Origin of the sequence: Niallia sp. FSL W8-0177 (assembly GCF_038006285.1) — a bacterium.
Classification (GTDB): domain Bacteria; phylum Bacillota; class Bacilli; order Bacillales; family Cytobacillaceae; genus Niallia; species Niallia circulans_A.
Window position 1 is genome coordinate 1,268,771 of sequence record NZ_JBBOUX010000001.1, and the last position, 57,671, is coordinate 1,326,441.

Annotated in this window: 55 protein-coding genes (2 of these 55 running past the window's edge); 45 read left to right on the forward strand and 10 right to left on the reverse strand. The window is 35.4% G+C overall.

Translation table 11 applies throughout. The annotated features are described in order from the left end of the window. The 11 genes from NST77_RS06005 to NST77_RS06055 all read left to right on the forward strand — a co-directional run. Positions 1–112, forward strand: partial view of a ribonuclease J gene (locus NST77_RS06005; protein WP_123259103.1) — the end only. Its footprint begins 1,562 nt before the window's first position; 112 of the gene's 1,674 nt are visible here — the last part of the coding sequence; its start codon lies off the left edge, out of view; its stop codon occupies positions 110–112. A gap of 273 nt (positions 113–385) precedes the next feature. After that, entirely contained in the window at positions 386–1,123 is a 738-nt protein-coding gene (locus NST77_RS06010; RefSeq protein WP_047940052.1) for a ClpP family protease, read from the forward strand. Next, the gene (locus tag NST77_RS06015) at positions 1,120–1,332 is read left to right on the forward strand and encodes a YlzJ-like family protein (RefSeq protein ID WP_095329231.1); all 213 of its coding nucleotides are present in this window, start codon (positions 1,120–1,122) and stop codon (positions 1,330–1,332) included. The genes NST77_RS06010 and NST77_RS06015 overlap by 4 nt, the downstream gene beginning before the upstream one ends. A gap of 225 nt (positions 1,333–1,557) precedes the next feature. Next, the gene (locus tag NST77_RS06020; protein ID WP_341122796.1) at positions 1,558–2,763 is read left to right on the forward strand and encodes an IS256 family transposase; all 1,206 of its coding nucleotides are present in this window, start codon (positions 1,558–1,560) and stop codon (positions 2,761–2,763) included. 99 nt (positions 2,764–2,862) lie between these two features. Next, positions 2,863–3,171, forward strand: a complete 309-nt coding sequence (locus NST77_RS06025; RefSeq protein ID WP_341122797.1) for a hypothetical protein — start codon at positions 2,863–2,865, stop codon at positions 3,169–3,171. 141 nt (positions 3,172–3,312) lie between these two features. Further along, complete coding sequence (locus NST77_RS06030; protein ID WP_123257476.1) at positions 3,313–5,649, forward strand: DNA translocase FtsK; 2,337 nt, start codon at positions 3,313–3,315, stop codon at positions 5,647–5,649. A 374-nt stretch (positions 5,650–6,023) separates the two neighbouring features. Further along, positions 6,024–6,755 (forward strand): GntR family transcriptional regulator, encoded by a 732-nt coding sequence (locus NST77_RS06035; protein ID WP_163186524.1) that lies wholly within the window; start codon positions 6,024–6,026, stop codon positions 6,753–6,755. Positions 6,756–6,819: 64 nt separating this feature from the next. Then, a complete protein-coding gene (locus NST77_RS06040) occupies positions 6,820–7,887 on the forward strand; it encodes a BMP family lipoprotein (protein ID WP_095329234.1) in 1,068 nt (355 codons plus the stop codon). Positions 7,888–8,152: 265 nt separating this feature from the next. After that, a complete protein-coding gene (locus NST77_RS06045) occupies positions 8,153–9,688 on the forward strand; it encodes an ABC transporter ATP-binding protein (protein WP_123257477.1) in 1,536 nt (511 codons plus the stop codon). After that, positions 9,681–10,739 carry an ABC transporter permease gene (locus NST77_RS06050; protein ID WP_095329236.1) on the forward strand — a complete coding sequence of 353 codons (1,059 nt, stop codon included), beginning with the start codon at positions 9,681–9,683 and terminating at the stop codon, positions 10,737–10,739. Before NST77_RS06045 ends, NST77_RS06050 begins: the two co-directional genes overlap by 8 nt. Beyond that, complete coding sequence (locus NST77_RS06055) at positions 10,740–11,702, forward strand: ABC transporter permease (protein WP_095329237.1); 963 nt, start codon at positions 10,740–10,742, stop codon at positions 11,700–11,702. 140 nt (positions 11,703–11,842) lie between these two features. Here NST77_RS06055 and gpmA read toward each other — a convergent pair whose 3' ends face one another. Beyond that, positions 11,843–12,634 carry a 2,3-diphosphoglycerate-dependent phosphoglycerate mutase gene (gene gpmA, locus NST77_RS06060; protein ID WP_095329238.1) on the reverse strand — a complete coding sequence of 264 codons (792 nt, stop codon included), beginning with the start codon at positions 12,632–12,634 and terminating at the stop codon, positions 11,843–11,845. 175 nt (positions 12,635–12,809) lie between these two features. On the opposite strand from gpmA, the gene NST77_RS06065 reads away from it, so the two are divergent. The 17 genes from NST77_RS06065 (at position 12,810) to NST77_RS06145 (ending at position 29,710) form a co-directional block, all read left to right on the forward strand. Continuing rightward, positions 12,810–13,031 (forward strand): hypothetical protein, encoded by a 222-nt coding sequence (locus NST77_RS06065; protein WP_163186526.1) that lies wholly within the window; start codon positions 12,810–12,812, stop codon positions 13,029–13,031. Between the two features lie 202 nt (positions 13,032–13,233). After that, positions 13,234–13,368, forward strand: coding sequence for a hypothetical protein (locus NST77_RS06070; protein ID WP_286167733.1), 135 nt, complete (start codon positions 13,234–13,236; stop codon positions 13,366–13,368). 81 nt (positions 13,369–13,449) lie between these two features. Beyond that, the gene (gene yfmF / locus NST77_RS06075; protein ID WP_123257480.1) at positions 13,450–14,730 is read left to right on the forward strand and encodes an EF-P 5-aminopentanol modification-associated protein YfmF; all 1,281 of its coding nucleotides are present in this window, start codon (positions 13,450–13,452) and stop codon (positions 14,728–14,730) included. Next, complete coding sequence (gene yfmH / locus NST77_RS06080; protein WP_095329241.1) at positions 14,730–16,013, forward strand: EF-P 5-aminopentanol modification-associated protein YfmH; 1,284 nt, start codon at positions 14,730–14,732, stop codon at positions 16,011–16,013. The genes yfmF and yfmH overlap by 1 nt, the downstream gene beginning before the upstream one ends. 85 nt (positions 16,014–16,098) lie before the next feature. Beyond that, the gene (gene ymfI, locus NST77_RS06085; RefSeq protein ID WP_095329242.1) at positions 16,099–16,821 is read left to right on the forward strand and encodes an elongation factor P 5-aminopentanone reductase; all 723 of its coding nucleotides are present in this window, start codon (positions 16,099–16,101) and stop codon (positions 16,819–16,821) included. 94 nt (positions 16,822–16,915) lie between these two features. Beyond that, entirely contained in the window at positions 16,916–17,173 is a 258-nt protein-coding gene (locus tag NST77_RS06090; protein WP_047940065.1) for a DUF3243 domain-containing protein, read from the forward strand. 399 nt (positions 17,174–17,572) lie between these two features. Then, positions 17,573–18,364, forward strand: a complete 792-nt coding sequence (locus NST77_RS06095) for a YmfK family protein (protein ID WP_341122798.1) — start codon at positions 17,573–17,575, stop codon at positions 18,362–18,364. A gap of 21 nt (positions 18,365–18,385) precedes the next feature. Further along, on the forward strand, positions 18,386–19,270 hold the full coding sequence (locus tag NST77_RS06100) for a helix-turn-helix domain-containing protein (protein ID WP_095329244.1): 885 nt from the start codon (positions 18,386–18,388) through the stop codon (positions 19,268–19,270). A 116-nt stretch (positions 19,271–19,386) separates the two neighbouring features. Beyond that, the gene (gene pgsA / locus NST77_RS06105; protein ID WP_095329245.1) at positions 19,387–19,965 is read left to right on the forward strand and encodes a CDP-diacylglycerol--glycerol-3-phosphate 3-phosphatidyltransferase; all 579 of its coding nucleotides are present in this window, start codon (positions 19,387–19,389) and stop codon (positions 19,963–19,965) included. Positions 19,966–20,066: 101 nt separating this feature from the next. Continuing rightward, entirely contained in the window at positions 20,067–21,308 is a 1,242-nt protein-coding gene (locus NST77_RS06110) for a competence/damage-inducible protein A (RefSeq protein WP_095329246.1), read from the forward strand. A 176-nt stretch (positions 21,309–21,484) separates the two neighbouring features. Next, entirely contained in the window at positions 21,485–22,528 is a 1,044-nt protein-coding gene (gene recA, locus NST77_RS06115; protein WP_095329247.1) for a recombinase RecA, read from the forward strand. Between the two features lie 549 nt (positions 22,529–23,077). After that, entirely contained in the window at positions 23,078–24,646 is a 1,569-nt protein-coding gene (gene rny / locus NST77_RS06120; protein ID WP_047940071.1) for a ribonuclease Y, read from the forward strand. Between the two features lie 139 nt (positions 24,647–24,785). Then, positions 24,786–25,583: a TIGR00282 family metallophosphoesterase gene (locus NST77_RS06125; RefSeq protein WP_095329248.1), complete on the forward strand. Its 798-nt coding sequence runs from the start codon at positions 24,786–24,788 to the stop codon at positions 25,581–25,583. A gap of 184 nt (positions 25,584–25,767) precedes the next feature. Further along, on the forward strand, positions 25,768–26,028 hold the full coding sequence (spoVS, locus tag NST77_RS06130; RefSeq protein WP_016201204.1) for a stage V sporulation protein SpoVS: 261 nt from the start codon (positions 25,768–25,770) through the stop codon (positions 26,026–26,028). A gap of 488 nt (positions 26,029–26,516) precedes the next feature. Beyond that, a complete protein-coding gene (locus tag NST77_RS06135) occupies positions 26,517–27,440 on the forward strand; it encodes a dipeptidase (RefSeq protein WP_095329249.1) in 924 nt (307 codons plus the stop codon). 336 nt (positions 27,441–27,776) lie between these two features. After that, complete coding sequence (gene miaB / locus NST77_RS06140) at positions 27,777–29,327, forward strand: tRNA (N6-isopentenyl adenosine(37)-C2)-methylthiotransferase MiaB (protein ID WP_095329319.1); 1,551 nt, start codon at positions 27,777–27,779, stop codon at positions 29,325–29,327. After that, positions 29,327–29,710, forward strand: a complete 384-nt coding sequence (locus NST77_RS06145) for a RicAFT regulatory complex protein RicA family protein (RefSeq protein ID WP_095329250.1) — start codon at positions 29,327–29,329, stop codon at positions 29,708–29,710. The genes miaB and NST77_RS06145 overlap by 1 nt, the downstream gene beginning before the upstream one ends. Before the next feature lie 116 nt (positions 29,711–29,826). Here the strand turns inward: NST77_RS06145 and NST77_RS06150 are convergent, their stop codons facing one another. From NST77_RS06150 to NST77_RS06160, 3 genes are all read right to left on the reverse strand, one after another. Next, positions 29,827–30,180 carry a hypothetical protein gene (locus NST77_RS06150; protein WP_095329251.1) on the reverse strand — a complete coding sequence of 118 codons (354 nt, stop codon included), beginning with the start codon at positions 30,178–30,180 and terminating at the stop codon, positions 29,827–29,829. A 108-nt stretch (positions 30,181–30,288) separates the two neighbouring features. Further along, positions 30,289–30,597 carry a hypothetical protein gene (locus tag NST77_RS06155; protein ID WP_095329252.1) on the reverse strand — a complete coding sequence of 103 codons (309 nt, stop codon included), beginning with the start codon at positions 30,595–30,597 and terminating at the stop codon, positions 30,289–30,291. A gap of 36 nt (positions 30,598–30,633) precedes the next feature. Next, on the reverse strand, positions 30,634–31,053 hold the full coding sequence (locus NST77_RS06160) for a hypothetical protein (protein ID WP_095329253.1): 420 nt from the start codon (positions 31,051–31,053) through the stop codon (positions 30,634–30,636). A 338-nt stretch (positions 31,054–31,391) separates the two neighbouring features. On the opposite strand from NST77_RS06160, the gene NST77_RS06165 reads away from it, so the two are divergent. Next, a complete protein-coding gene (locus NST77_RS06165) occupies positions 31,392–31,943 on the forward strand; it encodes an outer spore coat protein CotE (protein WP_341122799.1) in 552 nt (183 codons plus the stop codon). Positions 31,944–32,044: 101 nt separating this feature from the next. On the opposite strand, the gene NST77_RS06170 is transcribed toward NST77_RS06165, so the two are convergent. Next, a complete protein-coding gene (locus tag NST77_RS06170) occupies positions 32,045–32,269 on the reverse strand; it encodes an excalibur calcium-binding domain-containing protein (RefSeq protein WP_370999621.1) in 225 nt (74 codons plus the stop codon). Positions 32,270–32,575: 306 nt separating this feature from the next. On the opposite strand from NST77_RS06170, the gene mutS reads away from it, so the two are divergent. The 14 genes from mutS to NST77_RS06240 all read left to right on the forward strand — a co-directional run bounded on the left by mutS (position 32,576) and on the right by NST77_RS06240 (position 49,930). After that, positions 32,576–35,194 (forward strand): DNA mismatch repair protein MutS, encoded by a 2,619-nt coding sequence (gene mutS, locus NST77_RS06175; protein ID WP_171509530.1) that lies wholly within the window; start codon positions 32,576–32,578, stop codon positions 35,192–35,194. Between the two features lie 279 nt (positions 35,195–35,473). Then, a complete protein-coding gene (mutL, locus tag NST77_RS06180; RefSeq protein WP_341122800.1) occupies positions 35,474–37,390 on the forward strand; it encodes a DNA mismatch repair endonuclease MutL in 1,917 nt (638 codons plus the stop codon). Between the two features lie 461 nt (positions 37,391–37,851). Next, positions 37,852–38,247 carry a hypothetical protein gene (locus NST77_RS06185; protein ID WP_341122801.1) on the forward strand — a complete coding sequence of 132 codons (396 nt, stop codon included), beginning with the start codon at positions 37,852–37,854 and terminating at the stop codon, positions 38,245–38,247. Between the two features lie 377 nt (positions 38,248–38,624). Beyond that, on the forward strand, positions 38,625–38,957 hold the full coding sequence (locus tag NST77_RS06190; RefSeq protein ID WP_095329259.1) for a hypothetical protein: 333 nt from the start codon (positions 38,625–38,627) through the stop codon (positions 38,955–38,957). A gap of 403 nt (positions 38,958–39,360) precedes the next feature. Beyond that, positions 39,361–41,277, forward strand: coding sequence for a BglG family transcription antiterminator (locus tag NST77_RS06195; protein ID WP_341122802.1), 1,917 nt, complete (start codon positions 39,361–39,363; stop codon positions 41,275–41,277). A 181-nt stretch (positions 41,278–41,458) separates the two neighbouring features. Continuing rightward, positions 41,459–41,749, forward strand: a complete 291-nt coding sequence (locus NST77_RS06200) for a PTS lactose/cellobiose transporter subunit IIA (RefSeq protein WP_123259104.1) — start codon at positions 41,459–41,461, stop codon at positions 41,747–41,749. A 14-nt stretch (positions 41,750–41,763) separates the two neighbouring features. Then, on the forward strand, positions 41,764–42,075 hold the full coding sequence (locus tag NST77_RS06205; RefSeq protein WP_095329262.1) for a PTS sugar transporter subunit IIB: 312 nt from the start codon (positions 41,764–41,766) through the stop codon (positions 42,073–42,075). 73 nt (positions 42,076–42,148) lie between these two features. After that, complete coding sequence (locus NST77_RS06210; RefSeq protein ID WP_095329263.1) at positions 42,149–42,451, forward strand: PTS sugar transporter subunit IIB; 303 nt, start codon at positions 42,149–42,151, stop codon at positions 42,449–42,451. Between the two features lie 78 nt (positions 42,452–42,529). Beyond that, positions 42,530–43,768, forward strand: a complete 1,239-nt coding sequence (locus tag NST77_RS06215) for a PTS sugar transporter subunit IIC (protein WP_341122803.1) — start codon at positions 42,530–42,532, stop codon at positions 43,766–43,768. Between the two features lie 97 nt (positions 43,769–43,865). Beyond that, positions 43,866–44,321 (forward strand): IS200/IS605 family transposase, encoded by a 456-nt coding sequence (gene tnpA / locus NST77_RS06220; RefSeq protein WP_095330205.1) that lies wholly within the window; start codon positions 43,866–43,868, stop codon positions 44,319–44,321. A 389-nt stretch (positions 44,322–44,710) separates the two neighbouring features. After that, complete coding sequence (locus NST77_RS06225) at positions 44,711–47,329, forward strand: glycosylhydrolase-like jelly roll fold domain-containing protein (RefSeq protein WP_341122804.1); 2,619 nt, start codon at positions 44,711–44,713, stop codon at positions 47,327–47,329. Positions 47,330–47,981: 652 nt separating this feature from the next. Continuing rightward, positions 47,982–48,152 (forward strand): sporulation protein Cse60, encoded by a 171-nt coding sequence (locus tag NST77_RS06230; RefSeq protein ID WP_095329266.1) that lies wholly within the window; start codon positions 47,982–47,984, stop codon positions 48,150–48,152. 36 nt (positions 48,153–48,188) lie between these two features. After that, positions 48,189–48,407 (forward strand): hypothetical protein, encoded by a 219-nt coding sequence (locus tag NST77_RS06235; protein ID WP_163186544.1) that lies wholly within the window; start codon positions 48,189–48,191, stop codon positions 48,405–48,407. Between the two features lie 743 nt (positions 48,408–49,150). Next, positions 49,151–49,930: an EcsC family protein gene (locus tag NST77_RS06240; protein WP_123259105.1), complete on the forward strand. Its 780-nt coding sequence runs from the start codon at positions 49,151–49,153 to the stop codon at positions 49,928–49,930. A 91-nt stretch (positions 49,931–50,021) separates the two neighbouring features. On the opposite strand, the gene NST77_RS06245 is transcribed toward NST77_RS06240, so the two are convergent. Then, complete coding sequence (locus NST77_RS06245) at positions 50,022–50,162, reverse strand: hypothetical protein (RefSeq protein WP_164463874.1); 141 nt, start codon at positions 50,160–50,162, stop codon at positions 50,022–50,024. Between the two features lie 200 nt (positions 50,163–50,362). Next, the gene (locus tag NST77_RS06250) at positions 50,363–50,956 is read right to left on the reverse strand and encodes a DedA family protein (RefSeq protein WP_164463791.1); all 594 of its coding nucleotides are present in this window, start codon (positions 50,954–50,956) and stop codon (positions 50,363–50,365) included. Between the two features lie 454 nt (positions 50,957–51,410). On the opposite strand from NST77_RS06250, the gene psiE reads away from it, so the two are divergent. After that, positions 51,411–51,839, forward strand: a complete 429-nt coding sequence (gene psiE, locus NST77_RS06255; RefSeq protein ID WP_123257492.1) for a phosphate-starvation-inducible protein PsiE — start codon at positions 51,411–51,413, stop codon at positions 51,837–51,839. A 239-nt stretch (positions 51,840–52,078) separates the two neighbouring features. Here the strand turns inward: psiE and NST77_RS06260 are convergent, their stop codons facing one another. The 3 genes from NST77_RS06260 to NST77_RS06270 are packed head-to-tail and all read right to left on the reverse strand — an operon-like array spanning position 52,079 to position 56,900. Then, complete coding sequence (locus NST77_RS06260) at positions 52,079–53,881, reverse strand: ABC transporter substrate-binding protein (protein ID WP_341122805.1); 1,803 nt, start codon at positions 53,879–53,881, stop codon at positions 52,079–52,081. 30 nt (positions 53,882–53,911) lie between these two features. Beyond that, complete coding sequence (locus NST77_RS06265) at positions 53,912–55,426, reverse strand: ABC transporter permease (protein WP_095329271.1); 1,515 nt, start codon at positions 55,424–55,426, stop codon at positions 53,912–53,914. A 13-nt stretch (positions 55,427–55,439) separates the two neighbouring features. Further along, positions 55,440–56,900: an ABC transporter permease gene (locus NST77_RS06270; protein ID WP_371471269.1), complete on the reverse strand. Its 1,461-nt coding sequence runs from the start codon at positions 56,898–56,900 to the stop codon at positions 55,440–55,442. A gap of 136 nt (positions 56,901–57,036) precedes the next feature. On the opposite strand from NST77_RS06270, the gene NST77_RS06275 reads away from it, so the two are divergent. Then, a protein-coding gene (locus NST77_RS06275) for a dipeptide ABC transporter ATP-binding protein (protein ID WP_163186555.1) crosses the window boundary here: on the forward strand, positions 57,037–57,671 show its beginning. The gene runs 1,096 nt beyond the window's last position; the window shows 635 of its 1,731 coding nt (coding positions 1–635); the start codon lies at positions 57,037–57,039; the stop codon falls past the right edge of the window.

Consider the following 57,671-nt stretch of genomic DNA (forward strand, 5'->3'; position numbering starts at 1 on the left):
TGGAATTAAGCAAGATATTAGAGATACGCTAAACCAGTTCTTATATGAAAAAACAAGACGTAGACCAATGATCTTGCCAATTATAATGGAAGTTAAGCCAGTTAGAAGATAAAAGTGAGAGCCTCCTTAAGATAAGGGGGCTTTTCGTTTGTTTGGGAAAAACTTCTGGAGCGTTGGAATTGATAAAGGAGAAGATTCCTTGGGATTTAGATGAACCGCAGGCTCTGTGGCTTAGCGTGAAAGCATGATTGGCAAGAAATTTTCCGAAATGTTTTCAATTTATTCTGGATGTAAAAGTGACTTATTGACTTTTCAATTTCGCCGCATGAAATAGTGTATCTCGCTTCATACTAAGATTATTATGGTTTTAGGAAGGGAGAACTATATGGTTTCAGTTAACAATAATAATCAGCCAGATGAAAAGCCGAATGAGGATAAACCATCAAGCTTAATGGAAAAAATTCAACAGCTGGGACAAACTAATGTACCTCAGCTCTCTCAAGATTCAAAAATACATTGTTTAACCATTGTTGGTCAAATCGAAGGCCATTTACAATTACCGCCTCAAAATAAAACAACGAAATATGAGCATCTGATTCCACAAATTGTAGCAATTGAACAAAATCCTAAGATTGAAGGGGTGCTTGTCATTTTGAATACAGTAGGAGGGGATGTAGAAGCAGGATTAGCTATTTCTGAAATGCTTGCTTCTCTGTCTAAACCAACTGTTTCCCTTGTTTTAGGAGGTGGACACTCAATTGGTGTTCCAATTGCTGTTTCCTGTGATTATTCCTATATTGCAGAAACAGCAACAATGACAATCCATCCTATTCGTTTAACAGGTCTGGTTATTGGAGTACCGCAGACCTTTGAATACTTAGATAAAATGCAAGAGCGAGTTGTTAATTTTGTGACCAAGCATTCTAAAATTACAGAAGAAAATTTTAAAGATCTGATGTTTGCAAAAGGAAATTTAACGAGAGATATTGGAACGAATGTAATTGGAAATGATGCCGTTACTTCTGGACTTATTGACTCTGTTGGCGGAGTCGGGGATGCGATGAAAAAGCTCAACGAGTTGATTGATGTCAATAAAGAACAGAATGAAGGGATTATCCAATGATTATGTATACAATGATGCCAGAAGAATTGATTTTTCCAATGAGCCAAGACATCTATGAAAAACACCAAGTTATTCATTATAATGGCATTCCTTTATTAGTTGCGAGAAATGAGTCAAATGAATATGAAGTCATAAGAATACTTAGCACCGATCCCAATCATTTTCTCCAGACAGATATGCAGCCAGGAGCAAAAATTCCAACCCTTTAATTGCTTTTTACTAAAAAAGTTGATAAAAGGGAATGATAAGGGAAAAAACTTGTCTAGTATTATGATTTTTAAGTTAGAGTTGGCGGCAAATCAGCCAAAGTAGGCAGGATATCAGCCAAATTGAGCGGAGAATCAGCCAAAGTAGGCAGGATATCAGCCAAACTGGGAGAGCGTCTATAATTTTGTGTAAATGGTTATACTTACCAATTAAGGAGATGATCATTTATGCAAGATCTACGGAATATGACAATTAGAGAGTTGGCCAGTCAATGTGAAACAGTGGATGATATCCACATGATGTTAAAAGAACTTTTTAAGGAAACTCTTCAACAAGTATTTGAAGCTGAAATCGAGGAACACTTAGGTTACTCTAAACACAATGTTAGTGGTATTAACTCGGGAAATAGTCGAAACGGATATAGTAAAAAAACCATTAAATCTAAGTTGGGTGAAACTAAATTAAATATCCCTAGAGATCGTAAAGGAGAATATGAGCCTCAGATTATTAAAAAGTATGAGACCTCCATCAATGGCTTAGAGGATCAAATTATCGCCCTTTATTCCAAGGGAATGTCTACTAGAGACATAGAAAGTCATATGAGAGACATATATGGAATTAGCGTTTCTCCGACTTTAGTTAGTAAGGTAACGGATAAGGTTTTGCCGCTTGTTTATGAATGGCAATCCCGTCTACTAGAACCTGTTTATCCCATTGTATTTTTAGACGCTATTCATTTTAAGGTAAAGCATGAAAATAGGATTGTGAGTAAAGCTGCTTATACCGTTCTTGGTATTAATACTGATGGGATAAAAGATATTTTAGGTATTTGGATTGGCGAAGAAGAAAGTGCTAGTTTTTGGTTAAATGTATGTCAAGATTTAAAAAGTCGCGGGGTCGAAGACATCCTAATAGCCTGTAAAGATGGGCTTTCTGGTTTTACTGAAGCCATTAACGCTACTTTTCCTAAGACTGATGTTCAATCTTGTATTATTCATCAACTACGGAATAATTCCAAGACTGTTCCCAATAAAAATCGTAAAGAATTTATGAACGATTTAAAGAATGTCTATAAGGCTTTTACCATTGAACAGGCGGAAATGGCCTTTGAAGAATTTAAAGTAAAATGGGAAAAGAAGCATCCATCTGTTATTAAGTCATGGGAAAATAATTGGTTAGAACTTACCACTTATTTCTCTTATCCAGTGGAAATTAGAAAATTAATTTATACAACAAATACTATTGAAGCCTTTCACCGACAACTAAGAAAAGTCACCAAAACGAAAACGGCTTATCCTACGGATAATGCTTTAAGAAAAATTGTTTATCTAGCGACTATCGGTGTAACGGATAAATGGACTATTCCTGTGCCTGGATGGTTAGAATGTAGACAACAGTTTGAAATAATGTTTGAGGGACGATTTGGGAAATAATCATTTCTTATCATTTTCTTACGCTTTAGGGCTATGCCCTAAGGGTTTATCGCTTTGGTTCTCCCAAAAGAAAAAGAGAGGATAAACTCCTCTCCACTTTTGTACAGAACCCTACTAGGTGCTCGGGGTGCTCCCCAGCATTGCCCTATCCCCCTAGTAGGTAAGAATCTTATAGTTATAGTATTAACCATTTATTGTAATTCAATCATTTACACAAAATATTTTACATTCCCCAAACTGAGCGGAGAATCAGCCAAAGTAGGCAGGATATCAGCCAAATTGAGTGGAGAATCAGCCAAAGTAGGCAGGATATCAGCCAAACTGAGCGGAGAATCAGCCAAAGTAGACAGCAAATCAGCCAAACGAGCGAAATATCAGCCAAACCAAAAAGCATACCTTTTTCTATAAAAACAGCAAAGGATAAAAAAACCTTCGGATAGAAGTTTCCCTTTATAAACTATGTTATAATATAGGAACAATAAAGAAGCAGCCTAAGGCTGCTTCTTTACTACAAAAGAGAAAGATAATTTTTAAATATTAGGTGATCAAATGGCAAAAAGGAAAAAAAGAAAAACAAGAAAAAAACAACATCTTAAATTAACGATACAATATGAACTTGTAGCTTTGCTCCTTATGGCATTGAGTTTTATCTCTATTTTACAACTCGGTGCGGTTGGGAAAACAATGGTTTCTTTTTTCCGGTTCTTTTTCGGAGAGTGGTATATGCTTTGCCTAATAGGCCTTATCGTATACAGTGGTTATTTAATGTGGAAAAGAGAAAAGCCTTATATGTTTCATACGAAATTGAATGGAATTTATTTAATTGTTAGTGCTATTTTATTACTTAGCCATGTAACACTATTTAAGTTGCTAGCAAGTCAAGGTGCTTTTCAAAACCCTAGTGTTATATTAAATACATGGGAATTATTTTGGATGGAAGTCAAGAAAGAGGCTACTAATGTTGATTTAGGCGGTGGCATGATTGGTGCCGTTTTATTTGCATTATTCCATTATTTATTCGATACGGTAGGTACACAGATTATCAGCTTTATCGTGATTATAATAGGCTTTATCTTGCTTACTGGTAAAACGTTAAGTGGTGCTTTTAAAAAAGTTATATCAAGTATCTGGAGTTTTTTCCAAGATCAATGGGAAGCGTTTAAGCAAGATATGAAAGATTGGAAAGAATCGATCCAAAAAAATAAAGAAAAGCGGAAGGCCGAAAAACAAGCAAGACGCGAAAATCAGCAGTCTGAGGAAAATACGAATGCTTCTATTATTGTGAACACTCCGCCTCAAGAGGACGAGCCATACATACAAGAGCCAATTATCAACACCTTTGCCGAAAGAGCCTATCAGGAGGAAGCCATTCAGGAAGACTTGATGGCAGATTCGCCAGAGGAACAAACCGATTTAGGTGATGTCGTGCCAATAACTTTTACAGAAGTAGAAAATAAGGATTATGAACTCCCACCTTTAAAGCTATTAAAGTTACCGAGAAAGGCAGATCAGAGTGGGGAATATGAGCAAATTCACGCAAACGCTGCTAAACTAGAACGAACTTTTCATAGCTTTGGCGTAAAAGCTAGAGTAACAGAGGTTCATTTAGGACCTGCGGTAACGAAGTATGAAGTTCATCCAAGTGAAGGAGTCAAAGTAAGTAAAATTGTTAATTTAAGCGACGATTTAGCTTTAGCTCTTGCAGCAAAGGATATTCGCATTGAAGCTCCTATTCCTGGGAAATCAGCAATCGGGATTGAAGTTCCAAACTCAGAAGTCGCTGTTGTGTCACTTAGAGAAGTATTGGAATCAAGTAAAAATGATAAGCCAGATTCGAAGCTGATGATTGCGTTTGGACGAGATATTACAGGGGAAGCAGTGTGCGCAGAATTAAATAAAATGCCCCATTTACTTGTTGCCGGAGCAACAGGTAGCGGAAAATCTGTCTGTATTAACGGGATTATTACAAGTATATTAATGAGAGCTAAGCCTCATGAAGTAAAGCTAATGATGATTGATCCAAAAATGGTTGAATTAAATGTATATAATGGTGTTCCTCATCTGCTTGCTCCAGTTGTCACAAATCCGAAAAAAGCATCACAGGCATTAATGAAGGTTGTTAGTGAAATGGAGAGAAGATACGATTTATTCTCCCATACAGGGACAAGAAATATAGAAGGGTATAATGAGTATATTAAACGAATAAATGCAGAGGAACAAGAGAAGCAGCCATTACTGCCATTTATCGTGGTGATTGTAGACGAGCTTGCTGACTTAATGATGGTGGCATCATCTGATGTAGAGGATGCCATTACACGCCTTGCACAAATGGCCCGTGCAGCCGGAATTCATCTAATTATTGCCACTCAGCGACCTTCTGTTGATGTTATTACGGGAGTCATTAAAGCAAATATTCCATCGCGAATTGCGTTCGCAGTTTCCTCTCAGACTGATTCTCGTACCATATTAGATATGGGAGGAGCAGAAAAGCTATTAGGAAGAGGAGATATGCTATTCTTCCCTTATGGGGCAAGCAAACCTGTGCGAGTACAAGGGGCGTTCTTGTCCGATGAAGAGGTAGAGGAAGTGGTTGATTTTGTTATTGGCCAGCAAAAAGCACAATACCAAGAGGAAATGATTCCAGATGAAATTGTGGAAGTTACTGGAGCTGTAGAAGACGAACTGTATCATGAAGCAGTTGAATTAATTGTCGAAATGCAAACAGCTTCCGTTAGTATGTTACAAAGAAGGTTCCGCATCGGTTATACGAGAGCAGCAAGATTAATCGATGAAATGGAAGCCCGCGGTGTGGTTGGACCATATGAGGGCAGCAAACCAAGAACAGTTCTTGTGCCAAAAGGTTCCGAAGAAATAAATATGCAGTAGTATGGTCAATAGTATGGATGAATCGATATCATCCGCCATAAAGGACACAAAACGATTCAGTTATGCGGAAAAATAATCAATTTTTTAAAAGAGGACTTGAAATAGTATAACCTATTTTAAGTCCTTTTTTAGCGTATATTCAAAACATTCATTCAGGGTGTATAAGAAAAATAGCAAAATTAAGTATTATTTTTACAATAATATACAAAAGAAAACGGTTGATTTCCGAACAATTACTCATTTCTGTATTTTTTCGACGAAATTCTTAAAAGTCTATTTATTTCTTAGGAAAAAAGTGTTATAGTATTTTCGATTAGTAGGAATGATTGAACATCAGAGGTCTGATGTCTTAGAAATGTTTGGAGGAACATCATATGCTAATTAAATCGGATACGAGACATTTATATTTGCAAGTAGTAGATCGTCTAAAAAAAGATATTGAGTTAGGAATTTATAAAGAAAAAGAAAAATTCCCCTCAGAATTCGAACTTGCAAAAACTTTAGGTGTGAGTCGGGCCACTTTAAGAGAGGCACTACGCACATTGGAAGAAGAAAATGTCATTGTCAGAAGACACGGTGTTGGCACTTTTGTTAACTGTAAACCATTGTTTAATTCTGGCATAGAACAATTGAATAGTGTCACGAATATGATTAAGCAGGCAGGTATGAATCCAGGCACCATATTTCTAAGCTCAAATACGATGTTCGCTACTGAAGAAGACTCGACACGCTTCTCTGCATCACAAGGGGAGGAAATGCTTGTTATCGAAAGAGTTCGAACAGCTAATGGCGAACCGGTTGTATATTGTATGGATAAATTGCCACAGAAAATTTTGCCTGAACGATTTTCATACGATCAAGAATCAATTTTTCAATTCTTGGAATCGGATAGCCAAAGACATATTACATACGCTGTTGCACAAATCGAGCCGATAGGATATCACGATAAAGTATCTCCCATTCTGCAATGTGAACCAGAAACTGCACTGCTTGTTTTAAAACAGACGCATTATGATGAGAAGGATGAACCGATTCTTTATTCAGTAAATTATTTTCGATCCGATAAGTTTAGCTTTCAAGTTTTAAGAAAACGAATTTACTCGTAGAAGCTGAACAAACTAATCGTAAAAAGTTTAACTAAATAACAAAAAAGTCTAGGGGGTACAAGCTTTGAAGAAGCGTAAATTTGGCTTAGCACTATCTTTAGTACTAGCTGCTGGAACTGTATTAAGTGCTTGTGGAAGTAATGACAAGGATAACGATAAAGCAGCAGATGGAAATAAAGAGAAAGACTCATTTAAAGTTGCAATGGTAACAGATGTCGGTGGTGTTGATGATAAATCATTTAACCAATCAGCTTGGGAAGGTTTACAAGCATTTGGTAAAGAGAATGGCTTATCAAAAGGTAATGGTATTGATTACCAACAATCACAGTCAGATTCAGATTATGCTACTAATTTAAATAACTTATCTCGTCAAGGCTATAATTTGGTATTTGGAATCGGATTTTTAATGGAAGGTGCAATTTCAGAAATTTCTCAACAACAAAAAGATGCACATTTTGCAATTGTTGATGCTGTAGTTGACCAACCTAATGTAGCAAGCATTACTTTTAAAGAACAAGAAGCTTCTTTCTTAGCTGGTGTTGCAGCGGCTCATGCAACGGAATCTAAAAAAATTGGATTTATTGGCGGGGTTGAAGGAGATGTAATTGGACGCTTCGAAGCTGGATTTGTTGATGGTGTTAAAGCGGTAGACCCTAATATTAAGGTAGACGTACAATATGCTGGTGCATTTGATAAACCTGAACTTGGTAAAACAATTGCAAGCAAAATGTATTCTTCAGGTGCGGATGTAGTATTCCATGCTTCTGGTGGTACTGGTGCTGGATTATTCTCTGAAGCTCGTGATTTAAAAGAAAAAGACCCTTCAAAATATATTTGGGCAATCGGTGTTGACTCTGATCAGGTAGCAGAAGGTGTTGTAGGAGATCATAACATTGTGTTAACTTCTGCATTAAAAGGTGTTTCCACAGCGGTACAAGATATTTCTACTAAAGCAAAAGACGGTAAATTCCCAGGTGGAGAAACTACTGTTTATGGTTTAAAAGAAGATGGTGTAGGTCTTGCACCAATTAATGAAGAAGTTAAAAAGAAAGCAGAAATTGATGCAGCTGTTAAAGAATGGACTGCTAAAATTAAAAACGGTGAGTACACTGTTCCTGATACTGTTAAGTAAATAGCAATTGCTAATTTTCCAGGAATAAGTGGTTTGCATGGCAAACACTTATTCCTTTTTTACGACAAAAAATAGAATTTTAACTAAAGAGTAGAAGTTTATTCTAGTCTTTATTAAAAATTTTATATGTCGAAATTATCGTAATATAAAAATTACATAATTTCCTTTGTGGATTGTTTTAGAAAATAAATTTCTTTGACATCATACGTGTATTTTAAGCTTTAAAACATTTATCTTGTAAGGTAAGTAAGAAGGAGTGGATTAGATGGAATATGTAATCGAGATGTTAAATATTCGTAAAGAATTCCCTGGTATTGTTGCCAACAACAATATTACCCTTCAAGTAAAAAAAGGTGAGATTCACGCACTTTTAGGGGAAAATGGTGCAGGAAAATCTACGCTAATGAACGTTCTTTTTGGCTTATATCAGCCAGAAAAAGGGGAAATTCGTGCGCGTGGGAAGGTCGTAAATATTTCTAATCCAAATATTGCGAATGATTTAGGAATCGGAATGGTTCATCAGCATTTTATGTTAATTGATACCTTTACCGTGACAGAAAATATTATTTTGGGAAAAGAAACAGTCAGCAAAGGAAAAATTGATTTAAAAAAAGCAGAAAGAGAAGTACAGGAAATTTCAGAGCGTTATGGATTGGCAGTTGATCCGAAGGCGAAGATTGCAAATATTTCTGTTGGAATGCAACAGAGAGTAGAGATCTTAAAAACGTTATATCGCGGAGCGGAAATTTTGATTTTTGATGAGCCAACAGCTGTTTTAACTCCACAGGAAATTGCCGAATTAATTGGTATCTTCCGTAAGTTAATTCAAGAGGGCAAGTCCATTATCCTTATTACCCATAAATTAAAAGAAATTATGGAAGTATGTGATCGTGTTACGGTTATCAGAAAAGGGGAAGGTATTGGCACTTATAATGTAAAAGATACAAACCCAAATGAACTTGCGAACTTAATGGTTGGTCGTGAAGTTTCCTTTAAAACAGAAAAGAAAGCACCAAATCCGAAAGAAACAGTATTAAAAATTTCTGATTTAACTGTAAAAGATAGTCGTGGTGTCCATGTAGTCAACTCTCTTAACCTAGATGTTAAAGCAGGTGAAATTGTCGGGATTGCTGGGGTAGATGGCAATGGTCAATCAGAGCTGATTGAGGCGATTACTGGTTTAATGAAGAAAAACAGTGGAAGCATTACACTTAACGGCAAAGAAATCAGTGTTCTTTCTCCAAGAAAAATTACGGAAAGTGGGATTGGTCATATTCCGCAGGATCGCCATAAACACGGTTTAGTTCTTGACTTTTCGATTGGACAAAATATGGCTTTACAGACCTATTACAAAACCCCATTTTCTAAATATGGCTTTTTGAACCAAGGCGAAATTGAGAAAAAAGCGAGTAAATTAATCGAAGAATTTGATGTTCGAACACCAAGTATTCACACACCAGCGAGAGCTCTATCTGGGGGGAACCAGCAGAAGGCAATCATTGGTAGAGAAGTAGATCGTGACCCTGATTTGCTTATCGCAGCCCAGCCTACTAGGGGACTGGATGTAGGGGCGATTGAATTTATTCATCGACGATTAATCGAACAAAGAGATAAAGGAAAAGCGGTATTGTTGATTTCCTTTGAATTAGATGAAATTTTAAATGTTAGTGACCGCATTGCTGTTATTTTTGATGGAGAAATTATTGCAACAGTGGATCCAAAAACAACAACAGAACAAGAGCTAGGTTTATTAATGGCAGGATCGAAAGCTAAAAAAGTGGGTGTGGAGAATAATGTCTAATACAATAAAGAAAATTAGTATTCCAATTATTGCCGTATTATTAGGGGTTATTGTTGGGACGATTATCATGTTTGCAACAGGTTATAATCCTGCGGATGCATATACAGCCCTTTGGAATGGAGCATTTGGTGATATTTATTTTACTGGAGAAGTAGTACGCCAAATTACTCCGTTAATTCTTGCAGGTCTTGCAGTTGCCTTCGCTTTTCGTACTGGATTATTCAATATAGGGGTTGAAGGGCAATTAATTGTTGGCTGGCTTGCTGCGGTTTGGGTAGGGATTTCCTTTGATTTACCCAAAATTATTCATTTACCACTTGCTGTATTAGCTGCTGCTGCGGCTGGTGCGCTGTGGGCATTTGTACCAGGCTTTTTAAAGGCACGATTTAGAGTACATGAAGTTATCGTAAGTATTATGATGAACTATGTCGCATTACATGTATCCAACTATTTAATCCGAAATGTGCTTACAGATAAAGCAGACCGTACAGAAAATATTGCGCCCACTGCTAGTCTGCGTTCTGGGTTCTTAGAAAGCTTAACAGACTATTCCCGGATGCACTGGGGAATCTTAATCGCAATTGGATGCGCTATTCTTATGTGGATTATTTTAGAAAAAACAGTAAAAGGATATGAATTAAAGGCTGTTGGATTTAATCAGAATGCCTCCCAATATGCTGGTATGAATGTTAACCGTAATATTATTCTTTCCATGGTCATTTCTGGTGCTTTTGCGGGTCTTGCAGGAGCGATGGAAGGTTTAGGAACATTTGAATATGTGAGTAATAAAGGTGGATTTACAGGGGTTGGATTTGATGGGATTGCCGTTGCTTTACTTGGAGCAAATGGCCCAGTCGGAATCTTGCTTGCTGCATGCTTGTTCGGTTTCTTAAAAGTAGGGGCATTAAATATGCCGCTTGAAGCTGGAGTACCGAATGAGATGGTTGATATCATTATTGCTTTAATCGTATTCTTTGTTGCTTCAAGCTATATGATTCGCTTATTTTTAGAACGATTAAGTAAAAATAAAAGTAAAAAGGGGGAGAAGTAAATGGGATTAATGGACGTATTATTAATTGTCATACCTTCTTCGCTATTGTTTGCTGCTCCACTAATTTTTACTGCACTTGGCGGGAACTTTTCTGAAAGAGCAGGGGTAGTTAATATTGGATTAGAAGGTTTAATGGTAATGGGAGCTTTCTCCTCCATTGTTTTTAATTTAACATTTGCTGATAGTCTGGGCGCTTGGACACCTTGGGTTTCTTTACTTGTCGCAATGGTTGTGGGAGCTTTATTTTCCATCCTTCATGCGGTGGCAAGTATTACATTCCGTGCCGACCAAACGGTTTCTGGTGTAGCGATTAACCTACTAGCAGCTGGTCTTGCTATGTTCTTAGTGAAATTAATCTATGATGGAAAGGGACAAACAGGTACCATTCGTTATAGCTTTAAGAAAATTGATATTCCGCTATTAAAGGACATCCCTGTGATTGGAGACTTATTTTTCTCTAATACTTATTGGACTTCTTACTTAGCTATTGTTGTTGCTATTATTGTTTGGTTTGTTATGTATAAAACGCCATTCGGGTTACGCCTTCGTTCTGTTGGAGAACACCCGATGGCTGCAGATACAATGGGTATTAACGTAACTAAAATGCGGTATGTTGCAGTTATTCTCTCTGGTGCATTTGGTGGAATAGGCGGCGGTGTTTTTGCCCAGTCGATTACAAATGATTTTACCCATGCGACCATTAGCGGACAAGGGTTCATGGCACTTGCCGCCCTGATCTTCGGAAAATGGAATCCGCTTGGAGCAATGGGAGCTGCGATTTTCTTCGGTTTTGCTCAAAGCTTAAGTATTGTTGGAAGCAGCCTACCGTTCTTAGAAAACATTCCGAGCGTTTACTTGTTAATTGCCCCATATGTATTAACTATTGTTGCATTAACAGGCTTTATCGGTCGTGCAGATGCACCAAAAGCTTCTGGTGTTCCTTATATTAAAGGTAGCAGATAATCCTTTAGGAAATGAAAAAGAGACTTCAAGCTGATGTGCACCCCAAAAGTTAGACGAACCAATTCTGACTTTTTAGGGTGCAGCACAAGTGGAGTCTCTTTTTATTTATTCATTTCACTTAGTAATTTACCTGATGCTTCTTATTCTTCATGTGTATTAATTGCCTTGGTTTTAAATTCTTTATCTAATAATTCAATTGGAATATGTTTAGGAATCACATCTGCAGGAACTTCGCCATTCATATCTAAATAATAATGGCGCATAGGATTTAAAGAGTTATCATCTAATTCATATACTAATGGAATGCTTGTTGGAATGTTTAAAGACGCAATCCCATCTGGTGAAACGTTATCTAAATAATGAATAATAGCGCGAATTGTATTACCATGCGCTGCAATTATTATTTTTTTATTGTTGCGTAACATAGGTGCAATTTCTTGATCCCAGAAAGTTAAGACTCTTTTCTCCGTATCGGCAAGACTTTCCGTTAAAGGAAAGTCGCCTTCTTCGAGCTGTTGATACCTTGGATCGTCGATATTGTAACGGGGATCATCTTTATTTAAAGCTGGCGGTCTGATATCCATGGATCTTCTCCATTTTTGAACTTGGTCAAGCCCATATTGATCAGCTGTTTCTTTTTTATTGAGTCCTTGCAAAGCACCATAATGACGTTCATTTAATTTCCACGTTTTATGTATAGGAATCCACATACTGTCCATTTCATCGAGAATAATCCATAATGTCCGAATTGCTCTTTTTAAATAGGATGTATATGCAATATCAAATGTGTAGCCGTTATGATGGAGAATAATTCCAGCTTCCCTTGCTTCTGTTAACCCTTTTTCTGACAGTTCAATATCTGTCCAACCAGTAAAACGATTTTCCACATTCCAAAGACTTTCTCCATGGCGAATCAAAACAAGTTTTGGCATTGTGCACCTCTCCCTTTCTTCTTTTCTTTATTTTTTTCCTGTTTTCATGAGAAATAATCGTCTCTTTAAAGGAAAAAGTATAATCTGGAATTATTTTCTTGTTTTTTATTGAATAAGCTTCTTTTGAATGATATTTTGATAATAATGAGAATTTTTTATAAAGCCAGGAAAATAAATGAGCATAAAGAATCTATTAATTTTATTTAGTAGTGTATTGCTTATGCTTGTAATCGGACTATTATGGAATAATCGTCCTGTTTATGGCAATGATGAAGCTTCTATTACAAAGTTGATTATGAAAAGTGACTTATTGCAAGAGAAAACTAATATTAAAATTATTGATATTTTTGATATAGAAAAGACTAGAATCGCTGCTTTTACAAATGGGGAGGGATAGGGAATTATTAAGTTTGAAAAAGATTCCAAAGGGAACTATACCTATCTTATGGAGTTACTACCTACACTGTTCCGATAGAGGATGAGCGCACACCACTTTTTCTTTTCCTATCAGATGGGACAAGTGAAGTGTATGTTCGATTGACTTAATCATAAATAATGACTGGAAGGAGAGAAAAAAGGTATCTTTAAACAAATTTTCAATGGAAACGTTTGATGAAAGACTTTCAGAAATAGAGGCGAAATCCTATCAGTATGAGTTTAGGTTATACAATAAAGAAGGAATAGAAATAAGCAAAGGAGATGATGTAAGTTTAAAGGAAAATCACCTAATCTAGACTTTATGAGAATAACCTTATAAATAGAGTAAATACTAGTAAGTAGTGTATGATGAGTGTAAGTATATGAGGAGGTATGTTATGAGTGTAGCAACGGAAAAAATTACAAAATATAGCGGCTTTCAATTACATACAGTAAAGACAGAAAAATTTAAAACGAATACGATTGTGATGAAATGGCGAACCCCTATTACAAAAGAAAATTCAACACACAGGGCTCTTCTTCCTTATGTGATGCAAAATAGTACGAAGAAATTTCCGACAACGGCAAAGCTTCGTTCCTTTATAGAAGAATTGTATGGAGCTACTTTTTTTATCGATCTTGCTAAAAAAGGGGAATACCACATTGTTTCTTTCTCTTTAGAAATTGCAAACGAAAAGTTTCTCTCAGACCCAGCTCCTTTATTAAAAAAAGGGTTGGAATTTTTATCGGAGGTTATCTTTCAGCCAAATGTATCAGAAAGTGGTTTTGACCAGAATGTCATAGATAATGAAAAACGTGCATTAAAGCAAAGAATTCAATCCATCTATGATGATAAAATGCGATATTCGAATCAACGAGTAATTGATGTTATGTGTGAAAACGAGCCTTATGCACTAAGTGTTTACGGTGAAAAAGACGAGGTTGATAGCATTACCCCACAATCCCTTTACGACTATTATACAAAAGCGTTAGCAGAAGATCAGATTGATTTGTATATGGTCGGCGATATTAAAGAAGAAGAGGTAGGAGCCTATATTGAGGAATTATTTCCATTTAAAGAAAGAACGGCACAATCAATTGATCGTAGAAAATCATATGAAACTAAGAAAGTAAAAGAAGTTCGTGAAGTACAAGATATTAAACAGGGAAAACTAAATATGGGATTTCGCACAAATATTGTTTATGGAGATCCAGAATATTTTGCCCTTCAAGTACTCAATGGCATTTATGGCGGGTTCTCGCATTCCAAGCTATTTATTAATGTCAGGGAAAAAGAAAGCCTTGCCTATTATGCAGCAAGTCGTTTAGAAAGTCATAAAGGGTTGCTTTTAGTAATGTCAGGAATAGATAATAACAATTACGATAAGGCAGTTAAGATTATTAAGGAACAAATGGAGTTAATGAAAAAAGGCGAATTTTCCGATCAAGAAATAATGCAGACAAAAGCGGTGATTCATAATCAAATGCTGGAAACATTAGATACTTCCCGTGGAATGATTGAACTGTTCTACCATAATAGCGTAAGTGATAATTATGTAGAGATGGGCGATTGGCTTCAATATATGAGTAAAGTTTCCCGAGAGGAAATCATTGCTGCCGCTAAGAAGATCGAACTAGACACCATTTATTTCTTAACGGGATCGGAGGGGAATGCATAATGGAAAAAATAGAATTTGCTCAATTGCAAGAAGAACTATATTATGAAAAATTAGCAAATGGCTTAAAGGTATATATTTTGCCGAAAAAAGGGTTTAATAAGACGTTTTGTACATTCACAACAAATTATGGTTCTGTAGATAACACCTTTATTCCTCTTGAGGGATCTGAATTCACTCAAGTTCCTGATGGAATTGCTCATTTCTTAGAGCATAAGCTTTTTGAAAAAGAAGACGGTGATGTTTTTCAAGATTTTAGTAAACAGGGGGCAAGCGCTAACGCTTTTACGTCTTTTACAAGAACAGCCTATTTGTTCTCTAGTACCTCTAATGTAGCTAATAATCTGGAAACACTTATTAATTTTGTACAGGAACCATACTTTACGGAAAAAACGGTAGAAAAAGAAAAAGGAATTATCGGGCAAGAAATTACGATGTATGATGATAATCCAGATTGGCGTCTATATTTTGGACTAATTGAAAATATGTATGTCCATCATCCTGTGAAAATTGATATTGCTGGAACGATTGAATCCATCTCACATATCACAAAAGATATGTTATATGAGTGCTATAATACTTTCTACCACCCAAGCAATATGCTTCTTTTCATTGTGGGACCAGTTGATCCAGAAGAGTATATGGCTCAGATAAGAGAAAATCAAAGCAAAAAAGATTATACAAATCACAGTGAAATTCAACGCAAATTTAAAGAAGAACCTGCACATGTTAATAAGGACAAGCAAGTACTAAAAATGAATGTCCACACTTCTAAATGTCTTGTTGGAATAAAAGGAATCGATGTAGAGCAGTCCGGAAAGGAAATGATGAAACAAGAGTGGAGCATCAATTTATTATTAGATTTCCTATTTAGTGAAAGCTCTGAAAACTACCAAAATCTTTTCCAAGAAGGCTTAATTGATGATACTTTTTCTTATGATTACACACAGGAACACGGCTTTGGATTTGCGATGATTGGTGGAGATACGAGTGATCCTGATCGGTTAGAAACGGCAATTAAAGAAATTTTAATGAAAGCTAAAACAACCGATTTCGCCAGCGAGACGTTAGAAAGAACGAAGAAAAAGAAAATTGGCGCTTTCTTACGTGCGATTAATTCACCAGAATATATCGCTAACCAATTTACACGCTATGCTTTCAATGAAATGAATTTATTTGATGTGGTACCTGCTGTTGAAGAAATTACAGTTGAGGATATAAAAAATGCGGCTAATAAATTATTAGCAGAAGAAAGAATAACATCTTGCCAAGTAGTGCCGAAATAATGATAAGTAGACACAAAGAAATCTATTTCTTTGTGTCTGTTGCTGTTTAGGTTTATAGGTAAAAGTAAATGGAGTGAAAAAGACAATGGGGAAATGGATTTTAATTACCGGTGCATCTGGTGGAATTGGACAAGCGATTGCAAAACAATTAGCAAAAGAAGGCTATTCGCTTTACTTACACTATCATCAAAATGAAAAAGCAATAAAGGAACTGTTAGAAGTGCTAGCAGTGAATGGGGGAGAATACTTACCCATACAAGCAGATTTACAACAAGAAAATGACTACCAAAAAATTCTCGAAAGTATTTTCACAATAGATGGAATTGTTCACGCAAGTGGCATAAGTACATATGGTTTATTTACAGATATGGAAGAGGGAGAAATGAAAGCCCTATGGAATGTCCATATACATTCATTAATGTGTATAACAAAAGCTTTATTACCAAAAATGCTTTCGAGACAATATGGTAATATTATTGTGATCACAAGTATATGGGGTCAAGTAGGAGCAGCAATGGAAGTTGCCTATTCTACTGTAAAGGGTGCCCAAATTAGCTTTGTGAAGGCATTAAGTAAAGAGGTAGCCTTTAATGGTATTCGGGTGAATGCAGTAGCTCCTGGCGCTATTGAAACGAACATGCTTCAATCTTTTTCGCCTGAAGAAATGCAGCTGATGGCAGAGGAAATCCCAATGGGGAGATTGGGAAGTCCCCAAGAAGTAGCAGAAAGTGTAGCCTTTCTATTATCGGAAAAATCTTCTTATATGACAGGACAAGTCCTTTCTCTTAATGGGGGATGGTTTGTATAGATAGCTTTTCCAAAAGATTTTCATGCATATTATTACATCGAACGAACCAAAATAATGATGTAATTCACTTAAGCAATGGAAGGAGTAATTCATGATGTCTATTTTGGAAAATTGGGATCAATGGAAAGACTTTTTAGCAGATCGTCTTCATCATGCCGAAAATGAGGGAATGAATCAGGAAGCAATAGGAGATCTTGCTTTTCAAATTGGAGATTATCTGTCTAATCAAGTTCAGCCTAAAAATGAACAAGAAAAGATTTTATCCGATTTATGGTCAGTTGCAGATGAAAAAGAACAACATGCGATTGCAAATATGATGGTAAAATTAGTGCATAATAACGGAACAAAATAATTATTAGTGGCAATCAAAGAAGCTCGATAAATAGAAAAGCTATTTATTGAGCTTCTTTCCTTTCGGAACAGAAAAATATTCCAAAATGTGATGACGTGCTTCGAAAAAGAGCATCTAGATAATAGAAGGGAAGCCTGTCTGTGACCAAAAGCAAGAAAGTGTAGAAGAAAAGAGGCGGATCAAACATGAGCAGCATGCAAATAAATCAAGTAAAAATAGCTTTGAAACAATGATTTTAGATTAAAATGAATGCTTTATTTTCCTAGAATGCACCCTTCTTATAAAAAGTCCATCTTTTTTTCTATTTTGACCCCTTTTTTCTTGATTATTTATACTATTCCTATATGATAGAAGTTAAAAGACTAGAAAATTTCACTTGCTAGTTGTAGGAGGATTTTTTTGGAACAGAAGGAATGGTATTTAGAATACGAAATTCAAAAAAACCGACCTGGCCTACTAGGGGAGATTTCCTCATTACTAGGAATGCTTTCAATTAATATTATCACCATTAATGGGGTAGACGATGGACGGCGCGGCTTATTAATGTTAGCGAAAAATAAGGAACAAATAAAAAGGTTAGAATCTATTCTCTATACAATGGACACAATAAAAGTAATCAAGCTTAGAGAACCTTCTTTAAGAGATAAACTTGCAGTAAGACATGGTCGTTATATTCAAAGAGATGCAGATGACAAAAAAACATTTCGCTTTGTTCGTTATGAGTTTGGATTGCTAGTAGATTTTATGGCGGAATTATTTAAGACAGAAGGCCATAAATTAATAGGTATTAGAGGGATGCCGCGGGTAGGCAAAACGGAGTCCATAGTGGCTGCAAGCGTTTGTGCAAATAAGAGATGGCTTTTAGTGAGTTCTACTTTGCTAAAGCAGACTATCCGCCATTCTTTAATGCAGGGAGAATATAATGAAAATAATTTATTTATCATTGATGGTATTGTTTCTTCCAAACAGATTAATGAGCGACATTGGGCGGTTGTTCGAGAAGTGATGCGCCTGCCATGTATAAAAGTAGTAGAACATCCCGATGCCTTTGTACATAATACAGAATACACTTTAGATGATTTTGATTATATTATTGAGCTAAGACATGAGCCAGACGAGGAGATTCTTTATGATGTTCATAAAAAGAATACTCTTGCCTTAGAAAGTGAATTCGAGGGTTTTGATTTTTAGTAAGTTGGAAGGTGTTATCTTGTGAGTGAATTAGGAAATCGATTAAAAGAAGCTAGAGAAGCTAAAGGACTAACGTTAGAAGAATTACAAGAGATTACCAAAATTCAAGTCCGTTATTTAGTTGGCATTGAAGAAGGTAATTATAGTATGATGCCAGGTAAATTTTATACACGGGCATTTATCAAACAATACGCAGAAGCGGTAGATTTGGTTCCAGAAGAAATATTTGAAGAGTATAAAGCTGAGGTACCAACAACGGTAAATGATGAGTTGCCGCAAAATTTATCGAGAGTGAATTCAAGAAGCGCAATAGACGGAGCCACTTCAAAGGTATTCGATATCTTGCCAACTATTCTTATTGCTATTCTTGTATTGGCTGTTGCTTTTCTGGTTTGGTATTTTGTGTATGCGAAAGATTCAAATCCAGAAAAACAGTCTAATAGCGGTGCGGAACAGAATTCTGTTTATATGAAATCAGATGCATTAAATAAAAAGGAAAAAGAAAAGGTAACTGATAAGGATGCTAATAAAGAGAAAGAACAAGTAGTAGAAGAAGAAGAGAAGAAAGTAGAAGAAGAGGCACCAAAACAAGAGATTACCAAAAAAGAAACAGTTGGAAAAAAGACAACATATGAAGTGAAAAATGCAGAGAAGTTTGTTGTTAAGCTTGTAGCAACAGGAAAAGTTTGGGTTGATATCCAAAATGGCAAAAACTATTCCTTTTTCCAAGGTATCCTTGAAAAAGATGGAACTGAATCACACGTAGAAGATTTATCAAAAGAGACAGAAGCACGTATTGTAATTGGAAACAGCCAAGTAGATGTTTTTGTCAACGATGAAAAAATAGACCTTGGTGATTCATCTTCTAGACAAGATCTTGTTATTAAAAATATAAAAGAAGAATAGTCATCGATTCGATGACTATTTTTCGCTATTATATCGTATTTAGGTTATAATACTAATGTTTTTAATTTATTTTTAATGAAAGTGGCGATTAACGTCATGGTAATGGAGGATGTAAGATGAATTTGCCAAATAAGATTACCGTAGCAAGAATTTTATTAATCCCCGTCTTTCTAGTCATCATGCTAGTGGACTTTCAATGGGGAGAACTAACATTTTTAGGTGTTACCTTACCGATGACACATTTTATCGGTGCCTTGATTTTTATCCTAGCATCGACAACGGATTGGATTGATGGACACTTTGCGAGAAAGTATAATCTAGTAACCGATTTAGGGAAGTTTTTAGATCCTTTAGCAGATAAATTATTAGTTTCATCTGCATTAATTGTTTTAGTAGGATTGCAGATGGCACCTGCGTGGATTACGATTGTTATTATTAGCAGAGAATTCGCAGTAACCGGTTTACGTTTAATATTAGCTGGCGGCGGAGAGGTAGTTGCAGCAAATATGCTTGGGAAAATTAAAACGTGGGCCCAAATAGTTGCGATTTCTGCGCTTTTATTACATAATATGATTTTTGAACTTATTTCACTGCCTTTTGATATCCTTGCCCTATGGGTTGCCTTGATCTTTACGATTTGGTCTGGCTGGGATTATTTTGCAAAAAATAAACAGGCTTTTGTTTCATCCAAATAAAATAGAGGAATAAAAATAAGGACATCTATTTATGACAAGCGTATATTGCTTTATAAAGAGACGTCCTTTCTTTATGAACAGACAAAAAGGGGGAGCATTATATGAATGCAGAGATTATTGCTGTTGGCTCAGAATTATTACTTGGACAAATTGCTAATACAAATGCTCAATTTATATCCAAGCATTTAGCCGACTTAGGAGTAAATGTTTATTATCATACAGTTGTTGGAGATAATGCAGCTCGCTTAGAGGAAGCAATAAAAGTCGCTGAAAGCCGAGCACAATTGCTTATTTTCTCCGGTGGATTAGGTCCAACAAAGGACGATTTAACGAAAGAAACGATTGCCAAGCATATAGGGAAAGAGTTGGTTTTTGATAAAACAGCTTTAGATTCCATTGAAGACTATTTTGTCAAAACGAAACGCACGATGACGGAAAATAATAAAAAGCAAGCATTAGTATTAGAAGGAAGCGACGTTCTTCCAAATGACCATGGTATGGCACCGGGGATGTTTTTAAAAAAAGACAGTCGCTTTTACATGCTTTTACCAGGACCACCGAAAGAAATTCAGCCAATGTTTGTTAAATATGGATTTCCTGCAATACAAAAGCAAATGACAAGCAAAGATGTCATTGTTTCACGCGTGCTTCGCTTCTTTGGCATTGGGGAGTCCCTGCTAGAAACAAAAATAGAAGATTTAATTGATGCCCAGACCAATCCGACTATTGCCCCGCTCGCAGGAGATGGAGAGGTAACATTACGTATCACATGTAAGCATGATTCTATAGAAGAAGCAGATAAATTGATTGTAAAAACAGAAGAAGAAATATTCGCACGTGTAGGAGAATTTTTCTATGGGTATGAGGACACTACTTTAATGAATGAGCTTTCTCATATTTTATTAAAGAAAAATTTAACAGTAGCAGCCGCAGAGAGTCTGACAGGAGGACTGTTTCAGCAAGAGATAACAGGAATTCCAGGCGCTGGGAATATTTTTAAAGGCGGAATTGTTTGCTATACAAATGAAGTAAAGCATCAAATCTTGCAAGTAAAAGAGTCGACGATCAAAGAACATGGTGTCGTAAGCGAGCAATGTGCGAAAGAACTTGCGGAGAATGTTGCACGTCTATTAAAAGCTGACATTGGGATAAGCTTCACAGGAGTTGCAGGTCCAAATGAATTAGAAGGAAACCCAGTAGGTACCGTTTATATTGGGATTGCTAAAAGCGGTGAACCGACAAAAGTAGAGAAGTTAGCATTAAGTGGAACAAGAGCTGGTAATCGAGTTAGAAGTGTGAGATACGGTCAATATTTCTTATTGAAAATGTTAGAAGATAAATAATAGGATATCTTTTACTTAAAAGGTTTCTTTCAGCTGGAAAATAAAAAAACGAATGAATGTTCGATTTTTTACTGTACAAATGAAAGGAAAAAAGGTATATTAAGTATATAATCTTTTAAACAACGAATGAATCATGATTGGTGAGATTCATTTTTTATATAAGGAGGAGAACGTATTTGAGTGATCGTCAAGCTGCATTAGAAATGGCGTTAAAACAAATAGAAAAGCAATTCGGTAAAGGTAGTATCATGAAGCTGGGAGAGCAAGCAGATAGAGTCATTTCTACTAGTCCAAGTGGATCTTTAGCTTTAGATGCAGCCCTAGGTGTTGGTGGATATCCAAGAGGTCGTATTGTAGAAATTTATGGTCCTGAAAGTTCAGGGAAAACAACAGTAGCGCTTCATGCTATTGCTGAGGTTCAGGCAAATGGCGGACAAGCAGCATTTATTGATGCAGAGCATGCATTGGATCCGGTTTATGCCCAAAAGCTTGGCGTTAATATTGATGAATTATTACTTTCTCAACCAGATACCGGAGAACAAGCGTTAGAAATCGCGGAAGCATTAGTACGAAGTGGTGCAGTTGATATTTTAGTTATTGACTCTGTAGCAGCACTTGTACCAAAAGCAGAAATTGAAGGCGAAATGGGAGATTCTCACGTTGGACTTCAAGCGCGTTTAATGTCACAGGCACTTCGCAAGTTATCTGGTGCTATTAATAAATCAAAAACGATTGCTATTTTCATTAACCAAATTCGTGAAAAAGTTGGAGTAATGTTCGGAAATCCTGAGACAACTCCTGGTGGACGTGCGCTAAAATTCTATTCATCTGTCCGACTAGAAGTTCGTCGTGCTGAAACGTTAAAACAAGGAACAGATATGGTAGGAAACAAAACAAAAATCAAAGTGGTAAAAAATAAAGTAGCACCACCTTTCAAAGTAGCAGAAGTCGATATCATGTATGGTGAAGGTATCTCAAAAGAAGGAGAGATCATTGACCTTGGTTCTGAACTTGATATTGTTCAAAAAAGTGGTGCTTGGTATTCTTACAATGACGAAAGATTAGGGCAAGGCCGTGAAAATGCGAAGCAATTCTTGAAAGAAAATCCAGAAATGCGCCTAGAAATTCAAAAGAAAATTCGCGATCATTACGGGCTGGATAAAGAAGTTACATTAAAGCCTGAAAATGATGAGAATGAACAATTTGAATTAATCGATTAATCGTTAAGAAAGATGGGAGACGGGTTTTTCCGTTTGCCATCTTTTTTGTTGCTATTCTATAAAAGTATTCGATAGCGTTCTTTGGGTGCTCCAAGCTGACTGATCCCAAAAAACGCAATTATTGTCCATCGTAATCTGGAAAGTAAAAAAATCTTCTCAATCCACTTAAGTATTTAAAAGAGGCTGTGGGATAAAGGACTTCCTAGGTTTAATAAGCTTAGTTTCTGACTATAATACGGATGATAGGTTAGGTTTAGCTTTAAATAAGGTGATATTTCATACATATATAGGAAGTAAAGAGCAATTGTTAGAGGAAGATGATAACGGAGATAGCCAATGAGAATTAGGTTAATCCTACTAGTTCAAAGCCTTGACAATAAATTGGTACAACTATACAATTAAATTGTATATTTTACATTTTTATAAGTATGAAAACCTAGAAAACATTTTATAAGACTAGGGAAATTTCGATTGAAAAAAGGAACATTTTAAGCCAATACTTTTAAAATCGTAACAAACACAATTTGATAGCAAGAGGAGGTGAAAATGATGGATTTAATAAAAATCATCTCCATTTTGCTTATTCTAATCGTTATTGCCGTTGTTGGCTTTGTTGTATATTTTATTCGAAAGTCCAATGCTAATGCAAAAATTAGCAATGCAACGTTGACTGCTGAACAAATTATGGAGAATGCAAAGCGTGAAGCAGACGCATTGAAAAAAGAAGCTTTGTTAGAAGCAAAGGATGAGATTCACAAGCTTCGTAGTGAAGCAGAACTAGAAGTTCGTGATCGAAGAAATGAACTACAAAAACAAGAAAATCGTTTATTGCAAAAAGAGGAAAATCTTGATCGCAAGGGAGAAGCGTTAGATAAACGTGAATCAGTGTTAGAAAAGAGGGACGATTCTCTTAATAAAAGACAACAGCATATGGAAGAGATGGAAAGCAAAGTGGACGAGATGGTTCGCAAGCAGCAAACAGAACTAGAGCGCATTTCTGGATTAACTCGAGAAGAGGCGAAATCCATCATTTTAGAGCGTACAGAGCAAGAAGTTGCTCATGATATTGCGATAATGATTAAAGAAAGTGACACTAGAGCGAAAGAAGAAGCAGATAAAAAGGCTAAAGAAATTTTGTCACTTGCAATCCAACGTTGTGCAGCTGATCATGTTGCAGAAACTACAGTTTCCGTTGTTAACCTTCCAAATGATGAAATGAAAGGGCGAATTATCGGCCGTGAGGGGCGAAATATTCGAACGCTTGAAACATTAACAGGAATTGACTTAATTATTGATGATACACCAGAAGCAGTAATTTTATCTGGTTTTGATCCAATAAGACGTGAAACTGCTAGACTTGCGTTAGATAAGCTCGTCCAGGATGGACGTATTCATCCAGCTCGTATTGAAGAAATGGTTGATAAAGCTCGTCGAGAAGTGGATGAACATATTCGTGAGATCGGAGAACAAACTACGTTTGAGGTCGGAGTTCATGGATTACATCCAGATTTAATTAAAATTCTCGGCCGTCTAAAATTCCGTACAAGCTATGGACAAAATGTATTAAAGCACAGTATGGAAGTGGCACAATTATCAGGAATTTTAGCTGCTGAACTTGGTGAGGATCAAACTCTTGCCCGCAGAGCTGGCTTACTTCATGATATAGGGAAAGCAATTGACCATGAAGTCGAAGGAAGCCATGTGGAAATTGGTGTCGAACTTGCTACCAAGTATAAAGAACATCCAGTTGTGATCAATAGTATCGCATCCCATCATGGTGATACAGAACCAACTTCAATTATCGCTGTACTAGTAGCCGCTGCTGACGCACTTTCAGCTGCAAGACCAGGAGCGCGAAGAGAAACATTAGAAAACTATATTCGCCGACTTGAGAAATTAGAAGAAATTTCAGAGTCTTATGATGGAGTAGAGAAATCATTCGCTATTCAAGCAGGTCGTGAGATTCGAATCATGGTGAAACCTGATCTTGTGGATGATTTAGAATCTCATCGATTAGCTCGTGATATTCGTAAGAAAATCGAAGAGGAATTAGATTATCCAGGTCATATCAAAGTAACCGTCATTCGTGAAACAAGAGCGGTTGAATATGCAAAATAAAAACGGTGCGTTTGCACCGTTTTTTTATGTTTGGCAACATTATCTTCCAAAAGTTTTTAGAAGGAAAATCTAGTTAGGAACGCAGGCAATTATATGTTACACTGTTACATAGTGAAGATTAGAAAGTAGGAAAAAAGACATGCATATTTTATTTGTTGGAGATGTCGTAGGCTCTATGGGTCGAGATATGATTAAAGAGTACGTACCAAAGCTAAAGGAGAAATACCGTCCGCAGATGACGATAATAAATGGCGAAAATGCTGCTGGCGGAAAAGGTATCACCGAAAAAATCTATCGAAGCTTTTTAGAAATTGGTGCTCAAGCAATAACAATGGGAAACCATACATGGGATAATCGCGAAATATTTGAATTCATCGATCAGGCAAAATACTTAGTACGACCTGCAAATTTTCCCGAAAATAATCCAGGAAAAGGCATGGTGTTTGTTAAAATTAATGATATAGAAGTAGCTGTCATCAATTTACAAGGGCGAACATTTATGAATCCGAGTGATGATCCATTTATTGTGATTGATGGCTTAGTGGAGGAAGCAAAAAAACGTACTGATATTATTTTTGTTGATTTCCACGGAGAGGCGACAAGTGAAAAGCAAGCAATGGGATGGTATTTAGATGGAAAAGTAACAGCTGTTGTGGGAACACATACGCATGTGCAAACAGCTGATAACCGTATCCTTCCAAATGGAACTGCCTTTATGGCCGATGTTGGGATGACAGGGCCATATGATGCGATTCTTGGAATGCAAAAGGAATTAGTATTGAATCGTTTCTTAACCAATTTGCCAACACGTTTCGAGCCGCCAAAAAGTGGGAGAGCACAATTAAGCGGCTGTTTAATTGAAGTAGATAAAAAGACTGGGAAAGCAAAGAAAATAGAACGTATATTAATCAATGATGATCATCCATTTTTCTCGTAATAAAAGGATAATTATTTGAGGATATAGCTATCTTGTATAAACAAATATTTTCTAATTTTTTATGTCCAAGCTGGAATATGTGTATGAAACTTGGAATATAGTAACATTGGAATGATATATATCCTGATATGTTCATTATTATTTAATGTAACATGCGGGGGGGTTAAACAAGGAGGAGCTAGAAATGGAGATATTAAAGGTTTCAGCAAAGTCTAGTCCCAATTCTGTAGCTGGTGCGCTTGCAGGTGTTCTACGTGAAAGAGGTGGAGCAGAAATCCAGGCTATTGGTGCAGGTGCATTAAATCAAGCGGTTAAAGCAGTTGCTATCGCAAGAGGGTTTGTAGCACCTAGCGGAGTGGATTTAATTTGTATTCCTGCCTTCACTGATATCGTCATTGACGGTGAGGAACGAACGGCCATCAAGCTCATTGTGGAGCCTAGATAAAGAGAAAACAAGATTTGATAAAAAGTAGAAAAGCATGTAATTACATGCTTTTCCATTTATTTTGATCTTAATTGGACAGTATGGCGGTAGAACTTTTGGATATTTGTAGAAGCAGATGTGAAGTCAGCTGTCTGTATAGGACTGAATGATTAACTAAGATAAATGGAGAAGAAAAAAATCTTCTCTGACTTAGTTTCACTGTATCCCTTCTGAGATTGGTATGCTTGTTTGTGTTCCTTTGATCTTTTGGAAACTGAATAGAGCAAACCTTAAAAAAAGAAGGAGGATGTCTCCTCAATAGGTTTAGGTCCCACAGAAAAAATTAAGTTGGAGAATGAACTTTTCTCCCGCTATTAACTTGAAACTGTGGAGAATAAACCAAATGAGTGAGGCATCCTTTTTTTATAACTATAGTCAATTGATATCTTGAGGGAGAGAAATAGCCACAAGATTTACATAAAAAACATATTTGTAGGGGAGTGAATGGTTTGAATTACTTCGATGGTCATTGTGATGTATTATATAAAATGTTTATAGATAAAACGATAAATTTTCAGAATAGTGATAAACTTCATGTCACTAAGAGTAATTTACAAAAAGGGGGGGCAAAGATTCAATGTTTTGCTATTTATGTTCCAGAATCTGTCCATCCTGATATGCGGTTTGAAGCAGCTTTATCCATGGCAACTATCTTTTATGATAAAATCTTAAAGCCGAATGCAGATTTAAAATTTATACGCTCACAAAAAGATATAAAGGAATTAAAAAATGGTGAAATTGGTGCACTCCTAACATTAGAAGGCTGTGATGCGATTGGAGGAGATTTGCTAAAATTAAAAACATTGCTTCGATTAGGTGTTTCAGCAGTAGGACTTACTTGGAACTATGCGAATGCTGTTGCGGATGGAGCACTAGAACCTAGAGGTGCTGGTTTATCTTTATTCGGAAGAGAAACAGTGAAGCTTTTGAATAAGCAAGCAATTTGGGTAGATGTTTCCCACTTATCGGAAAATGCCTTCTGGGATGTTATGGAGCATGCAGAGTATCCATATGCATCACACTCGAATACATATAATCTTTGTCCAAATCCTCGTAATTTACGCGACGACCAAATTAAAGCAATGATAGAAGCAGACAGTGTAATCGGCATTACTTTTGTGCCACAGTTTTTAAGTGGAACCAACACAGCAACTATTACAGATATTCTACGCCATCTTGATTATATATGTTCGCTTGGAGGTGAAGATCATGTCGGCTTTGGTTCTGATTTTGATGGAATCGACCAAACGGTAAAAGGTCTAGCTTCCGCTGTCGATTATCCTAATCTAATAAATGAGCTAACAAGATATTATACAAGTACGCAAGTAGAGAAATTCTTATATACGAATATGACAAAAAGGTTTCCGAAATAAAGAAAATCATCTATCTTCTTTCCTTTGCGGAAGAGGGAGAAAGTATCTTTTTAGTTAAACAACAAGAAAATAGTAGAATGATATCTTTAAGACGTTGCTATTGTTTTCAAAAGATGAAAGGCTTATACTAGAATAATGAAAATATGTCTATAAAGAATAGTACATATGAAAAAGCAGCTATTATATGGATGGATGTTTTTCTTGTCAAAGTAGTTTTTATCGGTTCAATTTGAATCGATGGTGGGGAGAAAACACCAATCTATAAGAAGCCTAAACATGTATATTAACAAACTTATGGATGAAACCAAAATCATCGATAAGAGAGGAGTAGTTGAAATGAACGAAAACCAACGTTTAGAAGGACAGCAAATCGGAAGCAATAATTCTTCGGACAAAAAATCCGAAAAGGATTATAGCAAATATTTCGAAACAGTATACAAAGCCCCTTCTTTAAAAGATGCCAAAAGACGAGGAAAAGAGGAAGTCCGCTATGAGAAGGATTTCTCCATTTCCGAGCAGTTCCGCGGAATGGGTGAAGGGCGTAAATTCTACATTCGTACATATGGCTGTCAAATGAATGAACATGACACAGAAGTAATGGCAGGGATTTTCTTAGCTTTAGGCTATGAGGCAACAGATTCAGTCGATGACGCCAATGTTATTCTTCTTAATACTTGTGCGATTCGTGAAAATGCAGAAAATAAAGTATTTGGTGAATTAGGACATTTAAAGCATTTAAAAACGGAAAAGCCAGACCTTTTAATAGGTGTTTGTGGATGTATGTCACAAGAAGAATCTGTCGTAAACAAAATCTTAAAAACATACACACAAGTAGATATGATTTTCGGTACACATAATATTCACCGTTTACCAAATATTCTTCACGAAGCATATATGTCAAAAGAAATGGTCGTAGAAGTTTGGTCTAAAGAAGGGGATGTGATCGAGAACCTTCCTAAAGTACGTAATGGAAAAATTAAAGCATGGGTAAACATTATGTATGGCTGTGATAAGTTTTGTACCTATTGTATTGTTCCATATACTCGCGGAAAAGAGCGAAGCCGCCGTCCAGAAGATATTATCCAAGAAGTGCGTCATTTAGCAGCACAAGGGTATAAAGAAATTACATTGCTTGGTCAAAACGTAAACGCCTATGGAAAAGACTTTACAGATATTGATTTCCGTTTCGGAGATTTAATGGAAGAAATGCGCAAAATTGATATTCCGCGTGTTCGTTTCACAACAAGTCACCCACGTGATTTCGATGATCATTTAATTGAGGTGCTTGCTAAAGGCGGTAACTTAGTGGAACATATCCATTTACCAGTTCAGTCGGGTTCATCTGATGTGTTGAAAATTATGGCACGTAAATATACAAGAGAGCAGTATTTAGAATTAGTTCGCAAAATGAAAGCGGCTATTCCTAATTTAACTCTTACAACAGATATTATTGTTGGTTATCCAAATGAAACAGATGAGCAATTTGAAGAAACATTATCTCTTTATAAAGAGGTTGGTTTTGAAGCTGCTTATACATTCATCTATTCTCCACGTGAAGGAACACCTGCAGCACGAATGAAAGATAATGTTCCGATGGAAGTCAAAAAGGAACGCTTACAGCGCCTAAATGCTTTAGTTAATGAGTATTCTGCTAATTCCATGAAGAATTATCAAGGCCAAACGGTAGAGGTTCTTGTAGAAGGAGAAAGCAAGAATAACCCAGATGTGCTTGCTGGTTATACACGTAAAAACAAGCTAGTAAACTTTGTCGGACCAAAATCGGCTATTGGCAAACTTGTTTCTGTGAAAATTACCGATGCAAAAACATGGTCATTAAACGGAGAAATGATTGAGGTATTAGAAGCAGAAGCTGTTGAGGCAAACTAATGGCGAAATTCACACGAGAAGAAATTATCGAACGAACAGAGCAGCTTGCCAAAATGATTCGTGAGACAGAAGAAGTGGAATTTTACCAACGAGCAGAAAAACAAATCAATCAAAACCAAAAAGTAAATGATCGAATTGCCCAGATTAAAAAGCTTCAAAAACAAGCAGTTAATCTTCAGCACTATGGAAAAATTGCTGCTTTAAAAGATACTGAAGCAAAAATTGATGTCTTACAAAAAGAAATCGATGAACTGCCAATTGTCAGTGAATTTAAAGAATCACAAGAAATTGTTAACGATATGCTGCAAATGGTAACAAAAACGATCGCAGACACAGTAGAAACAGAAATCCTTTCTTCCGTTGAGAAGAAGAAAGAACAATAAGAGGCTGAGATCCAAGAACGAGCGATCGTAAAGATTCCTTGTGGTGTAATGCAATGGGTAGCATATTTTTTAAATAGAATGTTAACAAGTAAAACCAAGCATATCTTTGCTTGGTTTTACTTGTTTTGATTATTTAAAATATTGATCGCTCGTAAGAATGCTTTCCGATATTCTTGCTGTTCCTTCATAGCTGTTTGCAAGGTTGAAAGCAATGCTTTATTAAGCTGCTTTGTTTCTTTATCTTTGGCATTTCCGTTATTAACTGTTTGCAATAGAAATGTATAAACAAGAAATAAGACAGAGTAATTGTCTACATAAGTTAAGCTGACGGCACTTCCACCATTTCCTCCTTCTGCATGGGTGTTAACAGAAGGACCTCCTGTTTCTAGAATTTTATCAATAAGCTCCTCTGGTACCCCAAGCTCTTTTAGTTTCTCAGCAGTTAACCCAATATTTTTATCTTTAGCCATTCTTTAGCCTCCTTCTATTAGGTATGTAAAAGAAAAGGGCAATCATCAAGAAGATGTTGCCCTTTATTATATGCTTATCACTTATAGGAGTGCTTATTTTAAAGGTGATTAACCTTCGTTCACCATTTCAGGGCTATTTTGGTTGAAAGATACAGCAGTAGCAGCACCAGCAACGTTAGCATTAACTAAAATACCACCAACAAAGAAGTTTAATAAGTTAACACCTACAGCAGCACCACCAGCAGCACCAGAAGCAGAAAATTGGTTAGCTAGGTTACCGTTACCTTGAGTAGCATTAGTAAATCCGCGAAGTTCTGCTCCTTTGTTTCCAATGCCTTTACCTTTAGCAGTAACATCAGTACCAGCAACGCCAGAACCGTTACCTTTGTGACAATCAGATGTGCATTTAGACAACATTTGACTTCACCTCCTTTCAAAGAAAAGATTGATTACTTATTTTTTGATAAAATCTGAAAGATCTAGTGAAAAAATAGGCTTGCCGTTAACATTTAATTTAAGGTTCCCATCATCATTTGAAGCATCAATGACAGGTAATTTCTCTTGTAGCTTGCTTAGGGTGTCTTCACTTACAATGCTTTTTAGCGTTTCAGGATTAAGATGTGGTTTTACTTTTTCTTTAATTGAATCTAAATCAACCGTACTTGCAACTTTCTCCTTCATTGCATCCATTGTAGTTCCAGCTACATTCTCAGAAACACCTTTGGTTAACTTTTGGACTAATCCACCCATCTCTGAAGATAATTTAGTAATTAATTCTTGTGCGTATTTAGCTCTGTCCTCGCCAGTAACCTCTTTACCATTAACATTGAATTTAAAATCAAACTGATCGTTTTTATTAAATAACCCTGCCAACTTCCTCACCCCCTTACCGTATACTACAGTATATAGAGATTAGAACAAGCTGTATCCGCGAATGTATTAATACAAACGCATATTTTTTTAAAAGCAAAAAAAAGAGCTGAATAGATAAGGTTTTTTTCATTAATAAAGAAATAAGGAAAGTGCTTTTTAGAATTGATAAAAAGAAGGATAGATGTCTAGAAAAATGGCTAATATCGGCACACTTACCCAAGTTTTACATACAATGAAGTAGATTTAAGCATTACTTATCGTCTTTAAAAATTGTCGCACACTAGACTCCTATCCCGCATAGGATGAAATGAAAATGAATGAGGAGGTTTCGCTCGAACATGGGAGAATATAGAGAGATTATTACAAAGGCAGTCGTAGCGAAAGGACGTAAATTTACAAAATCCAATCATACTATCTGCCCAGACAACAGCCCATCAAGTATCTTGGGCTGCTGGATTATCAACCATACGTATGAAGCAGAAAAGGTTGGTAAAACAGTAGAAATTTGTGGATACTTTGATATTAACGTTTGGTATTCTTATAATGATAATACACAAACGGAAGTAGTAACAGAGCGTGTGAAATATACAGATGTCATTAAATTAAAATATCGTGATCCTGACTGCTTAGAAGACCATGATGTTATTGCACGCGTTTTGCAACAACCAAACTGCATTGAAGCAGTGATTTCGCCAAATGGCAATAAAATCATTGTCCATGTAGAAAAAGAATTTATCGTGGAAGTTATCGGAGAAACAAAAATCTGTGTGAAGGTTTGCACAGACGAATGTGGCAAGGAAGATGACGATGCCTGGTTTAAAGATGAAGTAGAAGATGAAGAATTTGAGGAATTAAATCCAGACTTCCTTGTAGGCGGGGAAGAAGAGTAAAGGCTAGGAGCTTTTCCTAGTCTTTTTTTCTATTAATGATTCATTAATAATCAATAATAGAAAAGCCTTTTTCCAATTCGCATAAGAAAAAGGCAGGAAGATTATCTTTCACAAGCAATTCCGTCTTTATCACGGTCCATTTTTTTGTTTGCGTTATATAAGGCTTTAGATACATACGGTTTGTACTTTGTTTTTCCACCCTTATTTTTGGTGCTTTTGGATTTAGCAACGCCACCCTTATAATCTTTGTTTAGGGCTGTACAATTTTTATACGTTTTAACCTTCGTTTTTGCTTCAGCACTTGAATGTGGCATAAAACTGACCATAAGAACAATTGTTAAAAGAATAGATAGAATACGTTTCAAGATAATTGCTCCTTTTCCTAAAATTAACTTTTATTGCAAGCTAAATTATAAAAGATTTGCTCGCGAATTACTAGTATTATTTTTAAAAATAATACTGGAATGGAGCACAATGGAATGAACTAGTTATCACATCTAACTTCATACAAAAAAGCAAGTGTTTTTTCAGAGATATTCATAGTCTTTTCCCAATACCACCCACTGAAATATTCTATTTCTTTATGTTATAATGGGAGAATAATAGATTTGGACAGGATTTTGGAGGAAGTTATGACAACATATACGCCCATGATACAACAATACTTACAAGTGAAGGCAGATTATCAGGATGCCTTTTTATTTTTTCGTTTAGGAGACTTTTATGAAATGTTCTTTGATGACGCCATCAAAGCATCACAGGAGCTTGAAATCACTTTAACAAGCAGAGAAGGCGGAGGAGCAGAGCGAATTCCCATGTGCGGTGTTCCGCATCATTCTGCTGCCAACTATATTGAACAGCTAGTCGAACGCGGCTATAAAGTGGCTATTTGTGAACAAACAGAAGACCCGAAACAAGCAAAGGGAGTTGTGAAAAGAGAGGTCGTTCAGCTGATTACCCCTGGAACGATGATGGAAGGAAAGAACCTTTCCGATAAAGAAAATAACTATATTGCCACTATCTCTTTATTTGCAGAAGAGCAATTTGGCTTTGCTTATAGCGATTTATCGACAGGGGAAAGCAAAGCAACTCTTCTTAAGGGAATAGACTCTTTATTAAATGAACTATCCTTATCGGGAGCAAAAGAAGTAGTAATTTCTGACGATTTCTCGAAAGAGTATCAGAAACGGTTACAGGAAAGAGGTACATTAACCCTTTCGATTGAAAATGAGCTGGATGAAAAAGATGTGCATCTGCCATTATTGCAAGGTATTCAAGAACAGCAGTTAAGAAATACGGTTGTCCGCTTGTTTAATTATCTATATCGTACACAAAAGAGAAGCTTGGATCACTTACAACCGGTTTCGACCTATGTGATTGATCAATTTATGAAGATTGATTATTTTTCTAAGCGGAACTTAGAATTAACGGAAACGATTCGCTCAAAAGGAAAAAAAGGATCACTTCTTTGGTTATTGGATGAAACGAAAACCGCGATGGGCGGACGACTTTTAAAACAGTGGATTGATCGTCCACTCTTAAATAAGGAAGAGATTGAATATCGTCAAAATCTCGTCGAGACGATGATCGGACATTACTTTGAACGCCAAGATTTGCGGGAAAAATTAAAAGAAGTATATGATTTAGAACGTTTAGCAGGACGAGTTGCTTTTGGAAATGTTAATGCGAGAGATCTTGTCCAGCTAAAAAAATCGTTACAACAAGTACCGATTATTCAGCAAATTGTTGCATCGTTTGGTTCAAAGGAAGCTATAAAATTGGCTGAAGACCTAGATCCTTGTGAAGATATCACTGATTTACTGGAGCGAGCTATTGTTGAAAATCCACCGTTGTCTATTAAAGAAGGAAATATTATTTTAGACGGCTACCATCCTGAATTAGACAGTTACCGCGATGCAAGTCGAAACGGCAAAACATGGATTGCTCAGCTAGAAAGAGAAGAACGGGAAAAAACAGGCATTAAATCGCTGAAAATCGGCTATAATCGTGTATTCGGCTACTATATAGAAGTAACAAGAGCAAACGTCCATCTTTTACAAGAAGGACAGTATGAGCGTAAACAAACCCTTGCTAATGCGGAGCGTTATATCACGCCAGAATTAAAAGAAAAAGAAAGTCTAATTCTGCAAGCTGAAGAAAAAATGGTTGAATTAGAATACGAGATTTTTACAACCATCCGGGAGACCATTAAAGAGTATATTCCACGCTTACAAAACCTTGCAAAAACTGTAAGCACACTAGATGTGCTCCAATGTTTCGCAACAGTAAGTGAGGACCGCCGCTATGTGAAGCCTGTCTTTTCAAATGATCGTACGCTCTCTGTCAAAAATGGCCGACACCCTGTAGTAGAAAAGGTAATGAACGCGCAAAGCTATGTAGCAAATGACTGCACCATGCATAAAGATAGAGAATTGCTGTTAATTACTGGACCAAATATGTCTGGTAAAAGTACGTATATGCGCCAAATTGCCTTAACAAGCATTTTAGCGCAAATCGGCTGCTTTGTACCAGCAGATGATGCAGTGCTGCCGTTATTTGACCAAGTATTTACGAGAATAGGAGCGGCAGATGATCTTATTTCTGGCCAAAGTACGTTTATGGTGGAGATGCTGGAAGCAAGAAACGCACTCCTGCATGCTACTAATAATAGTTTAATTTTATTCGATGAAATTGGTCGGGGCACAAGCACATATGATGGAATGGCACTGGCCCAAGCGATTATCGAGTACATTCATCATGAAGTTGGCGCAAAGACTTTATTCTCTACTCACTATCATGAGCTGACTGTGCTTGCAGACGAACTTCCATCATTAAGCAATGTTCACGTCAGTGCAATGGAGCAAAACGGAAAAGTTGTTTTCCTGCATAAAATAAAAGAGGGCGCAGCAGACAAGAGTTACGGGATTCACGTTGCACAGCTTGCTGAATTGCCAGAAGCATTGATTGAACGAGCACAAGAGCTATTAACAAGCCTTGAGCAAAAGGATCAATTTGCTGGAGAAACAGCAGTGGCAGTAATCGAAAAATCGGTTGTGAAAGCTGAAATAGCCGAAGAAGAGGCACAATTATCCTTCTTTGAAACAGAAGAGAAAAAACCGCAAAAGGCGATTTCTACGAAAGAAAAGCAAATCGTCAATAAACTAAAAGACTTAGATATATTAGAAATGACGCCAATGCAGGCATTAAATACATTATATGAACTTCATAAAAAAGTCCGAAATGATCGATAAAGTGGGTTAGGGTGATAGAGTGTACAGTCAGTGGTATGAACGCATAGAAATGGAAATACGTTGGGGGAAAATGGTGTTCATAAGGAGAATGAAAGTCGAAAAATCTAGGAACATTGGAAAAAGTGGTGTTCATAAAGAGAGTGAAAGCCATGAAACCAAGGAACGTTGGAAAAAACGGTGTTCATAGGCAAGAAGATAGCTACAAATTCGACCATTTCAGCTGATACACTGCCCAACACATGAAAACAGAAAAAAGTAAGAAAGAAAAGAGGAGAAAAAATGGCAAAGATTATTCAACTGGATGATGCACTTTCGAATAAAATTGCTGCAGGTGAAGTTGTTGAGCGGCCAGCCTCTGTTGTAAAAGAATTAGTAGAAAATAGTATCGATGCAAAAAGTACTTCAATTGAAATTTTTATCGAAGAAGCTGGTTTACAAAGCATTCGTATTCTTGATAATGGACAAGGAATTGACGAAGAGGATGTTTTAACTGCTTTTTCCAGACATGCAACAAGTAAAATAAAAGACGAAAATGACTTATTTCGAATCCGTACCCTTGGATTTAGAGGCGAGGCACTACCGAGTATTGCCTCTGTCTCTCAAGTCACCTTGACCACTTCTACCGGAGAAAAAGGGACAACAGTAGAGCTTAAAGGCGGACATTTAGTGAAACAGGAAGGAGCGCCGGGAAGAAGGGGAACAGAGATCATTGTCAGCGATTTGTTCTTCAATACGCCAGCAAGATTGAAATATATGAAATCGATTCATACAGAGCTAGGTAATATTACCGATATCGTCAACCGCCTTGCCCTTGCGCATCCTGATATTAGTTTTCGCTTAGTGCATAACGACCGCAAGCTCCTTCATACAAATGGTAATGGGGATGTAAGACAAGTACTTGCGGGTATTTATGGCTTAAATATAGCCAAAAAAATGACACCAATTTCAGCAAGTACTCTTGATTTTAAACTAAGCGGCTATATGGTGCTGCCAGAAATTACGCGGGCATCACGGAACTATATTTCCACAATGATTAATGGTCGCTTTATTAAGAACTATTCTCTTGTCCGCAGTATTCAGGAAGGCTATCATACGTTATTGCCTATTGGCAGATATCCGATTGTTCTTTTAAATGTTGAAATGGATCCAATCCTTGTTGATGTTAACGTTCATCCATCGAAAATGGAAGTGCGCTTTAGCAAAGAACAAGAATTATACGAACTTGTCAGTAATACGATTAAATCGGCATTTAAGAAAAAGGAGCTTATTCCAGCAGGACTTATCCGCGAGAAAAAGCCAGCTCCGAAAGAAGAGCAAGCGGCCTTTAGCTTTGATACGATTCGCGAATCGGCAATGCCAGTATCTGTTCCCAAAATGGAGCCTACTTTTTCCAATCCAACAACAGAACAGGGAGAAAAGCCGAGTTGGAGCGAACCTCTTGAAGACACACCAAGCAGTTGGCCATCTGGAGAAAGTGAAGAAGAATCAACCATAACAGATGGCACAGCCTTTTTCTTTGGACAGGAAGGGAATAGTAGTATCCCTCCTGCAACAGAAGAAGAGATAGAGGAAACATGGGAAGAGGAAGAAATAGCTGACGTGGCAGAGGGTCCGAGAGTTCCGCCCCTTTATCCAATTGGGCAAATGCATGGAACTTATATTTTTGCACAAAACGAAAGAGGCCTATATATTATCGACCAGCATGCAGCTCAAGAACGAATCAAATACGAATTTTTCCGGGAAAAGGTTGGCGAAGTCCATAAGGAATTACAAGAAATGCTTATCCCATTAACATTAGATTATTCCTTAGATGAATGGATGAAAATAGAAGAAAATAAAGCTGAGCTCGAAAAAGTCGGCGTATTTCTCGAACCATTTGGCCAGCAAAGCTACTTAGTACGCTCCCATCCACAATGGTTCCCTAAAGGAGAAGAAAAAGAAACAATCGAAGAAATGATTGAACAAGTACTCTCGATGCGAAAAGTAGATATCAAGCTTTTACGAGAAGAAGCTGCCATCATGATGAGCTGCAAGGGATCCATTAAAGCAAATCGCCATTTGCGAAATGATGAGATTCAAAGTTTATTGGACGAACTTCGAACAACATCCGATCCATTTACCTGTCCGCATGGTAGACCGATTATTGTGCATTATTCTACTTATGAAATGGAGAAAATGTTTAAGCGTGTGATGTAATTTATTTAGTAGAAAAACCCTTTGTTTATAAGGGTTTATAGTTTGGCTAAGTTGAATTTGACCACATTTTGACCACTTTTACTTGTCAGAACTAGATTTAAGGAATGCTTTCGTGAAATTTTCCACTGATGAGTCTTGCATATTAGGTGACAGAGATTTGTTATCATAATTAGTCTAACAAAATGTTTACCTCCAAATCTTATCTTTCAGAATAAGCTATACCAAAATCATTATCAGAAATTATAAAGCGAGAACAAATTAATAATACTATTACTGTCCCCCGCTCATTTAAGTGGGGGTTTTTTAATTTCTATGTGTATAAAATGAATAATTGTAAGTTAAACTATTCAAAAAAAGTGGTGATTGTTTTGAACAAAATTATTGAAAATCTTGACATTCATGCTAAAGGGATTTGGGTTCCTATTGTTTGAGCAGTATTATTATTAATTATGGTATTATTTATGCCAAAGGAAAAAATGAATGGGCTGCAAATTTATTGTACTTATGGCGTAATTAGTGCTATTACCTGGATTGCCAATAGTGTATTTGCAATATATTTAGATTGGGTAAATTTTGGGAGAGGGGAATCTACTGGAATTGGGGAGCTGCTAACATACGCACTTATTCCATCATCATTAGCAATATGGTTTCTAAATAAATTGCACAGAGATAAACGTATGAAACGAACACTATTATTTGCATTATTGTCTTTGTTCATTGAGTGGACATGCCATATATCAGGATTCATGGAATATAAAGGATGGAATTTGCTTTATAGCATACCTGTATATATAATCATTTATTACTTTTTCTTACCTTTCCACTATAGGTTAATAAAAGATATAAAAGTCAGCTGAATCTAGTATTGTGATGATAAGCCCTATTCTTTGGAGTAGGGTATTATTATTTGTGGGTTCTTTAGTGGTTTCCGATGTTATTAAGGATTCCCAAACTATAAGGGGACCTTTAGTTGAGAAAAAAAGGTGTTTAAGGCTAGGAAATATCTAAAGAATTTAATGTGATTGTTGCGGAATAATTATGAGAAATAGTTTTAACAGATTGCTTCATTGACAATAAGTATTTAATGGCACTACTCGTATTCTTCTTACAAAAGAGAAAAAACAGATGATATGCAATATGGTTCAAAATTCCTATAAAATGGTCAAACTTAAAGTCGAACCTTATTTTCACTTGTGCATAAACTACAGTGAATTTAAATGGGGAGGCTAATGCCGTGGAAAATAATAGAGATATAATGGAATCATCTTCAAGTCATCATGAACATCACCATCATCATCATAAAAAGGATCATGATCATTATAAACACAAATTTCATCCGAAATGTCACAAGCACTTATTTGAATTTATTCAAATAGAAACAAGAGATGGTGAAGTTCACCAAGGGATTCTCCATAGTTATGATGATGAAAACGTATACTTATTGGTAACGGGTCATAATCAAAGCGAAGATAGTCGATTAATATTTCCGTTCAGAAGATTTGGACTTTTTGCATTCCCATTCTTTGGAATAAGAAGATTCGGTCCATTTTTCCCTCTTTGGTGGTAAAATTGAGTTTATAACAAATAATTATGAATATGGAGATACAATAATTGCTCGTTATAAAGAGGGGAAGGAATGATCAGTTTCTTCCCTCACTTTCTCCCTGCTTATTGAGCAGGGCATTTTTATGCCAAATATTTCAGCTTTTCTAAATTATTTTAGGGTTTTATGTAAATATGAATCTTAAATTCTATTATGGTTAGCACTTCTTATTAAATGGTTAAACTAGAGTTGGAGTTTAGAAGGTTCAAAATAAGCCCAAAATATATCATCTTGGATTATTAGCTAAAAAACTACTTTTTCATCCTTAACAAAAATTTTCCTAACATAATGGAAAATCTTTGTACCCCAGCATTTGTGAAAACGCTTTATAATTAAATGAAGAATACTTATGAGGGGAGGAGAATCTATGAATGCGAGGCAACAACAGATTTTAAAAGCGCTGATTTCAGAAAAGAAGCCAATTAGTGGTGAACAAATAGCCTCTATAATTCAAGTTAGCTCTCGAACAATTCGTAATGACTTAAGAGAAATTGACAATCAGTTAATGAATGCAGGAGCGAATATCGTTTCTGTTAGAAGCCGTGGTTATCAACTTGAGGTTTGTGATGAATGCAAATTCAAACAATTTATTTCTCAATTTATTGAGTTTGAAAAAAATGTCCCAGTTGAACCAGAAGATAGGGTTCACTATTTATTGAAAAAGTTTCTATTAAGACAAAATTATTTTAAAGTAGAGGATTTGGCAGATGAATTATTTGTTAGTAAATCAACATTAAAAAATGATTTAAAGGATGTAAAAGTTATTTTACAGCAATTCAATTTGAAGCTTGCTCAAAAAGCAAAGTATGGATTGAGACTTGCAGGTTCAGAAAGAAATATTAGATTTGCAATTTCAGAGCTATTATTCCGCAGACCTTCTATTATAGAAGAAAAGTTAAAAAGACAGTCATGGCTATTGCCAGAAGATAGTATGGAATTAATTCGAGAGACAGCGCTAAGAGAACTAAAAGCATTTGATCTTAACTTATCTGATATAGCCTTACATAATTTAGTAGTACATATTGCTATTGCCTGCCAAAGAATAAAAAGTAAGCAGTACGTGGACAGTTTAAATGAAGTTGAAGAGAATATCCAAAATAAAAAGGAATATATCGTGTCAAAAAGAATTATCAAAAGCATGGAGAAAATGCTGAATCTGGAGTTTCCAAGAGGAGAAATAGTGTATGTAACTATGCACTTATTAGGAAACAGATTGTTATTAAATAAAAACCAGCCAGAACTATTAAATAGTTTTAATTACAATATCATAGAAACTGTTAAACGTATGATGAGCAATGTTGAGGAACAAATGAGTCTCAACATTGGCAATGATAAGGAGCTACTAGTTGCTATTAGCCTACATCTTAAGCCTGCACTTCATCGGGTTAAATATCAGATGAATATATATAATCCAATGTTAGAGGCAATAAAAGTTAACTATCCAATCGCATTTGAGGCTGCTATTATAGCAGGAAAGGTAATTGAGGAGGACTTCGATATTGTCATTAATGAAAATGAGATTGGTTACATTGCACTTCATTTTGGTGCAGCAATTGAAAGATCTAAATTAAAAATAAAACCAAAAAGATGTCTAATTGTTTGTACCACTGGACATGGTAGTTCGCAATTATTACTTTATAAGATGCGTGCAAAGTTTGGTAATAAAATATCAATAATTGGTACAACCGAATTATATAACCTTTCTATGTACGAAGAAGATGATATTGATTTTATAGTCAGTACTGTTCAATTGCCAAGCACCATCAAGATTCCTCACGTAGTAGTAAGTACACTCCTAGGGACTAGTGAACTAACAGAGGTTGAACAAATGATTGGGGATACTCAAGAATCAATTATAAATAAGTATTTAGTTGAAGAATTAATATACGCACATCTATCATGCAAAACACCTGAAGAAATAATAACCTATCTTGGAGAGGAACTTATTAAAAAAAAGATGACTGAGGAAGGGATTGTTGAAACGATAATGGACAGAGAACAGGTAGCTTCAACAAGCTATGGTAATCTGGTTGCAATTCCTCATCCATTAGAGGCAAAGTCCCCGCATACATTTTGGACAATCGCGACATTAGAAAAGCCAATTGATTGGGGAAAACATAAGGTGCAGTTGGTCTGTCTTCTTCATGTAGCGGATGATAACAAAGAAGAGTTGAAACCGATGTATGATACACTATTTCGATTTATTGACGATCGTGATATTGTTCAAAAAATTATCAATGCTCTAGATTCCTGCACCATAATGAAATTAATAAAAGAGATGTAACCAATTTAACTTGGTAGGATGATTTTTAGTTTTGATTAATTATATATGATTAAAAGGCCAATTTCTTTCCACTAGTAATGGAAAAACATAAACTTTAATTGGAAGCGTTTTAAAATTATAGTTTAGTTAAGGAATTAAATATGAAAAAGAAGGTGACAACTTGGAAAATCAAGAGATTATTATGGGAATTATCATTTACGGAGGAAATGCTAGAAGTTGTGCCATGAGGGCAATAGTAGAAGCTAAAAATGCCCATTTTGAAGAAGCAGAAAAATTAATGGAAGAAGCAAGGGAAGAGTTAAATAAAGCCCATAGAATCCAAACAGATTTAATTCAAGCAGAGGCAAGAGGAGAAAGCTCAGAGGTATCTTTGTTAATGGTTCATGCACAGGATCACTTAATGAATGCCATGACAGTTAGAGACTTATCAATTGAAATTATTGAACTAACTAAGAAAACGATAAACTTATAGAAAGGGGAGAAATTATGAAAAAAATCTTACTCGTCTGCGCAGCAGGAATGTCAACAAGCTTGCTTGTTAGAAAAATGGAACAAGCAGCTAAAGAAAAAAACGAAGAAATAATAATTTGTGCAACGGGACAAGGGGAGGTGAAAAAAAATATTAGAGATACTGATATTTTACTTTTAGGCCCCCAAGTCTCCTATAAAGAAGATAGTTTTATAAAAGAATATGGTGGTGTGAAAGGAATTCCTGTAAAAGTAATTAATACAGTAGACTATGGAATGATGGATGGAAAAAAAGTTTTAGAGTGGGCTTTAAGTCTGATTAATAAATAGTTATCTAAAGTTACGTTTGCTTAGATACTTTATGAGTTAAGTATATTTATTAAAAATATTTGGGGGATTATATATGAGAAAAATAATTTTACTATGTTCTGCAGGTATGTCAACAAGCATTTTAACTAGAAATATGCGACAAGAAGCAGAAAAAATGAATTATAAATGTACGATTGATGCATATGCATTGTCAGAAGCGGTTAATGTTGCAAACGATGCAGATTTTATCTTACTTGGTCCTCAAGTTCGTTATCAGCTTAATACTATCGTTCAAAAGTTTCAACACTGTCCAGTTGAAGCTATTAATGCGACTGATTATGGAATGGTTAATGGAAAGAAAATCATGGAATATGTCAAAAATGTGTTAGGAGATTAGGATTTTGATAAGTAAATAATATTAATTCGTTAATCTCTTCATTGAAAAGAAGAATGATCTATTAGGGGGAGTAGTAGAATGAATAATTTAGAAAAAATACTTGGTCCTGCTTCTAACTGGATAAATAATAATAGAATTATCCAATCCATTTCTAAAGGCTTAATGAGCTTAATGAGTGTTTTGATATTAGGATCATTTGCAACTATATTTCAAAATTTACCTATTGAAGCATATCAATCATTTTTAACTACGAGTGGTTTAGGAGGAATTTTCACGACCTTATCAAATATTACTATTAATCTTCTTGCATTGTATGCTGCATTTAGTATCGCATATACTTATGTAGGTAATTTTTCGGATTATGACTCATTTACAGGAGGATTACTGGGATTATTAGCTTTTTTATTAGTAACACCATTAACCACGACTGGTGAAGGATTTATGGCTATAACAAATTTACCTTTAGAATGGTTGGGAGCAAAGGGAATTTTTGTAGCTATGTTTTGTGCAATAGTATCCGCCATTATTTATATAAAATTATCAGATAAAGGCTTAATCGTAAAATTACCAGACAGTGTTCCAGAATTTGTTGCAAAGTCGTTTAATGGCATTATACCTTCTGTTCTCATTGGTATCCTTTTTGGGGCGATAACACTAGGACTTTCACATACTGAGTTTGAGAACTTTCATAATGCAGTTTATACTTTAATCGGTTCACCATTAAGTGTAATCGGTACAAGTATATGGGCTGGTATTATTATTTATGTGTTGACTGGGTTATGCTGGTTCTTAGGAATTCATGGCATTGCTGTTGTATCTGTCATAATGCCAGTTTGGATAGCAGCAGATGCCGAGAATATGGCAGCGGTTGCAGCAGGGCAGGTAGGACCTAATATTATCACATACAATTGGATTAATGCAGTTTCCTCCCCTGGTGGTGCAGGAGCCACAATCGGCTTAGTAATTTGTGTATTATTGTTTGCAAAATCGTCTCGTTATAAAATATTTGGTAAGGTTGCAACTATACCATCTCTTTTCAATATTAATGAACCTGTTGTTTTTGGATTTCCGATGATGTTAAACCCAATTTTATTCATACCGTTTGTATTTACCCCTGTTTTATACATTATAATTGGGTATATACTTACCTCCATGGGAATTTTACCAATGCCTACCGGTGCAGGCGGTCCTGGAGGAACTCCGCTTATTATTCAAGGATTAATGATGGGTGGATGGAAATATGCAGTTTTTCAGTTGATTGCTACAATCGTGTCTACTTTAATTACTCTTTTTAAACCACAGGCTCTGCCTGTGTGAAAATAAAACTTGTAGAGTCGTATTAGAAAAAAACTCCAATCGTTATAATAGAAGATGGCCGTCAAACCAACTTCAAATAACGAGAGGAGTTCTGCTCATGTCGAGCGACAATAGTTTATCACATACAAGATGGAATTGTAAGTATCATATCGTATTTATTCCCAAATACAGAAGGAAAGTAGTATATGGGAAATTAAGAAAAGATATAGGTGCTATATTGAGAAAACTATGTGAAATGAAAGATGTAGAAATAATGGAAGCACATGCCATGCCAGATCATATACACATGCTGGTAAAAATACCACCGAAAATGTCTGTTTCGTATTTCATGGGATATTTAAAAGGTAAAAGTTCATTGATGATCCATGATAGACATGCAAATTTAAAATATAATCATGGAAATCGAACGTTTTGGGCGAAAGGATATTACGTAAGTACGGTTGGATTAAACGAAAAAACAATTGCAAAGTATATACGAGAGCAAGAAGCAGAGGACCGTTTGCGAGATAATATGAGCAAACGAGAATACGTCGATCCATTTAAAGATAAGTAGGGAGAGTAAACGGTTGGCGGTCAATTTAGAGGTCCCTTTAGGGGCTTCGTTGGTAAAGTGCCCTTATAGGGCGAAATTAAAACCGCCGGTTCTACCGGCGGATACTTACTTACTTTCCATTCTTTAAGGTATTGGATAAAAAGGCGGTAGAGGAAGAAATGAAAAGTAATGATGTAAGTATTTCTGTTTGATAATAAGACTGAACATTATGAATATTAACATTTTTCAGTGGGATACTAGGTAAATTACAATCAAATAAGAATAAGTAAGAGGAAGATGAGTAATCAAGTAGCTTGTGAGAAGAAGGGATACTTGGTTGCTCCTCCCTAATTAAAGTGGATATCACAGCTAAGTTGTATATTAGAAAGAAATGGTAGGGAGAGATAGTGATGAAGAGAGTGAAAGAGGTATTAGATAATAAAAATGATAATTACATATTACCTTTTTTTTGGCTTCACGGAGAAGATAATGACATTTTAAGAGATTATGTAAAAAAAATATATGAATCAGGGATTAAAGCATTCATTGTTGAATCTAGGCCACATCCTGATTTTCTTGGTGAGAGTTGGTGGGAAAACATGGATACACTGATGGAAGAAGCGAAAAAGCTGGGAATGAAGGTTTGGTTATTAGATGATTCTCATTTTCCTACAGGATATGCGAATGGAAGAGTGAAAAATGATTATCCTCAATATATAAAAAAATATTTAAAAATCCATCAGTTAGACTTTGTAGGACCATTAGAGGATGCCACTATATTAGTTAATCGTGGCAATACAAAACAGTTATTTTCAAAAGAGAAAGAATATATACCTGATAAGCTACTAAAAATAATAGCTGCAAAGAGAACAGGTAATAGTAGTTTTGATTCCACCAGTTTTATTGATATCACGAACTTTGAAATTAATGGAATTTTAAATTGGAGTATACCTGAGGGTCAATGGCGCATTTTTGTGTTGATGGAAACAATAGATGGGGGAGAGCCGCAAACAGAAGGGTATTTAAACCCATTGGAATCACAAGCTACTCGAATATTAATTGATGAGGTTTATCAACCTCATTACAAACGCTATCAATCAGAATTTGGCAAAACGTTTGCAGGTTTTTTTTCGGATGAACCGAGATTTGGTAACATGCATGGAGCGGAAGGATCTATTGGAAGAAAGGAGATGGTCTATCCTTGGAGAGAAGGTATGTTAGAAGAATTTTTCTTAGATGATTATGTATTTCTACCTTTACTGGAACCAATTGAGTCTGATGGTAAAGAAAAAGAAGTTCGGTTGAAGTATATGGATATTGTTTCTAAAGAATATAGTAATAATTTTACAGGAGTATTAGCGGAATGGTGTCAGAAAAGAAATGTGGAATATATTGGTCATTTAATAGAAGATAATAATTCACATGCACGACTAGGATATGGAGCTGGACACTTTTTTCGTGCGATTAAACCACAAGATATGTCTGGAATTGATGTTGTTCTTAATCAAATAATGCCAGGAATGGATAAAAATATTAATAAGTCCATAACAAAAATGGGGTGGGATGGTGAATTCTTTCATTATGGTCTAGCTAAAATGGGAGCCTCACTTGGTCAGCTTGATAGAAAAAAAGGGGGCAGAACGATATGTGAAGTGTTTGGAGCATATGGCTGGGCGGAAGGACTTTCATTAATGAAGTATATTGTCGATCACATGCTAGTTAGAGGAGTTAATCACTTTATACCTCATGCATTTAGTCCTAAAACATTTCCTGATCCCGATTGTCCACCACATTTTTATGCTAATGGACATGATCCAGAATTTAGATATATGTATATTTTAAATAATTATATAAATAGGATAAGTCATTTGTTTAATGGTGGGAAACATATTGCGAAAGTAGGTATTCTTTATCATGCGGAAGCTGAGTGGCTTGGTAACTATATGCTGTTTCAAGAACCTGCTCGTGTATTGATGCAACATCAAATAGATTTTGACATTATTCCAATTGATTATGTTATGGAGAGTAAAATTACGAATAACGAATTCCTTATTAACAATAACGAATTTCATACATTGATTATTCCCTATGCAGAATCGTTACCTTTATCATTTATGGAGAAAGTAGAAGCGATGTCTAAGAATGGAATAAGTATATATTTTGTAAATAATTATCCATTATATAGCGAAAAAAACAAAAGGTTGGATGAAAGCTTTTTTAGTGGAACCAATAAGGTTAATTTAGAATCATTAGGAGAGGAATTGAAAATAAAAGGAACGGAACTGATAGTTAGTGAATACCAACCGTACTTAAGATATTACCATTATGAGCATATAGATGGGAACCTTTATATGTTTTTTAATGAAGATCCTTATCAAGAAATCAATACAGTAGCTGAACTTAATTCTGAGAAAGTACTCTTAAAATATGATGGATTTAATAACGAGTTATTGTCATATGATCAATTTAATAAAGAAGGAAAAAAACAAATACCGATACAGTTACAACCTAATGAATCATTGATACTTGTAGATAATAATAAGTTTGAGGGGATGATAACTAAAAATGTAAATCAATTGGAGGGAAAAGAGACTATCCTCCAATTAAAGTGGAAAGTTGAATTTTGTACCGCATTAGAATACCCCACATTTGGTAATTTGCAGGAATTAAATAATTTGATTAATATAAATAAACTTCCTGGTTTGGAATGTTTTTCAGGTAATTTTAAGTATACTTCTACATTTAATAGTATCGATCTAACAGGTGATAGATTTATATTAGATTTAGGAATAGTAAATGAAATTGCTGAGGTAAAACTGAATGGAGAATTGGTTGGAATAAAAATATGTACTCCATATAGTTTTGAAATAACGGATTATCTACAGAAAGGAATAAATCATTTAGAAATCGTAGTGGTGGATAATTTAGGGAAGCAAGAACAGGACTTTTTTTCTCAATTTATACCTATGAAGCCATCAGGTTTATTAGGGCCTGTAAAAGTGATTGAGTATAAAGGTAATTATAGTTAGTAGAAAAGAAATTTAATAGCCTAATACAGGTATTATTTAGTTTGTTAGGCTGATTTAAAGATGATGATGCTTCTTTAAAGAAATGTCTGCTAACCCGCGGCCGCGGGATGGTACTCTTTCTGTTACCGAAGGGCTACTAAGCAGTGGAAAAGGTGAAATGATCGATAGGCGAGGACAAAAAAATCTTCTATGGTAATTAATTAATGGCTATTTCAGTTTTTCTATATCTGAGGTAGCCATTTTATTTTGTTTTTAAAATTATTGGATTACAATTTTAAAACACAAAATCATAAATCTTTTAAAAGGTGATTAATGATGTTTATGTTTGTATAGATAATTGAGAAAACTTTTCTTTATTATCTTTAATGAATAGTTCTATACCAAATCCAGCAAAATCTATTTTTAGTAAAGTCCTTTTCTTTTAATTGAAACTTTTTAATTATTCAAAACGTATTTCTCTAGAAAGGAGGGAGTTAATTCACTATATTTTTTCCGTAAATGCCTTTCTATTTTGTTAATTGCCATGGTGGCAATAATAGTTGGATGTTCGGCTGAAAGGGAACAAAATATAAAACATCTATGGATATAAAAATTACTTAAAGAGATTGTTCAATTAATAATACAATAATTAGGAAAAGGCAGGTACAACCTTATGATTCAAACAAAAGTTATTTCGGAGAAAAATAAAAAATTCGAGAAACATTTAAATAAAGCGTTAAAGGAATTGGAAAATCATGAAGTAATGGATATTAAGTTCGCTGTGAACAATGACCCTATAACAGAAGAGGGAATTTATACAGCCGTTATATTATATAAAGCATAAGTTTACGAAGAATGCATCCTGTCTGGGATGCTTTTCTTGTCGGAGAAAAGTTGGGAAGTGTTATTCTGCCTTTTTAGCGTCAATAATAATACCTATATTTTATTTAATTTTCTTGTAAAAATAACCAAATTTAAAAGAGGAGTTAAGAGGAATGTTTGGAGTGAAGAAGAGAGCAGCTATACGTTAAGTAATTTAACTAATAGAGATATAGAAGTGGCAGAAAACCACTTCCAAGTGAAATTACCGAAAGCATAAATTATAATTCGAAAGAAGAACGGAGGAGAGTTACAATACAATGCATTACCGATATCCCTAAATCAAATGGAAAGGTGATGATAATATTTTAATAGAGCATCTATTAGGGATAATCTGTTACGCTTACGATGCCAACAGGAAATACAACTGTCAAAGAGGTAAAAGTGCTGGGTGAATCTTCCAAAGCAGTAACCTATTTAGAGCATTTTACTGATGATTTTTCAAGAGAATATAGATAGTGAAGTGATTACGGAATAGAGAATACCTTAAGAAGAGGAAAAGGAAGTTAATTAGAATTGGATGATCGCCTTGCACAAAAGCAATGTGAATGATTTAGAATACTTGCATAACAGGCCTGCTTAATAATTGCAAGGCTTTTTATTGTTTATTTTGCATAAGTGTTTATTTAAATAAATAAAAAATAGCTTTTAAAAGATGAGGATAATATGTTCCTATGTAATAATAGGCATTATTTTTATATGTAGGCCATTCCCTATATGCGTTAGCATTATTGATTCATACAGTGTACAGTGAACAACACACTCCCTAGTAAGATAAAAGAGAGCATGAGCATCGAGTAGAATAACTCTCTTTTTAATGAATCTTTTTTATATGAAAACTCGTATAAATGATTATCTTAAAAATCGAGTGAAATCAAATCTCGTCATTTCAATTCATTATGCATTTAAAAATAATTCGAAAAATGGGAGAAACAAATGGAATTGTTAAACAAAAATAAAGCAATGGAAAATCAAAAGCTGCTTAGAAAGAAATTAAAGAATATTGAAAAATGGGAGAAAAATCAAAAAGGTTTGTTCTTTTGGGAAAAAATCGGAAGACTTCCATTTGTGCTATTGGATAAATTGACACCGACATACATCCAAGAGAAAATACATATACTATTAGATGAAATTGCCGTATATATTGATAATGGCGGACAGTATCTCGTGGATAATGAGAAAACATTGTATAAAGTTAAAAAAGAATTATCGTTAAAGGAAGATGTGAAATTGGAAGATATAAAACATTTTCCGATTGATTCTATGGAACAGACAGCAGAAACCTTTATCAAAAATCGTGCGAAAAATGCCCAAATTCAAGGGGCTACAACTGGTTTTGGCGGTATTTTTACACTAGCTGTTGATATCCCCCTTATCTTTGGAATTACGTTGAAAACCATCCAAGAAGTAGCAGTAGCATATGGTTATGACCCTTCAAATAAGGAAGAGCGAATATTTATGATTAAATGTATGCAATTTACTTCTTCTGATATAGTTGGAAAAAGAGCCATTTTAAATGAATTGACCAATGCCTCTAAGGAGGAAGGTTTCGCACAGCTACAAGGGTGGAGAGAGGTGTTTGCTTCTTATCGAGATAATTTCGGATGGAAAAAACTTTTTCAAATGATACCAGTAGCGGGAATGATTTTTGGTGCCTATATGAATAAAGCAGCCATAAAAGAGGTAGGGGAAGTTGCTAATATGCTTTATCAAAAACGAAGAATATTGGAAAGAATTGGCTAAATAGTTGAACAGTTAGAAATCCAACCATATGATAAGGGAGGAAAGGGCAAAAGAAGAGCCCCCTTGATGGAACTAGAGGGCAGCTTTTAAATTATTTTCTTTTCGATTCCTGGATGGATACATGCTTTGGCCTTTTTGGATAGGATGCTTTTCCTGAATCATCTGGACCAGTAAGATCATTTCGCTGATCGAGAACTTTTTCCGTAAACTCAACTGGAATTTCTTTTTTCATCTTTACCACCTCCATTTAATAGGATGGGTAAAAATAAAAATCCAATCACAGGTAAATTTTCCATTTCCGATTTTAGCAGTAATCTCGATAGCGAGGGGGACATAGAAGTATTGCTACATTCACTTAATCTATTATTACAGGAAAAAAAGAAACTAGCTTCAGTATGGTTTAAATACATGCTGGAGCTAGTCCTTTTTCAACTATTGTACCTTTACTTTTTTACGTTTAGTAAACAGAAAAATAATAATAAATATTGCGATAGGGATTAATAAATAGTTCGTATATTGACCAAATACTTCGCCCGCTTTTTTCCATTGAGGTCCTAATTTATAACCTAAATAGACATACATCGCTGTAATGGGAAGCATGGCTAAATAAGTATAAATGATAAATTTCCATATATTCATTTTGGCCATTCCACAAGGAATCGAAATAGCCGTTCGGACTAACGGAATGAATCGTCCTAAAAAGGCGATACTTCCACCATATTTTTCAAAAAATTGATCCGATTTAGTAATATGTTCATCCTTTAAAAGAAAAAAATTTTTGAACTTCATAATGGCAGCTCTTCCACCATATCGGCCTAATGCATATAAAGTGAGTGGTCCCAATACACCACCAATCGAACCCGCAAAAATAGCCATATATAAATTCATATCTCCTTCATATACCCAATAGCCAGCTAACGGTAGTACCAGTTCTGCTGGAACAAATTCAAAAGTTAGTGCAAGCATAATACCAAAATATGAAAGTCCTTTAAAGGCCTCTATCATTTGTAAAATCAAATCTTCTATGGAAATCTCCTCCTATTATTTATGATAACGCAGAATTCAAACTACATCTTTATATGTAAGGCGAAAGTAAGTCTTTTACGTTATAGGTTATGTATTATTGCTTTAATATCAATAAAAGAAAATTATACTATACAATTGTAAACCTGTCGAATAGGATTTAGCATAGCAAAGAAGAGTGAGGAACAGTTATCTCAAAATTGCTATTGTTATATGTCGAAAAATATAGTTTTGACGAAAGGTCTCGAAGACAGAAGTATGGTGAAAGGAAAGATTTACAGCAAAATACGTCATTAAGAAAGGGGATTTATATTAGCGATAGCCTGATAGGAGCATAGATTTGGAAAGGAAAAGATGGTGTAAATGAGAAGTATTAAAAAGCCTCCTTTTTAATGGTTAATAATACAAAATGGCTCATATTAAATAGATAACATACCTAATAAAAGGAGCTAGATGGATGCAAAGTGTAAGAGCAAATCTAATCAAGTTTTTTACGCAACTGCCTATATTTTTACAAGCATTATTGAATAGCTGTTTGTTTCTTATAGGGATAACATTGAGTTTTTTTCTTATAAAAGAAACATGGTTTATCTTTTCCTATGTCGCTTTTGTAACAGAGGATGAAAGAGATTATTATTTATTTACTGAGGAACTGCTAACTTTCTTCTTATACTTTGAATTTATAGCTTTAATCATCAAGTATTTTGATTCGCATTTTCATTTTCCATTACGCTATCTCATTTATATTGGTATTACAGCTATAGTAAGATTAATTATTGTGGAGCATGATGCGCCCATTAATGCCTTCTGGTGGGCATTGGCTATTCTTATTTTGATTATTTCATTATTATTAACGAATTTAAGAATTCTCAAGAGGGATTATTAGTAATACTTTTGAAAGAAGAAAAGAAGAGATCTTTTACCAATAAATAGTGATCGATATAGATAGGCTAAGCCTTTTTGAACCACAATACCTTTGCAAAAAGGTTAGGGCCAGCATTTTTACTCATAAATAGGAGAGAACACTATCTGAAGTTATTTATAAGAATATCCATAGAATAGAAGTTAGGATTGATGGGAAACTCTCTCTATCCTAACTACAAGATAGGATAGAGAGAGGAATAGTTATTTTCCTTCGTGGTACTTTTTTAAATATTCTTTTACTTTATCAGCATCAGCGTTTAACTCATTGCCAGTCTCTACTAATGGACTTACGGTCGAAACTGCTTTAATTTTATTGCCTTGATAATAGTTAATAAAGTCGTCTTGATTAATAGAATACAATACTGCTTTTCTTAAATCATCATTATTCGCTACTTCTCTATTTTTCGTATTGAATAATAAGTAGGTTACAGCGTTACTTTCTTGACGTTGCAGAGTAAGCTTGCTATCTTCTTCCACTAAATTATATTTCGTTTCAGGTACTCCATTGAAAAGGTGAATTTCACCATTTCGTAAAGAAGAAAGGGCGCTATCAGCATCTGCTATAAAGCGTACTTGAACAGTAGAAATTTTCGGCTCAACATCTGTACCTTTTTGGTATGCTGGATTCTTTAAGAATACTGCTTCGTAATCATTTTTATAAGAAAGAATATAGGGGCCGCTAGCAAATAATGTATTATTATATTTGTCGCCTTCAGTTACTGTATTTTGATCCCCATAAGGAATGTCTTTATTGATGTCAAAGGAAGCTACATCATACGTATTAATGCTTTCTACTTGTTTCTTAGAAACGATACCTGCCGATTGATGGGCTAAATAATTCAAAACTTGTGGGAATGGCTCAGTAGTAATGACTTTAACTACTTGATACTTGCCTTCCTTATTATTTGCATCTTTTTTATCAGAGACTAATTCTGTAATTTCCTTGTCAAGATTTTTTTCTAGTGCGGCTTTTATGGTTGTGCCGCTTCCAGCTTCTTGCGCATTTAATTCTGCTAAATCTGTCACAAGCTCCGTTGTTTTAATATGTTCATGAAGGCTGTAAGTACGGTGATCCGGAACAGAATTTTTGTCTTTGGCGCGGTCAAGCGAGAAAATAACATCGTCTGCACCAACTCTTTCTCCAGTATCAACAGCTTTCTTGTCTTTGATTTGTGCAAAATTAATATCATCTCTTAGTAAGAAGTAATATTCAGAATTTCCATCAGCGATACTGTAATTATGAGATAGAGATCCTTCCGAAGTGACTTGGTCATCATCTGTTAAATTAATTAAACGGACATACATATTTGTATTTAATGTATTAATAGATCCATCATTTCCTTTAATCGGATCAAGAGAAGTTAGTGTAGAAATAGCTTGTTGAACAATTAATGGATCTGTATTTCTTTTGGAAGTATCTTTAAAGTCAATTGTTTCCCAAGCGATTGCTCTAGATTTTGCAAGTCGAACAGTTGCTGGATTCAAGACTTCTTTATTTACTCCTTGGGCTTTATAAGAAATGTATAAAGGAGCGATATAAGCTTTATCAAATACTAGTTTTTGTTCTAATTCCTTATATGTTTCTTTATATTCATCCGGTGATTGCGTACTTGCCTTATCAATTAAAGTATCAATTTCTTCATCTGCTAAAATACTATAATCTCCGCCTGTTTTAAAGAGGGAGCGTACTGCATAATCTGGGTTACCTGTTACAGTCGTCCAGCTAGATACCGCAACATCATAATTTCCAGCATCTTGTTGTGCTTTGAAGCTCGCATAGTCTGGTTGAAGATTTAATTTAACGTCAAATCCATTTTTTATTAATTGATCTCTTAAAATATTGATGTCAGACTCACTTGTGCTGCTGCCCAAGATTTCAATAGTAGGTTTGGCACTTGATTTCCCATCATTCCCTTTGTCTTCCTCAACACTTGATTTCGTATTGACACATCCTGCCGCGACTAAAACAAAGACAAGCAAAAAGGCTAATAAACTCTTTTTCATGCAAAATTCCCCCTAAATAATATGTTTTAATTAATCTAACTTAGGATCTAATGCATCTCGAAGACCGTCTCCCAAAAAATTGAAGGAAAGGACTAAGGCTATGATGCATAATCCAGGATAAATGGCAAGATAGGAATGGGATTCAAGATAGGCACTTCCGATTTTTAGAATATTCCCCCATTCTGGAATATGCGGTTCAACCCCTAATCCAAGATAGCTTAAACTGCTTGTAGCTATCACAGCACTGCCAATAGTAAGAGTTGACTTAACAATCATCGGTGCAAGCGAGTTTGGAACTGCGTGCCTAAACAAGATGGTAAAATTATTTGCTCCCAATGCTCTTGCAGATTCAATATATTCGAGATTCGTAATCATGAGAATATTTGCTCTCATCGTTCGCGCATATGTTGGGATAGAGCCAACACTTAAAGCGATAATGAGGGTGATTGTATTCGAACCGAATGCGGCAATAATGACAATTGCAAGTAAAATACCAGGAATAGCATACAATATATCCAATAGCCTCATGATTACGTTATCTGCTCGATTACCATAATAACCAGCTAAGGCACCTAAGAACCCACCGATAAATAATGGAATAATAGTAGAAAGAAACCCTACAGTTAATGAAATTCTTGCTCCGAAAATAATTCTAGAAAAAAGGTCTCTACCAAAATCATCTGTACCTAAAGGATAGGCAAGACTGGGTGTCTGAAGGATGGCAGCGTAATTATTCTCCATTGCCATATCTTTATCGAATGTTAGATAACTGCATATAGATAAAGCAAACAGAAAAATAATAAAGAATAGGCCAAGCATGGCAGAAGCATTGTTGGTTATTTTCCTCCACGTTGTATTCCATCCAGCTTTCCCAGACAGTTTTTCTTTTCTTAAATCACGCAAGAAATTTATTCCTAAAAAAAGGGCAAATAAGTTCCCTGATAGTCCAGTAAGGAACAAGATTATTGAAAGTACGATAATTTTTGTAGCGTTTAAAGTACTTCTGTCTTTTTTGGATAGAAAATAAAAGACGTAAAGATAAAAAAAAGAAATCGCAATGAGAATATACATGCCTAGTAAAAACGTGTCTGCTACATATGGTTTAAACAAATTTAAAGCAGAAACAGCAATCACAAAAAACTGTGTTAATAGCATGTAAACAGCAAATATATAGTCAATTGATTTTTTTTCTTTAATCAGTAAAAGTCCAGATGAAGCAGTAAATACATTTCCAAACAGTACACTTAATAACTGAATATATCCCCATTTTCTTGTTGATTTTTGAATAGAGCCAAACTGCTTCAGGTTTTGTTTAATCTTCCATGTAATCAATACCTGTATAATCGATACGAATAGATAGGCAGCAAATGCACTAAAGAAAAATGGCTTAATCGCAGCCGATGAATAATCAAAGCCATTGATTAAGAAAATGACGGTCAGAATAAGAGAAACGATTAAGGAAAAAACTGCTTGTGAATATTCTAAAGATACTTTCTGTGCTTGTTTTCTTCGGTAATGTGGTGTATCTACCGTATTATTGGACATCGTAACACCTGCTTTAATATTGTTTCATTTTCGTACGTATACGTGGGTCAAAGAATGCATACAATACGTCAATTAATAAATTTACTAGGGAAATCGTTATGGCAATATAAACCACTCCGCCCAAAATGCTCGGAATATCAGGTATGAATTGCTTGTCAACAATAAAGCTTCCTATTCCGCTAATATTAAAAACTTTCTCTGTCACAGCTGCTCCACCAAGCATTCCGCCAAACAATAGACCGATAACAGTAATGACTGGAATCATGGCATTAGTGACAGCGTGCCTCCATATTACAGTTGACTTACTTAAGCCCTTTGCCTTTGCCGTAATAATGTAATCTTCATTAATGATTTCAAGTGTAGAAGAACGCATCATCCTGGCAATAGAAGCAGTAAGACCTGTTCCAAGAACGACTGCAGGCATGATAATGGAAATCCAATTATCAGGTACGTATGTAGCTGGAAACCATTTTAATTTAATCGAAAAATTAAGAATAAAGATTAACCCTTGCCAAAAATTTGGAATAGATAAACCGATTAAAGCAATAAACATAAAACTATAATCAAAAATAGAGTTAGGTTTAGTTGCTGAAATAATGCCTATAGGAATCGCAATAAGGATTGCCATAATAAGCGAAATAAAAGCAAGTGTAAATGTGATTGGAAACTTTCTTGCAATACTGTTTACGACTTCCTCATTTCCTGTGTAGGAATTACCTAAATCAAAGGTGAAAATTCCTTTAAAGGCTTGTATCAATTGGTGAAAATAAGACTGATCAAGACCATAGATATGATTAAAGTTGGCAATCTGATCTTTCGTTGCTGTTTCCCCAAGGATATTAACTGCCGGATCAAATGGTGAAAAATATAAAATAGTAAAGACAAGAAGTGTTACGCCAAAAATGACGAAAATGCTCATTATTAATCGCTCTAGGATGAACTTTAGATAGGGATTGATACAGATCAGCAAAAATACATACATCAGTAAACCAGGTAAAAACAAAAGGGAAATTATCTTTTTGTTTGTAATGAAAGCTAGGAAGGTTTCTGAAAAGGTTACCTTCTTGTTTCCTAACGCAAGCATTTTTTCCTTACTTCTTTCCATTATGTCCGTTTGAAATTGCTCATTTGCCCATTTTCTTGCTTCTTTATCTAGTTCAGAGGGTGTATGTGATTGATTGAAAAATTGTATCTTCTTTTCTAGTTGTAAGCGAAATTTTTTATGTAAGCTTTCCCAATGCCCCTCTTTACGTAATTGCTCTTCTATTTCTTCCATAAATTTTTTTGAAGGATCATTCTGTTTCTTGAACAAATACAGGAACAAGGCGAAGAGTGTGACAGGCAAGCCCAAAATATAGATTGCCCAGCGATAAACAGGTCTTTTTTGAAGCTTAATAAAGCTTTCTTGTACAAGAGTACGGACTGATCTAGTACGATTTTTGACTTTGCTGCTTTTTACATGAACAGGTTCCAAAATATTGTTTCCCCCCCTTTTTCTTTAAATTGCATTATTCCGACCTGTATAGTATATTTTATTTGTAGATATCAGAAAAATCAATACATAGTTTGAAAGAAAAAGAGAAATAAGAAAAAAGATAGTGGGGGAGATTATGGAAGTAGTATTAAAGGTTGATAATCTGAGAGTCTCATTTACTTCAAATGAACAAGAGCTTGAAGCGGTAAGGGGAGTTAGTTTTGATATTAAAAAGGGAGAGACATTAGGTATAGTTGGGGAGTCAGGTAGTGGAAAGAGCGTAACAGCTCGTTCTATTATGCGACTACTACCATCCCCGTCATCTCACTTGAAAAGTGGCGATATAACATTTTTGGGAGAAAATCTAGCAGAAAAAACGGAAAAGGAAATGGAAGGAATTCGCGGGAAGGATATTGGAATGATATTTCAAGATCCAATGACTTCTTTAAATCCTACGATTAAAGTTGGGAAGCAAATTGCAGAAGGGATTTCTAAGCATCAACGTCTGTCAAAATCACAAGCGAAAAATCAGGCGATGGAATTACTGCGGCTTGTTGGCATAAGGCATCCCGAAGAAAGATTTAATCAGTATCCACATGAATTTTCAGGTGGAATGAGGCAAAGAGTAGTAATCGCAATGGCATTGGCTTGCCGTCCAACTTTACTTATTGCAGATGAGCCAACTACGGCATTAGATGTTACTATTCAGGCTCAGATTCTTGCTTTAATGAAGGAGATGCAGCAACGATTTGGCACTTCTATCATTCTAAT

Bases quoted from the DNA above. Each gene is read 5' to 3' on its own strand.
- NST77_RS06010 (WP_047940052.1), top strand. From the start codon at position 386: ATGGTTTCAGTTAACAATAATAATCAGCCAGATGAAAAGCCGAATGAG.
- NST77_RS06015 (WP_095329231.1), top strand. From the start codon at position 1,120: ATGATTATGTATACAATGATGCCAGAAGAATTGATTTTTCCAATGAGC.
- NST77_RS06020 (WP_341122796.1), top strand. From the start codon at position 1,558: ATGCAAGATCTACGGAATATGACAATTAGAGAGTTGGCCAGTCAATGT.
- NST77_RS06030 (WP_123257476.1), top strand. From the start codon at position 3,313: ATGGCAAAAAGGAAAAAAAGAAAAACAAGAAAAAAACAACATCTTAAA.
- NST77_RS06035 (WP_163186524.1), top strand. From the start codon at position 6,024: ATGCTAATTAAATCGGATACGAGACATTTATATTTGCAAGTAGTAGAT.
- NST77_RS06045 (WP_123257477.1), top strand. From the start codon at position 8,153: ATGGAATATGTAATCGAGATGTTAAATATTCGTAAAGAATTCCCTGGT.
- NST77_RS06050 (WP_095329236.1), top strand. From the start codon at position 9,681: ATGTCTAATACAATAAAGAAAATTAGTATTCCAATTATTGCCGTATTA.
- NST77_RS06055 (WP_095329237.1), top strand. From the start codon at position 10,740: ATGGGATTAATGGACGTATTATTAATTGTCATACCTTCTTCGCTATTG.
- gpmA (WP_095329238.1), bottom strand. From the start codon at position 12,634: ATGCCAAAACTTGTTTTGATTCGCCATGGAGAAAGTCTTTGGAATGTG.
- NST77_RS06065 (WP_163186526.1), top strand. From the start codon at position 12,810: ATGAGCATAAAGAATCTATTAATTTTATTTAGTAGTGTATTGCTTATG.
- NST77_RS06070 (WP_286167733.1), top strand. From the start codon at position 13,234: ATGGAAACGTTTGATGAAAGACTTTCAGAAATAGAGGCGAAATCCTAT.
- yfmF (WP_123257480.1), top strand. From the start codon at position 13,450: ATGAGTGTAGCAACGGAAAAAATTACAAAATATAGCGGCTTTCAATTA.
- yfmH (WP_095329241.1), top strand. From the start codon at position 14,730: ATGGAAAAAATAGAATTTGCTCAATTGCAAGAAGAACTATATTATGAA.
- ymfI (WP_095329242.1), top strand. From the start codon at position 16,099: ATGGGGAAATGGATTTTAATTACCGGTGCATCTGGTGGAATTGGACAA.
- NST77_RS06090 (WP_047940065.1), top strand. From the start codon at position 16,916: ATGTCTATTTTGGAAAATTGGGATCAATGGAAAGACTTTTTAGCAGAT.
- pgsA (WP_095329245.1), top strand. From the start codon at position 19,387: ATGAATTTGCCAAATAAGATTACCGTAGCAAGAATTTTATTAATCCCC.
- NST77_RS06110 (WP_095329246.1), top strand. From the start codon at position 20,067: ATGAATGCAGAGATTATTGCTGTTGGCTCAGAATTATTACTTGGACAA.
- rny (WP_047940071.1), top strand. From the start codon at position 23,078: ATGGATTTAATAAAAATCATCTCCATTTTGCTTATTCTAATCGTTATT.
- NST77_RS06125 (WP_095329248.1), top strand. From the start codon at position 24,786: ATGCATATTTTATTTGTTGGAGATGTCGTAGGCTCTATGGGTCGAGAT.
- spoVS (WP_016201204.1), top strand. From the start codon at position 25,768: ATGGAGATATTAAAGGTTTCAGCAAAGTCTAGTCCCAATTCTGTAGCT.
- miaB (WP_095329319.1), top strand. From the start codon at position 27,777: ATGAACGAAAACCAACGTTTAGAAGGACAGCAAATCGGAAGCAATAAT.
- NST77_RS06145 (WP_095329250.1), top strand. From the start codon at position 29,327: ATGGCGAAATTCACACGAGAAGAAATTATCGAACGAACAGAGCAGCTT.
- NST77_RS06150 (WP_095329251.1), bottom strand. From the start codon at position 30,180: ATGGCTAAAGATAAAAATATTGGGTTAACTGCTGAGAAACTAAAAGAG.
- NST77_RS06155 (WP_095329252.1), bottom strand. From the start codon at position 30,597: ATGTTGTCTAAATGCACATCTGATTGTCACAAAGGTAACGGTTCTGGC.
- NST77_RS06165 (WP_341122799.1), top strand. From the start codon at position 31,392: ATGGGAGAATATAGAGAGATTATTACAAAGGCAGTCGTAGCGAAAGGA.
- NST77_RS06170 (WP_370999621.1), bottom strand. From the start codon at position 32,269: ATGGTCAGTTTTATGCCACATTCAAGTGCTGAAGCAAAAACGAAGGTT.
- mutS (WP_171509530.1), top strand. From the start codon at position 32,576: ATGACAACATATACGCCCATGATACAACAATACTTACAAGTGAAGGCA.
- mutL (WP_341122800.1), top strand. From the start codon at position 35,474: ATGGCAAAGATTATTCAACTGGATGATGCACTTTCGAATAAAATTGCT.
- NST77_RS06185 (WP_341122801.1), top strand. From the start codon at position 37,852: ATGCCAAAGGAAAAAATGAATGGGCTGCAAATTTATTGTACTTATGGC.
- NST77_RS06195 (WP_341122802.1), top strand. From the start codon at position 39,361: ATGAATGCGAGGCAACAACAGATTTTAAAAGCGCTGATTTCAGAAAAG.
- NST77_RS06200 (WP_123259104.1), top strand. From the start codon at position 41,459: ATGGGAATTATCATTTACGGAGGAAATGCTAGAAGTTGTGCCATGAGG.
- NST77_RS06205 (WP_095329262.1), top strand. From the start codon at position 41,764: ATGAAAAAAATCTTACTCGTCTGCGCAGCAGGAATGTCAACAAGCTTG.
- NST77_RS06210 (WP_095329263.1), top strand. From the start codon at position 42,149: ATGAGAAAAATAATTTTACTATGTTCTGCAGGTATGTCAACAAGCATT.
- NST77_RS06215 (WP_341122803.1), top strand. From the start codon at position 42,530: ATGAATAATTTAGAAAAAATACTTGGTCCTGCTTCTAACTGGATAAAT.
- tnpA (WP_095330205.1), top strand. From the start codon at position 43,866: ATGTCGAGCGACAATAGTTTATCACATACAAGATGGAATTGTAAGTAT.
- NST77_RS06225 (WP_341122804.1), top strand. From the start codon at position 44,711: ATGAAGAGAGTGAAAGAGGTATTAGATAATAAAAATGATAATTACATA.
- NST77_RS06230 (WP_095329266.1), top strand. From the start codon at position 47,982: ATGATTCAAACAAAAGTTATTTCGGAGAAAAATAAAAAATTCGAGAAA.
- NST77_RS06240 (WP_123259105.1), top strand. From the start codon at position 49,151: ATGGAAAATCAAAAGCTGCTTAGAAAGAAATTAAAGAATATTGAAAAA.
- NST77_RS06245 (WP_164463874.1), bottom strand. From the start codon at position 50,162: ATGAAAAAAGAAATTCCAGTTGAGTTTACGGAAAAAGTTCTCGATCAG.
- psiE (WP_123257492.1), top strand. From the start codon at position 51,411: ATGCAAAGTGTAAGAGCAAATCTAATCAAGTTTTTTACGCAACTGCCT.
- NST77_RS06260 (WP_341122805.1), bottom strand. From the start codon at position 53,881: ATGAAAAAGAGTTTATTAGCCTTTTTGCTTGTCTTTGTTTTAGTCGCG.
- NST77_RS06265 (WP_095329271.1), bottom strand. From the start codon at position 55,426: ATGTCCAATAATACGGTAGATACACCACATTACCGAAGAAAACAAGCA.